Here is a 56,306-nt window from a genome sequence, read left to right on the forward strand (position 1 = left end):
GGATCACTGTCGAGCGCGTCCTCACCGACAACGGCGCTTGCTACAAGTCCTACGCCTGGCGCAACACGCTGGCCGCGGCCGGCATCTCGCACAAACGCACCCGCGCCTACCGGCCGCAAACCAACGGGAAGGTCGAACGCCTCAACCGCACCCTGCTGGAAGAGTGGGCATACGCCCGCCCTTACCACTCAGAAAGCCAACGACGCGAAGCGTTCCCCAACTGGCTGCACACCTACAATCACCACCGCGCGCACACCGCGCTCGGCGGCCTACCACCCGCCAGCCGCGTTCCTAACCTCACGGGTCAGTACACCTAGGCGGGCCCCCGCAGCCGTCCCGCCACTCCCACACCCACCGCGCACACCACCGCCGAGACCGCGTACACGGCGAGGAACGCCAGCGGCTGCCCGCCCGCCGCGGCCCCGGCGGGTTCCGCTCCGTGCACGCCGACGCTGACCGAACCGCCCCCGCACGCCGCGAACGCCGCACCGGTGGCGGCGAGCAGCACCACGTTCGAGAGGCTGTCGGACATCTGCAGCGCCGCGGAGTTCTTCCCCACCGTCTCCGGTGCCGACAGTTGCAGCAGCAGCACACTCGTCGCGCCGATGACCAGGCCCATGCCGTAACACGCCACGGCCATCGCGACAGCGAGCGTCCAGACGGGCACCGTCTCCAGCAGTACGACGGGCGCGTACGCCACTCCGCCCGTGACCAGCACCATTCCGCCCTGGGCCAGCCGCTCCCGGTGCGGGCCGAGCCGAGCCCGCGACTGCGTGAACGAGCCGAGCGCCCACGTCGCACCGCCCGCCGCCAGCGCCAGGCCCGCCAGCGTGACCGACAGTCCGCGCTGGCTGACCAGCATCAGCGGCACGAAGCTCTCCGCGACGACGAACCCGCCCGCGGCGATGCCCCGCAGCAGCACCACCGCGGGCAGCCCGCGGGCGGCGCGATACGTGCCCCGTGGGAGCAGCCGCAACGCCGCCGGGACGAGCAGAGCCGTACCCGCCAGCGCCGGGACGACGGCCGGAAGGCTCAGCTCCTGACCGGCGTACTGCAGCAGCCCCGCGCCCACGGCCAGCGCCCCCGCGTAATTCAGACGCCCGCGCTCCCCGGCCCCCGTTCCGGTACCGGTTCCGGCTCCGCCTCCGGTTCCGTTTCCGGCGCCCTTCCCGGGCCTGGTACCGGAACCGGGTTCCTGCCCGGGCACGTCCGCTCCGGGCGGCGGGCCCGACGCGGAACGGCGCAGCGCGGGCATCATCACGGCCAGCGGGACCGCCACCAGCAGCGGGATGCCGAGGAACACCCAGCGCCAGCCCATGTGCTGCGTGACCGACCCGGCGATCAGCGGCCCCACGACGGCCGGTACGACCCATGCCGCCGCGAACGCCGACATCACCGGCGGCCGCAGCCGTTCCGGATAGGCGCGGCTGACGGTGACGTACAGCGCCACGACCACCAGCCCGCCCCCGATGCCCTGCACCGCGCGGCCCAGCACGAAGATCCACATCGTGACGGCCGTACCGGAGAGGACCAGCCCCGCCACGAACGCCCCGATGCCCGTCGCCACCGGCGGCAGCGGTCCGCGCCTGTCGCACCACAGACCGGAGACGACCATCCCGAGAAGGGCGGTCGTGAACAGCGCCGAGAAGGCGAAGGCGTACGCGGAGACCCCGTCGAGCTCGTCGGCCGCCACGGGCATCGCCGTCCCGACGGCTGTCGCCTCGAAGGCGATCAGGAAGACGACGGAGACGATGCCCAGCGTCAGCGCGCGGTAGCCGCGGCTGAGGACCGACGCCTCCCCGGGCGGCGACGCCGGGGCCCGGCCGTCCGCGGGCGGCCGCTGCACACCCCCGTCCGCGCCGGGGCGGGAGCCCTCGTCGGGGCGGGAGCCCCCGCCAGGACGGGAGCCCTCGTCGGGACGGGAACGCGTGTCAGGACGGGAACCCGTGTCGCTGCCCAACGGGACGGCCGCCCGCGCGGCGTCCGGCCTTCGCCCACCGTCCGTGGCGATCTCTCCGCTCTCCCCCGGTCCGTCCTCGTACATGGCCATGAGGGCACGCTATGGGGTCCCGGGGCCCTCGGCCTGTGTCCGGGGGTGGGTTCCCCTGTCAGCCGATGGTCCTAAGCCGTCTCTCCCGTCGGCCTGCCGCTCGGTCCGCACGTCCCGCCGGCCGCGACGCCCGAGGGGAGCCGCATGTCACGGTGGAGGGCGCCTTTTTGGGGCACCCTGACACCTATGCCGCACTTCACCTCGTACGACGAGGCCGAACTCAGCTACCGCGTCCTGGGAGACGCCCCCACCGGCTGGGACCGCCCGCCTCTGGTCTGCCTCGCCGGCGGACCGGCGCGCGACGCCGCCTACCTGGGCGACCTGGGCGGCCTGAGCACGTACCGGCGCCTGATCGTCCCCGATTCGCGAGGCACCGGCGCGTCCCCGTCCGCGGCCGACCCGGCCGAGTACGCCTTCCCCCGTCTCGCCGAGGACGTCGAAGCGCTGCGCGCACACCTGGGCCTCGAACGGTTCGCGCTCCTCGCCCACGACGCCGCGGCGGCCACCGCCCAGACGTACGCGGCCGCCCACCCCGGCCGCCTCTCGCACCTCGTACTCCTCAACCCCGGCTCCCGCCTGCAGGGCGAACTCCCCGCCGACGCACGGGAGATCTTCGAGTCGCGCGCCTCCGAGGGACCATGGTGGGAGGAGGCGTACGAAGCGGTGCGGCTCCTGGAGGAAGCCACCGACATGCCGGAGATCCGCCGGCTGCTGCTGCGCGCCGCGCCCATGGCGTACGGACGATGGGACGCCCCGCAGCGCGAACACGCCGCCCAGGAGGGCGACCAGCTCAACCCCGTTCCGCGGGCGGGCTTCTGGCAGGGCGTCGACGACGCCGCGTGCGACACGATCCTGGACGCGCTGCGCGAAGTCGCGGCTCCCGTACTGGTGGTGACCGGGGAGCTCGACGCGGTGACGGGCATGCGCGCGGGCGAGGTCGTCGCGAACTCCTTCCCGGACGCCCGGCTCCACACCCTCAAGGGCACGGGCCACTACCCCTGGATCGACGCCCCGGGCTCCCTGACGCGGCTGCTCAGGGACTTCCTCTCGTCATAGGGCGGAGCGCCCGGTACAGGAGCGCGATGCATCTGGACAGCGTCCTCATGCGGGAGCGGAACCGTCCCCGGCCACGCCGTCCGGCTGCTGCACGGCGAGGACCTCACCCGGGGTGCACTTCAGGACGTCGCAGATCGCCGTCAGCGTCGAGAAGCGGATCGCCTTGGCCCGGCCGTTCTTGAGCACTGACAGGTTCACCACCGTCACGCCGACCCGGTCCGCCAGCTCGGTGAGCGTCATGCCCCGATCGGCGAGCAGGCGGTCGAGGTGACACACGATGCGGTGCTGGTCCGCGGATACAGCCATGTTCAGACCAACCCGTCGACGTCCTGGGCGAGTTCCGTGCCCCTGCGGAACACCTCGGCGAGCGCCAGGAGCAACAGGGCGATGAACAGGGGGACTTGAGGGAGGGAGAAGACGGAGGCCGCGACCGGCGCGTCCGCACCGTCCAGGCCGAGCCGCTCAAGGACCAGGCCCGACGCGAGAGCGGGGACGGCGGCCGTGCAGAGCGAGCCGAACGCCGTCAGCACGGCGAGACCCGCGACCCGTACGGCGTTGCCCTGGCGGAAGGGGTCGCCCTCCGCGATCGACAGAAGCAGCCTGCGCAGCAGCAGAGCTCCCGCGAAGGCGCAGAGACCGAGGACTGCGGAGTCCGCTCTCGCCAGGGCCTGTTCGGCCACCGTCGAACCCCACGAACGCAACTCCGTCGGCCCGGTGCCCGCTTCGAGCCAACTGCTCTCCGGGGCGTCCGCAATGTTCAGCCGGATCACGTCGCCGGTCTTCGAATCGGGGGCGGCCAAGGGGGCTTGGGAACCGGCTCGCGTCTCCCGCGACGTCTCCACGCTCAACCCTTCGACCGTACGCACCTCTACGGGGACGCTCACGTGGGCAGGCGCCTGCGTCATCCCGCTGACGTCGTAGGCGACACCCGCGACACCCGCGATCACGCCCAGCCACAGCACCGCACCGGCAAGTCGCCGTACGAGGCGTTCACTTGCGAAGCGGCGGGGTTCCCTGCTCCTGATGTACTCGGAGATGCCCATGGGCGGTCCTCGGCTCGGGCTGCGGCGACGGCAGCACGGGGTCGGAACGCAGACACGGGCAAGGAGGCCCGTTCCACGCGACGAAACCTATCGTTAATCGATGGTATCGACAAGCGATATGGGTGGGCTGCGGAGCCGGCCCCGGCTGAGGGACGCGCGCGCCGACTGCGGGGACCGTCGCCGGCGTACCCTCCCCTGTCGGCACTCGGCACTCCGCGGGACCGCTCGAGGAGGAGCGGCCGGCGACTTCGGCGAACTCCTCCCGGGCAGGCCCCCTTCGACCTCTTCACATACCTCAACCACCCTCGCCACAACGTCAGTTGACTGTGTAACACCGGTTGTAGTGGGCTGGGCCCCCAACTCACACGGGGAGAGGCATGAGCAAGGGCTTCCAGATCGACATCGCTAAGACCGAGCGCATGCTGGACAGGCTCGAGGAATGCAACGAGCGCATGCAGCAGGCACGCAAACGCCTCAAGAACGTCGGCCCGAAGACGCTGGGCACCAACGGGTTGGACAACGCCTGCGACACCTTTCAGTCCGAATGGGACGACGGCATCAAGCGCATCGAGGACGCCGCGAAGGGCATCAAGGACCGCCTGCGGAGCACCATCGACACCTACAAGAAGAGTGAAGAGGCCACCGCCGAGGGCTTCGGCGCGAAGTAGTCAGCAATCCGTAGGGGGACCAACGCCATGTCGTATCGCAGCCTCTTCATCCTGGGCGACGACGCCTGGCCCGGCTTGCAGTTCAACCCGGCCAAGGGGGACCTGGAAGCCATCGACGACCTCGCGTCGGACGTGAAGGCGGTCAGCGCCGAGCTGGACGAGCTCGACAAGCTGCTGGAGTCCGTCGGGAAGAATGGCGGCGCCTGGGAGGGCGAGGCAGCCGAGCGCTTCTCGGAGAAACTCGGCAAGCTTCCCAAGTACCTGAAGCAGGGCGCCGATTCCATGGGCGACTGCGCGAAGGCGCTGCGCTCATGGCACACCCAGTTGTCGTCGTTCCAGCGCAAGGCGGAGAATCTCGAGTCCGAGGCGGTCACCGCACGGCGGGAGGCCGACCGGCTTGCGAAGGCGTACAACAGCGAGAGCGACCGGCTCTTGGCCCTCGGTCCGATGCCCGCCGACGAGGCCGACCGTCTGACCAAGAAGCTGGACCAGCAGCGAGCCGAGGTCGATCAGGCACAGGACAAACTCAAGAAGCTCATCCGCGAGGCGGAGGAGATATACGGCCGCTGGAACGACCGGGCCCAGGAAGCCGAAGCGGCGATCATCAAGGCATCGGAGAACCACCCCCCGGACTTCGGCTTCTGGGAGCGCGTCGGCGACGGCCTGAAGGAAATCGCCCGCGACGCCGGCGACTGGCTGGCCGAGAACGCCGACCTCCTCTCCACCATCTCGTCGGGGCTAAGCGCCGCTGCGCTTGCCTGCCAGATCATCCCGGGCGTCGGCACTGCCGTCGGAGGAGTTCTGGGCGCTGCAGCGGGAGCCTTCGCGCTCGGCGCGATGGCGGGGCACGCGCTTCAGGGCATGCGCGGACAGAAGGGCGGCTGGGTGAAAATGGGGCTGGACGCCTTCGCGGTGCTGCCCGGAGCTGCTGGGGCTAAAGCGCTGGTAACTGCCGGCAAGGGGGCCAGACTCACGAGTGGACGCGAAGCGCTGGAAACCGGATTGCACAGTGGTCTCCTGCAGCGAAAAGTGATCCAGCCGGCCGAGCTTGGCATCGCGAAACGGTTCGGCAAGGAGCTGACCGGAGATCAGATCACCAAGATGAATCAGTACTCGCAGTTGACGCTCAAATCGGGAGCCACCGCGTTCGGCGTGTCGAAGGAAGCAAACAAATAGAGGGGATTCGCATACCTCTTCCTTCATCTCCCAGACCCTTTGTCCCTGCACCCTGAGGACGGCATCGATGGCCCAAGACGTGAAGCGCGCGGAGAAGTTGCTCCAAGCTGCGCAGGAGGCGACGGAAGGGAAGGAGATCCAAGGTCTCTTCCGAATCGACAGGCCGGTCATGGCCGGGTTCATGAAGACCCCCTGGCGGAAGAGGCCATGGGTGTTGAGCAGCCCCAAGGTCAGGTCCACGCCGTTGCGCAAAGCCTTGATGCTCATCCTCGGCATCATTGCACTCGACTCACTCGGCGGCAAACCCCCCTTCAATTCTGACGATTCGGCAGCGAAAGAGCGAGCGAGCCTGGAGCGCGGGTCTCACAACCCCAAGAACGCAGCAAATCAGTCGGCCTACTATTTCGGGCCGGCTCATAGCGTTGCCGCGGAACTCCTCATCGCTACACAGCCTCGCTCCAAAACCCGTGTTCTGAGCTTGCTCTGCGTCACCCGGGACGAACTCCTGCTGCTACATGTCCCCGATACGCGCCGGTTGCAGTATTTCGCCAATACAGTCGACGTCGGCTGGTACGTCGACCGCAGACAACTGGAATGGACCCGGGCCATCGACAGTCGACCGGTCATGCCGAGAACGCAATACGGTTTCACGGACGGCAGTTGGATGACCCTGTTCACGGAGCCAGTTGCAGGTATGCCGGTACTCTCCCGGGTCTTCCCAGGCGTCATTCCGCCCGACCAGCCCATTCCCTCCAACCCGAACTACCCCGCCCCGGAGTCCGAGAAGTGACACACCCCGAGACGGAGAGCCCTCGGGAACTGCGCGTCGGATGGCTCATGCCCTCGTTCTTCCATCCGCTTCCGCTGGACGTCACTGAGCCGGACGAGCTGGTAGACCAAATCGTCGAGTTGGCGACGACTGTGCTGGCCGACCGCAGCAGCGACGAACAGCATTTCTTCGCGCAGATGATGCTGCGGCAGACGGCCCAGCTCATCGAGGCAGAGGCCGAGTACGCAGGCATGTGCTTCGTCGAGCACGAAGGTGAGCCGACCATGGCCACTGTCCTCGTCAACCGCGTTCCGTCCCCCGAAGAGGCCGTGCGAGAAACCGTGGAAGAGGCCGCGGCTGCCATCGAGTCCCTTCTGCAGCGCCGCTATCCCTTCGACGACATCCGATCGGGCGCGCTCACTCTGGACGACGCTCCCGCCGTCACCCGCACCGGAACGCTGGAAGTGTCCGTCCCCCCTGAACTGTCACCCGACGGGAAGGCGCAGACCCTCTTGCAGGGCGTCATCCAGACGTACGTGCCGCTGCCAGGGCAAGGCGAGACGATGGTCTTCGAACTCAATACGCCGTCTCCGAGCGCGTGGGAGATGTACACGGAGATGTTCGACGCCGTCCTCGGCACGCTCGATTGGGCGACGGACGAAGACCTCGCAGAGCAGCGGGAGTTGGAACGCATCGCCGCGCTCCCCGCTCAGCGGGAGCCCGCTGCGAGTACCGCGCGGCCAGAACCCGCGCCCCTCGATCGGGCCTCGGTGACGACCGTCCGGCACCATTCCAGTCTCGTCCTCGGCGCCGTCGGCATGCGCGGTCCGATGCCCGAGGAGAAAGACCGCCTGGAAGCCGTCACATGTGAGGCCTGCCGTTCCGGGGGTCTGACCTCCGGCTGCACGGTACGGCACCACTGGGAGATGATCCGACTCGCACGGGACGAACTCCAGAAGATGCTCGCTGCGGCCCGCAGCCGGCTGGCCGGTGCCGGTCTGGAGGAGGGCTCCGCAACCGGCAGCGAAGTCGTCTTCTCCACGCCCGAAGCCTCAACGGCTCCCCGCGACTGCTCCGTCGTGCTCACCGTCGACCCTGAAGAAGGCTCGTTGATCGTCGACGTGACGACCGGGTGCAGCCGTCGCTCAGCCACCGGCGTGGCTGACGACTTCGGCTGACGGTCCGCTGGTGGTATTGCGGCGCTCCTCTCGACGCCTGCCGCGGCGTGACGTCCACCGAAAAGCGGTTGCGGGCGCTCCATGCTCCGGCGAACCATGCGGGACACGGCCGGTGTTGACGGAAAGGAACCGTGCCCGAGGAACCGTCTCCCCACCCCATCCCGCCAAAGCGAAGTACGGAGCCATGAGTTCGACGTCACCCTCGCAACCGTCCCCGCGCGACCGCGCCCTGACCGCACCCACCGTCTCCGTGGTCTTCGTCTGCCATGACGGAGCGGGCCGCGTCCTGCTGGCCCGCCGCAGCGCCGGTGCCCGCGACGAGCCCGGAACGTGGGATGCCGGAGCGGGCGCCCTGGAACACGGTGAGACGTTCGAGGAAGCCGTCACGCGCGAGGTGCGCGAGGAGTACTCGGCGCCTCCGCGCGTGATCGAGACGCTCGGCGTACGGAACGTCCTCCGCGGTGACCCCGTATCGCACTGGGTGGCAGTGGTGTTCGCCGTCGAAGTGGATCCGGCGCAGGTCTCGATCGGCGAACCCCACAAGTTCGACGCCCTCGACTGGTTCGACCCGGAAGCCCTGCCGCGGCCCTGCCATTCCCAACTCCCGGCGGCTCTGGCCCTGTTCACTTCACGACAGCGCTGACGACAGCACTGAAGACAACAGCAACGGGCCGCAACGGCAGGGCAGTTGCGTGCAGACGACGCGCCGGACTGCGAACGTCCCGGCCGCCTCGTAATCGTCCGCTCACGACCCCTCGTGGCGGCTGATCATGGCGTGCACAATGCCCCGATGGTTTCCTACAGACGCTTCCCAGGCCCGGCCCCGACCCCGGCCGGAACCGGCCGCGCGCCAGTAGCCGTCGGACACGCCCGGCGGCCCCGCACCGCCGCGAACGAGGCGGTGACGGCCCGCATATGATCACCGACGGCTTCCATTACCTCGGCGTTCTGCTCGCACTGGCGGGCGGCATCGTCTACGTCACGCAGCGGCGCGACTACCGCGTCTTCAAGTACGTACCGGGCTTCGTCCTGCTGTACTTCGGTGCCGCGGCGCTGAACACGGTCGGCGTCTTCGGCGACTCGAAGTCGATCGACAGCACGGGCACCGCAGTTCAGGACGCCCTGCTCCCCGCCATGATCTTCCTGCTGCTGCTCAAGTGCGACCTGCGCAAGATCGTCAAGTTGGGCCCGAAGCTGCTGCTGACCTTCTTCGTCACCGCGCTGAGCATCGTGCTGGGCTTCGTCGTGGCCTACCTCGCCCTCCAGAGCGCGCTGCACCCCGAGGCGGGCAAGGCACTCGGTGCGCTGGCCGCGTCCTGGACGGGCGGTTCGGCCAACATGGTCGCCGTTCAGGGCATCGTGCACGCTCCGGAGAACATCTTCGGCTACGTGCTCATCGTCGACACCGTTCTCTACTCCCTGTGGCTGCTGCTGATGTTCGGCTCCGCCGGCTTCTCCGAGCGGTTCAACCGCTGGACCCGGGCGGAGACCACCCACCTCGACGCCCAAGCCACGGCGGAGCAGGAGGAACGCCCGATCGACCTGGCCTCGATCATGACGCTCGTCGGCTTCAGCCTCGCGCTCTCCGCGGCGGCCGGCTGGGCGGGCAGTGTGCTGCCGGAGCTGGGCGAAGTCGTCAACGCGACGACGTGGGCGATCCTCGTCGTCAGCGTCCTCGGCCTCGTTGTCGCGTCCACGCCGCTGGGCAGGACCGCCGGTTCGTCCGAGATCGCGACGGTGATGCTGTACGTCGTCATCGGCATCATCGCGTCCGGATCGGACTTCTCCTCGCTGACCGAGGCTCCGCTGTACCTCCTCGCGGGCGCGGTGGTTCTGCTCGTCCACCTCGTCGTCATGGTCGTGTACGCGAAGCTGGCGCGCGCTGAACTGTTCAGCCTCGCCGTCGCCAGTACGGCCAACATCGGCGGCGTGGCCTCCGCGCCGGTCGTCGCCAGCGCGTTCAACCGTCAACTCGTCCCCGTGGGTGTGCTGTTCGCGCTCCTGGGTGCCTTCATGGGCACGTTCGTCGGCCTGACTACCGTGGAACTGCTCTCGGCCCTCTGAGCCGGACGCGGGCGGGGAGGGACGCCGTTCCGCGGCTCCGCACAACCGCCGTGCCGCCGCTCTCCGCACCGACGGGTGCGGGGAGCGGCCGGGGGCCGGGCCTCACTGCTCATCGCCTCCGGAGGGTGAACTGGCGGCGCCCTCCGTCCCGTTCGCCCGCTCCTTCCGGTGCGACGGGACGGGCAGACGAGCCCCGCGTGACTCGGCGACCCGGAGCGCGTCGCGCAACGCCTCCCCCAGCCGGCGGACCAGGAACCGCAGTTCCTGCTCCCGGACGCGCTGCCTGCTCAGCAACTCACCCGCGTGATCGAGCAGTTCGGCTCCGAGGCGCAGTTGCATCAGCTCCATCTCGTCGGCGAGCGCGTCGATGAGTCCGTCGCCGTCGGAGGAGAGGTAGCAGGGTTTGCCGTCCTCTCCCGGCCAGGGAAGCAGACGGTGGTCACGGTGAGTTTCCTCGTTCATGCCCCCACCCTGCTGACCGGCCCTTACGCTCACGAGTGACGACTCCGGTACGCAGCGTGGCGTACCGTCAGGGGAACGGTGAGCACCATGACCATCGACAGCGCACCACCGCCCGCCGCCTGGCGCTACTGCGGCAACCAGCTCAAACGGTGGCGCCTTCAGACCGATGTCAGCCGCGACGACCTCGCCCGCGAGGCCGGATACAGCCATGAGGCCATCAAGTCCATGGAGCAGGGCCGCCGGAGGCCCACCCGCCGCGTACTGGAGATCGCGGACGACATGTGCGAGGCAGGCGGCAAACTCCGTGCGGCGACGGACTACTTGGAGCCGGAGAAGTACCCGGCGCGTACCCATGAGTTCATGCAGGCGGAGGCTTCCGCCGTCACCCTGCACTGGTACGAGAACGTGTTCGTTCCGGGTCTGCTGCAGACCGAGGACTACGCACGCGCTCTACTCGAGGCGCACTGCCCGCCGTTGGACGACGAGACCATCCAGCAGCGCCTGGCCGCGCGACTGCAGCGCCGCGACAAGCTGGCGCAGAAGCCGACAGCGATCTTCACCTTCGTCATCTACGAAGCCGCTCTGCGCACACTGGTCGGCGGACCGGAGACGATGCGCGAGCAGGTCCAACACCTCGTCGACGTAGGACAGTTGCGCAACGTCTCGATCCAGGTGCTGCCGTTCTCCACCGGGGCGCACGCAGGTTTGAACGGTCCGTTCGTGCTCCTGGAGACAGAGGACGGCGAACGCTACGCCTACGAGGAGAGCCACGAGATGCGGCACCTCTACGGCGACCGTGAAAAGCTCCGAGTCATCGATGAGCGTCATGGCATGATCCGGATGCAGGCGCTCGGCGCCGAGGAGTCGACGCGGTTTCTCAGAAGGGTGGCAGAGCAGCTATGGAAAACCGACTGACGTGGGTCAAGTCGAGCTACAGCGGCACCGAGGGCGGGGCATGCATCGAGGTGGCGGCGAGCCCCGCCGCAATCCACGTCCGCGACTCCAAGTCCGCCCACGGGCCCGTGCTCAGCGTCCCGGCACCCCAATGGGCAACCTTCGTCCGCTACGTCGCCGCAGCGCGGGGAGCCTGAGAGGGCGTCGAACCCGCGTCCCCCGCCTCTGTGACGGTCGGCGCAACTCGGCCCGCCCGCCCATCGTCGCTGTTCGTACCGCGCGGCTGTCGTACCGTGCGGAACTGCACCGCGCGCAGGCGACGGCGACGGGCCGTCCGCCGCAGATCTACGCCCTTCCTCAGTGGGCCTTGTCCCACGGCTCACCAAGGATTCCGTCATGGCTGCAGTGCAGTGCCGTGAGGGCGGCGACCATCCGCGGGTCCCAGTCGTCCGAATTCACCGTCAGATGGAAGTGGTTGTCCATCCCGCTCCCGTAATCCAGTACCCGGGTGCCGCCGCTGCGGTAGCCGATCGGCCGGGGCATCCGGAAGAGGTCGCCGCTCCCGCCGACGAGGGCAACTACCCCCAGCACACACTGCACAGGGAAGATCAGCCACCACACACACCACCAGAACCAGCGACCCTTGTACCCCACAGCCGCGGGCCCGCCGTCCTGCTCAGCGGACCAACGTGTACGGATGTGCCCGCCGCTGAAACTCCGCTCCCGCGTGGCGCTCCCGACGAACTCCCCAGCCCCGCCGTACACGTCGTAGCGCACGGGGTTCGCCCCCTCTGCCGAGACGGTGAAGACGCGAGCCCACAGGTCCCGCCGCTGCGGATCCACCCACATCGCGAAAGAGCGTACGCCGCGCTTGCGCGCTGCCTTGTACTCGTCCGCTCCGCCGTCCGGCAGTTCGCGGTCGAGATAGACACGATGCCCGACGGACTCCAAGGGCGCCCCCGCCACCTCATACCGGGCTCGGCCGTCGTCGACCGATGCCACCTGCCCGCCGCGACGGTTCTTCTTCTTTCCCGACTTCGCTTCCTCGGAGGGCACTTCAGCACGCCGCAACGCGACGGTCCCACTCATGATGTCGATCGCCCCTCATTGCCCTGGACGCCTCTTCAGGGCTTTCAAGCGCCTGCCGTGATCGTCCGTCCGTCAGCTGTACGGCGGCTGCTGGGGCCGAGCCGTCGGCTGTTGCTGGGGGATGCCGTAGCCGGGTGCCTGGCCGGGCGGGTAGACATAACCAACTGCACCGGCCGGGCCCGTCGCGGCAGCGACAGCACCACGTCGACCGCCCACGCGGAAGATACGAATCGCGACGATCACCATCCCCAATCCGACAACCGCAGCAATCAGGCCGACGGTCAGCCCCACTGTGTCCAGCGGAGGTTGCTGGGTCGGCGAAACACCATTGGGTTTGGCCAAATGCTTCTTGCCCTCGAAACTCGCCGCGGCAGTTCCGTCGGCAGGAGGACGAGCGGCCGATCGTACGGCCGCTGCCGCGTTGATCGTCCCGTGTCCGACCAAGGGATTGGGCCCACCAGGGGGATGTGTTGCCGTCTTGGCCAGTATGGAGCGCACCTGCGCAGGAGACAGCTTCTTGTTCTCAGCCAGCATGAGTGCCACGACGCCCGAAGTGAGCGCCGCAGCCGGCGAGGTGCCATCCACCAACTCGTAGCCGCCGGTGTTCTTCGCGCTGACGATGTCGACGCCGGGAGCCGCAACCGCGTTGTATGTACGCACTGTTGAGAACTCGGCCCGTTTGCCACCCTCCTGCACAGCGGCGACGGCGATCACACCGGGGTAGGCGGCGGGGTAGATCGAGTCGTTCAATACCTCGGCGTCATTGCCCGCCGAGGCGACCACGGGCACGCGTGCGTGCGATGCCCGGGCCAGCGCCTTGGTTTCCCGCTCGTCGAAACTGTTCCCGAACGAGTCGCCGCCCATCGACATAGAGATGACGTCGGCATCGTGCTTCAGCGCGTAGTCGATGCCCTCCGTGATGGGAGTGGTGTGGCGCCCCAATGCCGGGCTGTGCCCCTTTTCGTCGATCGCGCGGACCGACAGGATGTGGGCCCTCGGCGCGACCTTGAGCACGTCCGAGGCCATGGCCGTGCCGTGATCGCCCCAGCCCGGGTCGCCCGGGCGACTCTCATCCTTGACGAAGTCCGCGCCTGTGGTGACCTTGCCGGCCAGCGCCGGGTGGTCCTTCACCACACCGGTGTCCAGAACGGCGACCTTGATGCCCTCACCCTGCGTGACCCGTTGCGCCGACGAGAGCCCGAGCGCGCGTGACTCCCAGCTCCTCGGTGTGTCGGCGTAGGCGGCGCTCACGGGCATCATGCACAGCAGCACACTGAGACCGGCACCGGACACGGCCGTGCCAATGCGCCAGCTATTCATGAAGTCTCCTCGTTCAGCAAGTCGTGGATGTACCAGAAGTAGGTCTGAGTGAGGGCCTTGGCTGCCTCACGCCAGGGGCTACTGTCGGACTTGTTGCCGTAGTTCCATTCCTCGGGCAGACGACCGGACTTACGACCGTCCACAGCACCGGTTGTGACTGCCACGTCGTAGGGGAGATATAGACCCTCCGCCATATTTCCTCCTGAGCCGTTGCGGTTCTCGTCCTTCCAGTTGGCCGCGAACGTCCCAGGGACGGCGAATGTCTTCACTCCATGTCGCCCGGAGTCGAAGATGCCACCTAGCCGCTCCTCCAATTCGGGCCCTTTCGGCAGGACGATGAGCGCGACGGTTGCGACGCTGTTGCCGGTGGGGTCCACGTACGTTGCACGCAGAACTGCCTTGCAGCCCCGCCGCTTCTCCTCCGCTGCCAAGGAACCGCTAAGCCCGTCGGCACAACCCGTCTCCTGGGCGATTCCGACACGTTTCCACTCCGCATGCCGGGGATCGGTTGCACGTGACGTCGAATTGGCCTTTTCGCCTAGCGACTTGGGGAAAAGCCGTTCCGCTGGAACGTTCCGCCACATGGCAGGACCGTATCCGGATCGGTTTCTGACGTCCTGGTTCGCGTTGGCAATCATCTGCGCAGTGATACCACCGCCACCGAGCATGGCGAGCACACCGAGGACGCAAAGTACGAGGCAAAGAACCCGGCGACCGGAGCTATTCTTAGCTTGTGGAACCGGGGGCCTACCGTCCGACTGCAAAAGTGACGCATCGCCCTGACTGGGCATGCCCTGTAGACCCGGCTGCGTTCCGGGCCCCGGCGGACCGGGCGGCATCGGCGGTGCTCCTGGGGGCTGCTGGCCGTACGGCCCGTAGTGACCGGACCCTGCGGGCGTGCTGGGGTATGACATGGCTCCCTGCTCGGTTTCGGCACCCCAAAAGCCTGGGCGCGGAGTAGCAGGACAGAAGCCTGTGACTCCTCTTCCTGGAAGAGGTAGTCCGAGTGCTCTCCCTGGCTGTTCTCATCCTGCTGGCATCAGACGTTGCTGCCGGCAGCGGTCCCGTGAACCGATGGCCACGGCGCTCGTCCGCCGGGCGTTGATACAGCCACTGCCAACCGCCCAACACCCCGGCCCTGGTGAGGTGTGACTGGAACGCCATGACTCGGACGAGTCCAGCGCACACAAGTCTGGAGGATCCTCAGATCACGTCACCTGAGACGTGAGGACACCGGTTCGTCTAGTTGTACGGCGGCTGCTGCGGCGGAGCCGTCGACTCAGGGGTGTACAGCTGCTGTTGCTGAGACGGCATCCCGTAGCCGGGTGCCTGGTTCGGTGAGTACGAATAACCGCCCGGGGCTCCCGGCCCACCGGGACCACTGTTCCGGTTCCGCCTACGACGCCGCACGAGAACGATGGTGAGCACGATCGCGCCCACGAAAAGGAACGCAAGAACACCCGTGATCGTCCACAGAATGACGAACTCCCGGTCCTGCTTTTCTTCGAGGGCCTTATCTTCCTTGAGTTGCTTAGCTGCCTCAACCTCATTCTTGATCTCCAACGGGAGACTGAGTGGACCGTACTTAGGCCCCTTGGGGATGTCCTCCTGGAGCGCAGCGAGAGGGCTAATCGCACCGTAGCCGTAACGCTCATCAGGGACCTTCGCCCCCTTCTCCGAGGCGGGCATCTTGGCTGTCTTCGCCAGACGGTTGACAACCTGTCCTGCGGCGAGGTCTGGGTACTTCGCCCTGATCAGTGCGGCGGTGGCTGACGCGTAAGCCGTAGCATCAGAAGTCCCCGTACCGTACGCGTAGTAGTTGCTATCTTCACCCCCCGCAGTGAGGACACGGGTGGCAGGTCCGACCAGCAGAGTTTCAGGACCCTTATTCGATTTCTCCCAGAGTGTTCCGTCCTGCTTCACACCACCAACCGGCACAACTCCCGGGTAGGCCGCTGGATACTCAACGGCGCCTCCAGAGTTACCGGTTGATGCGAAGACAGGCACATCCTTCTTCAACGCATAAGTAATCGCCTCGTCGTCGTCATCGGAGTTCTCACTGTCATCCCCCAACGAGATGTTGATCACAGAAGCCCCATGATCGACTGCGTACTTGATCGAATCGTCTAGCTTCCCACCCGTGACACGGATCGGAAGGATCTTCGCCGCAGGTGCAAGACCCATAATGCCGTTGGCGTTTCCTGGCCCATGTCCATGCCCCGCGATCATGGCAGCCATCCCGGTGCCATGGGAGTCACCACGTTCCGGAGCCGGAGATCCGCCGTCGACGAAGTCCTTCCCCTTGAGAACATTGCCCTTCAGGTCAGGGTGCTGGGCATTGACACCGTCGTCGATGACCGCAATCGTCTGGCCCTTGCCCCTAGTGACCTTCCATACGGACTCGGCATCGAGTGCATCGAGGGCCCACTGTTTATCCCTGACGTCATCGGCCACAGCCTGTGGTGATGCAGCAAAGATCAAAACCCCTGCAATCGCTGTGCTACCGATGACACGCAGGGTCGGCCTCTTGCCCATCTGTCGAGTCCTCTTTTGTTGCGGCGGAGGGGCGCGGCCTTGTGGCCGCGCCCCTGAGCTTGCGGTGCCTCGTAGTCTGCCGGGTCCCCGTCAGCCGATCGTCGGCGGGGCTACATCCCGCCGCTCGGGCATCCAGGTCTCCTCATCCTCGACAAGGTAGTCCGGACGCTCACCCTGGCTGTTCTCATCCTGTTGACGCCGGGCGTTGCTACCGGCAGCAGCACCACGGCCCATGAGACCCCCGGCGTTGCGACCCCGCTCACCTGCCATGGCGCCGCCACGGCTTGAGTGCAGCCCCGCACCACCCTGCCGAGCAGCGCCCTTGCCCTGATCCGGAGTGTCGAGAACGCCACCTCGCTGACGTGCCAACGGACCGCGGCCAGCGGCACTGTTAGCGCCCCTACCGCCTACACCTCCGGCAGCCCCGCCACGACCGCCAGCTCCGATGCCGGCAGCAACTCGTCCACCGGTGCCGCCGCGAGCACCGGCACCGACACCGGCACGGGCGCCCGCGCCGGCCCCAGCAACGCCACGGTTGCCGGAGGCCTGACCGACGTACCCAGGTCCGCCAGCGATACCGCCAGCTCCGACGGAACCAGCCCCGGCAGAAGGACCACCGGAGACTCCGGCGGTGGGACCGCTCGCATTTGGGCCACCAGGACGCTGGCCGGTCGCAGTTCCGCCTGAGATCCCGTCCACCTTGGTGGCTGCGGCGGGCGTTCCCGAAACGGTAGGCGAAGTCGACTTCGGGGTCGTCTTTCCGACGGCATTGCTGGTTCGGGAGGTGGCAGAGACAGCTGCGCTAGGACTGCCACTGTCAGAAGCCAGGGGGACAGGAACAGGTGCCACGCCCCCCGGGTCACCTGGGTAGTCTTCCGAACCGTGCTTGCCACGGGGCGGCGGCTTCCGGTTCCACGACCCCATCGTCTGCGCCTGCGACGAATACGTAAGGGCCAGGGTCTCCATCAGCGCGGCGGCCTTCAGTTGCGCTTCCTTGCCTGCAGAGAGGTTGCCATCGTGGTTGTCCAGGGCCTTCTGCGCGCCCTGGTTGCCGCTGATCTCGCCCTTCCAGTCCTCATCACGGGAGAAGCCGTCGCCGATCTTGTCGAAGGCCTTGTCCATGGTGCCGGGCTCTTCGATCGCTTCGAGTTTCGGCTTGATGTCGCTCAACTGCTGGCCGGCATTGCGCATCACGGTCGAGGTACGCATCGCGTAAGTAGCGCAGTCGGAGATGGACTTGCTGACCTTCCTCGCCTTCTTGGCGAACTCGTCAGCGGACTCACCCTCCCAGTGCTGCAGAACGTGTTCGACGGCCTTGTCGAAATCGCTCTTGATGCTGCCGCCGCCACCCACCAGATGGTCGTTGATGGCCTTCCAAGCATCGGCCACCTCAAGCACCAGGTCCGGTTTGGCCCCGGCCAGCATCTTCTTCATTTGGGAGATGTCTCTCCCTGTCGCGAACGGCGTCTTGACGTTGCCCGCGTAGCACATGTTGCCCGTGTCGGTGAAGTCGCTGAGTCCCTCGTCGCCCATCTCGTCCTCGCCCCCTGTCCGTTAGTTCCCGGACCCTGAACGGCCGCCGTCCATGCCGTACTTCGCGTCGTGTTCGGCGTCCTGGTACTTGCCGTGCGCCTTTTTGGTGTTTGTGCCGAAATCATCGATGACAATGTTGAGGTAATCGACGACTTCCTCAATGTGCTTTTTCATCTCCTGGTGCGCCTTGGTGAGGTCGCGCTCCTCGTCGAACTCGGCACCTAGCGCGCCGCCAGGGAGGAAGGTGTTGTACTTGCTCTTCGTCACCGAGTCACCCATCGCGCTCTTCACACGATTGAGCTTGCGTACGGTCTCCTCGAGCTCGCTGAGATCAACCCGCATCTCACCCACGGCTGCGCCCTCCCCGTTCCTTCTCCGTCATGCGTTCCGCATCCACCCGTGCACACCGACTGCGTACCAGAGGCCGTCCCGGCCCACTCGGACAGTTGAGCCGCAAAGACAGTACCGACCCATGGTGCCGTAAGACGCTTCCTCGCACACCCTAGTAACACCTACTGACACCGGGTCACCACCCCCACGATCTTGCCACCTCCCGCAGGCGCGGAATCCGGTACTGCAGGCGATCCCCCCTGCATGCTGCGACAACCCACCCCCGCGCCTGTAACCGGACTTCCGCCACGATGGCGCAAGACGCACATATGCCGTACGTCCTCTGCCCAGTTGAGCTGGGCAGTGATACCTGATCGTGATGCGGCGGACTGGTGCTTGCACCCCCGCAGACCAGTCCGGCCGATGGCTCGACGCACACCTCATCAGTTAGCCGCCGGCGGCTTGTGCTTGTGGTCTTGATAGAGCATGACGACACCGGCAGCGACGGCCGAGACGGCACTCGCAATGAGGAGGGCTACCCCCCAGCCGCCGGAGTGGTGCACGGCGTTGAGGGGTGCTGGCAGGACCAGAACGAGGAGCAGCAACAGGAGAACGGGATGGGGAAGCGTCAGCGGCCATGCGGCCCCGAGATCCACGGCGTTGGCAACCGTCCGAGCTGGGTCCGGAGGCGACGGCATAGCCTGCGCAACGCCCTGAGCGGTGAGCTGTTGCAGGGAGTGGGTGGGGACGTTGCCGGGGAGACGGCGTCCGTCAGGGGCGACGAAGTCGACAGGGGTGGTCGCCAGCAGGTTCTCCTCAGGCGCTTTGGAAAGGTCCGCCGGCCACTCCAACTGGCCGCTCTGCCCTGTCAGTACGACGGCGGCGTACTTGGCATTGCAGCCGGGCGCCTGGAAGGCGAGGTCTTGGCCGCCGCAGTGGACCTTGAGCCCGTTGAAGCCGTCGGGGGACTTGTTCGGGCGAGGTACCGCGTACTCGATGTAGCCGTTGATGTGAGCCGACGCGGATGCCATCCCGCGCTCGGCACGCTTCATACGCCCCTTCGGGAGCCGGCCGGCACCGCCACGGATCAACCAGACGACGAAGGCGACGGTGCCACCCGCCCACCCGATGAGGACGAACACCCACTGACGAAAGCCCATAGAGCGCCCGGACAACTGCTGTGCGACCTCGCTGCGTTCGGCGTCCCCGACGGGCTGGAGCTCAGGATGGCCCGGCGCGTACCCCAAGAACACGGTTTCGCCCTTTTTGAGGTTCCGTTCGTTCACGAACTCGACTTGAACGCGGCGACCCTCTGGAGTCCGAACGTCATAGCGCGCCCGGTAACCGGCGTTCCTGCTACCCGTCTTGCCAAGGGAGTGAACCTCCTCGACCGGTGTGGCGACTATCCGTCCGCCAGAAGCAGCGATCCGCTGGTTGTCATTCGGCTCCTCCCGCGCAGAGGACCCCATGCCGAAGAGCAGCGCGACGAACGCCGGGAATAGGAACCCTCCGACAATCAACCGCCACCAGCGGCTAAGGGACCCACGTAGCCCGGTCTGCCACGCAGCCCGGTACACCGCCGCAGTGTCCGTCACCGGAGAGCCTGCCCTGACGATGAAAATCGCGAAGAGGCATAGGGCAAGCGCAACAGTGCAGCTCCATGCCAGGGCGGCCCGCAACGCCCCTGCCCCCAGAAGCAACCATGCGGCGGCGTTCGCAATGAGAGCGAGGGGCGTGACAACGGCGACCGCGCGCCCAATTGTCGCCCCATGGCGCAATGCTGAACCCGCCCGACCTGACAGTGATGCGTTGTTCCCTGCTGAACCAAGCGAGTCGGGGCCGGTTCGCGGATCGCTGAGACTACTCATTCGAATCTTCCTGGAGAGTGACGTTTCCGACGTTTGGCTAGCGAAGCCGGTCACCGACCGCCGACATGACATCTCACAGCCCTCATGCCGTCGAGCCGCAACCAGCCGCCCCTTCACCTCCAGGCGATACCTCACGATCGCCTGAATCGCGGGCAGTATCCACCTCCCGGGTGGCGGGGTCAGGAGCCATGATCGACTCCAGGTCCTTGGCATCGAGTTCACCCGGAATATGCCAACCGGTGTCAGACACAATTCAATTGGGAGCCTTCTTCCCGCGTCGCCAATTGCGCACCGGATGCCAGACCAACACCCCGTCCTGGTGGCCGGCCGCCTGGAACTGGCGACCAGCATGATCGGTGACGAGCAACGCGATCACCTCGCGAGAATCATGGTTCGCGGAGCCCAGCGAAACCACGTTTCCCTCTCCAGGGCAGTGGTTCCCTCCGATGACTTGCGCTGGCAGGGAACCGTAAGAACGCTGCGAAGCACGGAGTTGGGCATGAGCATCCAACTCCAGAACAGCGTCGTGCCTGCCAGCACGCCGATCAGCTCGATTACTCGTCGGGTGCGCACCGCCAACATCAGGTGGGGCACATGTGCGGACAGGTTCGGCCCAGGAGCCTTGCCGATGGGTGAGTCCTCTGTCTGAGTCATCCGAAATCATCTAGCCAGACTGGTGTTGCGGCGATCGCGATTGGAAGCGTCGCAACCATGACCGGAGCGGTCGACGCTGGTAGGAAATCGGCACCGAGGCTGAGGTCTCGCCCCGCCCCTCACCCGCCCTGGACCGCCGCCTGGGGGCGGATCGGGAGGCGGTTGACCGGGCGGCCCGTGGCTGCGCGGACCGCGGAGGCGACCGCCGCCGGGGAGACGACCACCGGGACGGCGGACGCGGCCTTCGCGCCGAACGGCGCCACGACGTCCTGTTCCTCGACGAGTTTGACGATGCGGATGTCCGGGGCGTCCAGCGCCGTCGGCAGCGCGTAGCCGGTGAAGTCGGGGCGGCGTACGACGCCGCGTGCGATGCGCAGGTGCTCTGTGAGAGCCGCTCCGACGCCCTGCGTGACGCCCGCCTCGATGCGCGCGCGGAGCTGACGCGGGTTCAGCACGCGTCCCACGTCCTGCGCCACGGCCATCTCGACCACCCGCACGGAGCCGAGTTCGATGTCGACGTCCACGACTGCGCGTACGGCCGCGAAGGCCATGCCGACGAAGGCGTCGCCCTGTCCCGTCTCGTCGAGCGGCTCGGTCGGGTGGGGGCGGCACTGGGCCGTCGCCCAGAGCTCCTTGCCCTCCAGGGCCTCCGCGACGGTCGTGGACAGCACGCCGTCGTAGGAGGTGATCTTCCCGTCGGAGACGGAGAGCAGTTCCGCCGTCATCCCGAACTTCGAGGCCAGGGGCTGCAGCAGCTGCGAACGCACCATCTTCGCCGCCCGCTCGACCGCGCCGCCCGAGACCCAGGTGTGCCGGCTGTGCGCGCCCGCGCCGGCGGAAGGCTGGTCGGTGTCGACGGAGGCGACGTGGACCTCGTCGATGCCCAGGGTCTCCTGGACGATCTGACGGGCCAGCGTCGTGAAGCCCTGGCCGGATTCGACGGCGGCGCACATCACCGTCGCCACGGGCCCGTTGACCTTCACGGTGGCGGTGGAGACCTCGTCGGCGCCTTCGGCCCCCAGCATGTGGACCATGCCGAGCGCGTAGCCGACGCCCCTCCGTACCGCGCCCGGCTCGCCTGCGCCTTCGGGGCCGCCCGGCAGCAGCCAGTCCCGTGCGGGGCTGTCCTTGGGCAGCGGCGGGAGCGGTGCTTCCCTTACGGCGCGCAGGAGTTCGGCGACGGGCGCCGGGCAGGTGACAGTCTGGCCGGTGGGGAGGAGGTCTCCCGTCGCCATGACGTTGCGCATCCGCAGCTCGGCGGGGTCGATGCGCAACTGGGCGGCCAGCTTGTCCATCTGGCCTTCGTACGCCGCGCAGACCTGCATGGCGCCTTCGCCGCGTACGTGGCCGGAGGGCGGGTTGTTGGTGCGTACGGCCCAGCCGTCCACGGACGCGTGGGGGACGACGTACGGCCCCGCCGCGAAGGAGACGGCCGCGGCGAGTGCGTCGGCGCTGGTGTCCGCGTACGCGCCGGCATCCATGAGGATCTGCGCCTCGACCTTGACCAGGCGGCCCTCGTTGTCCGCGTGGTGGCGGTAGCGCAGCAGGGTGGGGTGGCGGTGCGCGTGGCCGAGGAAGGACTCCTCGCGGGTGGCCGCGATCTTGACCGGTGACCCGGTCTTCATGGCCAGCAAGCCCAACGGCATCTGCAGACCGGTGTCTTCGCGGTCGCCCATCGCGCCCGGAACGCCGGTGACGACGATCTTCACCTGCTCCGGCGGCAGGCCGAAGCAGGCGGCGGCCAGGTCGCGGTCGGTGTGGGGGTCGGTGGAGGCCGTGTAGATCTCCACGCCGCCGTCGGGGCGCGGTACGGCCAGCCCCGCTTCGGCGCCGATGGGTGCGGGGTCCTGGCGGCCGATGCGGTAGAGGCCCTCCACGACGACGTCGCCCGTGATGTCCGGGTCTCCGAAGCGCAGCGGGATGTGGCGGATCAGGTTGCCGTCGGGGTGGAGCGGTTCGGCCTCGAAGGACTTCTCCGGGTCGGTGACCGCTTCCAGCGGCTCGTACTCGACGTCGATGGCGGCGGCGGCCAGCCGGGCGGTGTCGGGGTGGTCGGCGGCTACTGCCGCGACGGGCTCGCCGTAGTAGCGCACCAGGTCGCGTGCGAAGGCCGGCTGGTCGGCGACCTTGCGTCCGTGTCCGGCGTCGCCCGGCACGTCCTCGTGGGTGACCACGGCGTGCACGCCGGGGAGCGCCGCCGCCTGCGTGGTGTCGATCGAGAGGATGCGGGCGTGCGGGTGGGGCGAGCGCAGCACGGCCGCCCACAGCAGGCCTTCGGCCCACAGGTCGGCGGCGTACGGGAAGGTGCCCTCGGCCTTGGCGGCTGCGTCGACCGAGGGGAGGGACGCGCCGATGCCCTTGGTGACGGGGCCGTCGGCGGGTTCGTGCGGCAGAGGCGTGCCTTGGGACGGAGTCGCTGTGACGGCGCCGGGACCGTCGGCCGTGCTGGTCATGCCGCTGCCTTTCCGCATCGTCCGCCGCGTCGTACGCGCCGTACGCGTCCTTCTCCTCGTCGTCCCCCGCTTCGTGTGCAGCCACTCGTGCCGCCGCGTGTGCCGCGAGTTGCGGAGGGGGCTGCCGGCTTCCCGCCGGCGCCCTTGCCCGGCACCCCGGCACCGCACGCCGCTCCGGCGGTGGTGGACCGTCCGCCCTGGGGCCGAACGCGGGACGCGGAGAAGCCGGGACGCCTCATGCGCCGCTCCCCGGGGGGTAGTAGGCGCCGCCCGCGCCCGGGCCCGCCTGGTGCGGGATGCGCGCCTGCTGGGCGTCCATCCGCTCCTGGGCCTCCGCCTCCGCTTCGGCTTCCTCTTCCTCCCGGGCGGCCTGCTCCGCCCGCTCGCTCACGACCGTGCGGACGGCTTCGAGCACGCCGCGGTAGCCGGAGCAGCGGCAGAGGTTGCCGCAGATGGCCTTGCGGGTCTCCAGCTCGCTGGGGGCGTGGTTGCCCTCCAGGAGGTCGTGCACGGTCATCGCCAGTCCGGGGACGCAGAAGCCGCACTGGACGGCCCCGGATTCGGTCAACGCCCGCTGGACGTCGGAGAGTACGCCGTCGACCGCGAGGCCCTCCACCGTCCGGATCTCGCTGCCCGCGGAGGTCGCCGCGGGCACGAGGCAGGAGGCCACCAGGCGGCCGTCGACCTGTACGGAGCAGGCGCCGCACTCCCCCTGCGAGCAGCCGTCCTTGGCGCCGGCCAGGCCGAGGCGCTCGCGGAGCACGTACAGCAGCGATTCGCCGATCCACGCGTCGGTGACGGGCCGGTCGGCGCCGTTGACGTGCAACACGTAGGAGACGTGGGGGTGTTCGCCTCCGAGTTCGGGTGCCAGCTCGACGGACGGGGCCTCCGAGACCGTCCCGTCGGCGGGCGGGGTGCCGGACGCGGCGTCGGGGGACGCCGTACCGGGGGACGCCGCGTCATGGGGTGCGGAGCCGTCGTCGTTCGCGGTGCCCGCGGTGCCGTCTGAGGCGGTGCCGTGGGAGGCGGACGCGCCGGACGGCGCCGCGCCGCCGGGCCGACTGCCGTTCGTGTCCGCCGAGTTGCTCTGCCGGGCGGCGTCTCCTGCCGGGCCGTCGCCTCCGGGGCCGTTCTGGCCGGTGGGCGGCCACTGCCCGCCCGTAGTGGCGCCGTTGCCCGCGCCGCCGGACGAAGGAGTGAAGGGAAGTCCCGAACGCACCGTGCCCAGGCGGAGGTTGCCGCCCTCTGTTCCGTCGTCGGAGGCGCCTGCGCCGTTCCCCGCGGGAGCTCCGCTGCCTCCGGTACCGCTTCCGCTTACGGAGGCGCCGTCGCCTCCGCGGCCGGCGTGGCCTTCGGCCCCCGGCCCCTGCGGAGCGCCCGCCGCCGGCGCTCCGGCGCTGTCGTGCGGCGCCGCCGCGTAGGCGTGCCCCTGTCCCTGTGACGGCGGTGCGCCCGCCTCCGGCCCTTGGGCCTCCCCCTGCCCCCCGAAGGGCACCTGCCGGTGGGCGTGCGCCTCCGCGTACCGCGCCTCGCCGCCCGGGTCCTGCCGGTACCGCTGCTGCTGCTCCTGCTGGCGCTCGGCCTGCTCCTGAGCGAAGGACGTGCCCGGTCCTATCGGCTCCGCCTCGTCGCCCGCGCCGCCGCCCGAGCCGAGCGGACGCCGCAGCGTACGCGCCTCGTGAGAGCCCGCGAGCGCCGCTGCCGCCCCCTGCCCCATGGCCGCCGAGGACGCGCTCTCGCCGTCGTGCTGCTCCGCGGGAGCCGACGGAAAGGACGACTGCACCCGGTAGTTCTCCTCCTGCGGGTGTTCCTGCTCGCGGGCGTAACCCTGCCCGTACTGCTGCCCGTACTGCTGGTCCTGCTGCCCGTACGGGGGGCCGCCCCGCCCGTCGCGCGGCCCGCCGGGCGGCTGCTGCCCGAAGGGCATCGCCCAGTTCCCTGCGGCCGCCGGATCGGTGGTGGGGGCGGGCACCGGCGGGGAGGACTGCTGCCCCGCCACCGCGGCGGGGTCGAGGGACGGCGGCGTGTAGCCCCCCTGCCCCGTTCCGGGTGCGGCCAGCGGGCCCCAGGCGTCGACGCCGGCGCCTGGCGGCGGAAGCGGGCCGCTCGGCAGCTGCACGAAGGCGGTGGCGTCCGCGTCGTACTCGCCGCCCCAGCCCTCCTGCGGGTACGACTGCGGCGCGCCCTCGCCGTACCCGTGTCCTTGCCCGTACGTCCGGCCCTGCCGCTGGTCCTGCCGCGGCGCGTGGCCGGCGTCCTGGTTCGCGTTCGGGTGGGGACGGGCGTTGGGGTCGCCGTGCGGATTGCCGTTGCTCATGCGAGCGCCCTCCCGAGTCCTCGGCGGGCCAGTGTGGCCACCGTACGCCGCAAATGGAGTGCCGCGGGCGGAAGTACGGGAGCCTCGCCGCCGTCCTCCGGCGGCGGAGGATCGGGAATGCACGCCATCGCGACATAGTCCCCGAAAGCGTTCAGCGCTTCCGGGGCGAGCCCGCGCTCCCCGTCCCAGTCGATGAGCGAGGCGATCCAGCGCTCCGCCTCCAGCGGACGCAGCGGCATCGGCGCGACCGCGCCGACCGCGCAGCGCACTCCGCGCCGCAGCGGGTCCAGCACGACGGCGACGGAGGCCAGGGCCCTGCCGGGGCCGGTGCGCCCGGTCGCCTTGAGGAAGGTCTGGGGGGCGTGGAGGAGCGGGACGCGTACGTGTCCGACGATCTCGCTGGGCCGCAGCATCTCCACGTTGGCCAGCAGATGGCTCACCGGGATCTCACGTCGGGACCCCTCGGGACCGGCGACGACGAGCGTGGCCTCCAGCGCGGCGAGCACCGGCAGTGTGTCCCCCGTGGGGGCGGCGCTGACGATGTTGCCGCCGAGGGTGCCCGCGTTGCGGATCTGCGGAGGTCCGGCGGCGCGTGCACTGGCGGCGAGGGCGGGGATGAGCGCGGAGAAGTCGGGCCGTCCCATGCGGGCGTGCGTCAGGCCGGCGCCGAGCAGGGCGTGCCCGTCGAGGTACTGCCAGCCGCGGATCTCGCTGATGCGGCCGAGACCGACGAGCGCCGTGGGCCGCAGCTGGCCCGAGTTGACCCCCGCCATCAGATCCGTGCCACCTGCGACGGGAACGGCCGCGGGCACCGTGGAGAGCGCCGACACGGCCTCGTCCAGAGTGGTCGGCAGCATGACTGACGGCACAGCCTGTGGCGCATGTTGTTCATGCTGTGCGTGCGTGCTCAACCCAGCCGCCCCTTCCCCGGTCCGTCCGGCCGCCGTGCCCGTACGGTACGTGCTCACAGCCCGGACGAGGCAACTCTGGCACATCTCGGCGGACAGTCGGACCGGGGGCCCGGTAAGGGCTGGTCCGGGTGGTTCCGTCTGTCGTCGTCATCCTCGTCCCATGTCCGGTGCGTTGGCCCCTAATCCCCTGCTCACACGATCAAGTGGGGATTTGCCACTCCGGGGGCCCGTTGCGGAGATCCGGGCACCTGTACGGACTTTCGTGCTAGGGACCAACGCCGCGAAACGACGGCACCGGCACACCAGTTGCGCACTTCGTGCAACCACGTGAACACTTTCGGTGATCGAGCGGCGATCCCCGGTCACAGGGTCACGTCGACGGCGGCGCACCCTCGGCCGGCCTCCCCTGGACGCCCGGACGGCGCTGCCACGGATGCGGGCCTCCCGGCGGGCGGTAGTCGACTCCCATCGCGTCGAGACGCGCGTAGTGGGCCTGCTCCATCCGGCGCTCGAAGTCCGCGAAGTCCCGCTCCTGCGGCGGCGGAAGGCGGGACCACGCCACTTCTGCGAACGCGGCCAGGCGCGGGAACGTCTGGTAGTCGACGCGCTGCTGGTTCTCGGCGCACTCGGTCCACATGTTGGCCTGCGCACCCAGTACGTGGCGCTCGTACCGGGTCCCCGCCAGCTCCGGCGGCACCGGCTCGAACCGGTAGACGTCCTCCAGCGTCCGCACGTACCCGAGCGGTACCGGCTCGTCCGCGCCCGCGTCCTGGCGGTGGTCCAGGTACACGTGCCGCTCGGGGCACATCACCACGTCGTGCCCGGCGCGGGCCGCCGCGACGCCGCCGGAGCTGCCGCGCCAGGAGGAGACGGCGGCGCCTTCCGGCAGGCCGCCGGTGAGGATCTCGTCCCAGCCGACGAGGCGGCGTCCACGGGCGGCGAGCCAGCCGGCGAAGTGCCGGACGAACCACGACTGCAACGCCTCCTCGGGGGCCGGCCGGGCGGCCTCGGGCCCGTGGCCGGGGCCCGACGCCGGCCCGTCCTCCAGCAGCCCCGCCTCGCGGATGCGCGCCTGCGCGGTGGGAGAGGCGCGCCACTGGTCCTTGGGGCACTCGTCGCCGCCGAGATGCACGAAGCGGGACGGGAAGATCTCCAGGACCTCCTCCAGCACGCCCTCGTAGAAGCGCAGCACCTCCTCGGTGGGCGCCAGGACGTTCGGGCTCACGCCCCACTCCGTCCACACCCGCAGCGACTCCGTGTCGACGACGTCGGTGTTGCCCAGTTCGGGGTAGGCGGCGACGGCGGCCTGGGAGTGGCCCGGGAGGTCGATCTCGGGAACGACGGTGATGTGACGCTCGGCGGCGTACGCGACGATCTCCCGGAGGTCGTCCTGCGTGTAACGGCCGCCGTGTACGCGCTCGTCCCACATCGGCGTCCCGCCGCGGTCGCGGCCGCCGTGGCCGACGCGGGTACGGGCACGGGTCGCGCCGACGCCGGTCAGGCGCGGGCGGGACTCGATCTCGATCCGCCAGCCCTGGTCGTCGGTGAGGTGCAGGTGCAGCACGTTGAGCTTGTGCGCGGCCAGCAGGTCGAGGGTGCGCAGCACGCCGTCCTTGGGCATGAAGTGGCGGGCCACGTCCAGCAGGTACCCCCGCCACGCGAAGCGGGGCGCGTCCTCCACGCGGAGTGCCGGTACGCTCCATCTCCCCTCCGAGGGTGCTGTTCTGGCGCGGCGGTACGCGGCGGGGCCGAGGAGCTGCCGCAGGGTCTGCGCGCCGTGGAAGACGCCTGCCGGGGACCCGCCCGTGACGGTGACGCGCCGGGCATCCGACTCCAGCACGTAGCCCTCCGGGCCGAGCCGTTCCCCGAGCGGCCCGTCCGTACGGAGGACGATCACCCCGCCGTCCGGGGCCGGTCGGCCCACTGCCGGCGGCAACTGCACTCCCGCGGCGGCCCCGAGCGTGCCCCGTAGCCAGCGTGCGGTGTCCTCGGTTCCGGGTGCCGCGTCGAGCGCGGTGCCGGGGGCGAGCACGAACGGCGGGCCCGCTGCCGGTACCCACTTCCGCGGCGCGGGGACGAGATCGGTCCGGGTCACGCCGAACTCCCTTCTGGAAAGGGGAACTTCAGGAGGAGATGTCCTGGTGCGACGGCCGATCGCGCCCAACCCGCGCTCAGCCGGCGCCCAGTCCGCGCTCAGTCCTTGACCGCCCCTCCCAGCCCCGAGACCAGACGCCTGTGCACGAGGACGAAGAAGACCAGCACCGGCAGGGTCATCACCGTGGAAGCGGCCATCACCCCGCCCCAGTCGGGCGTCTCGGTGTCGAAGAAGACCAGCAGGGCCATGGGCAGGGTCGAGTTCTCGGTCGCGGAGACGATGAAGGACTTGGCGAACAGGAAGTCGTTCCACGTCGAGATGAAGGAGAAGACACTCGTCGCCACGAGACCCGGGAAGACCAGCGGAAAGAGGATCTGCCAGAGAAAGCGCGCACGGCTCGCCCCGTCGACCGTGGCCTGCTCCTCCAGCGCCTCGGGGACGGCCTTCACGAAACCCCGCAGCATCCACACGGCGAACGGCAGCGAGAACGCCAGGTGCGGAAGTACCAGCGAGAGCAGCGAGTTGAGGACTCCGGCGTCGCGCATCAGGAAGAACATCGGAATCGTCAGCGCCTCGACGGGCACCATCTGCGCCACCAGGAACAGCACGAGCAGCGTCGTACGGAAACGGAACCGGAAGCGCGCCACCGCCGTCGCGGCGAGGAATGCGATCAGCGCCGAGGCCACGACCACCGTGACGGCGACGAGGACGCTGTTGACGAAGTACCGCCCGAATTCCTGCTGTTCGAAGACGCGGCGGAACGCGTCCCAGGACGGGTTCAGCGTCCACGGCACGGGGCGCCCGGAATGGATCTCCGCGGCGGGCCTGAAGGCGGAAAGCACCATCCAGTACAGCGGAAAGGCGACGGCGAGAGCGACGAGGACGGCGGATGCCTCCGCCGCGAGCCGCCACGGCCTCCTCGGTGCCCGACGCCAGCCCGGGCGGCGGCCGTTCGGCGCGATTTCCGGACCGGAACCGTGGGTGCCCCGCCGCCGTTCGGCTGCGGCGCGTGCCGGGCGCAGCTCCGTCACAGCACCTCACCTTTCCGCCGCAGCAGCCGCAGGTATACGAGCGTGACGCCGAGCAGGATCAGCAGCATCACCACGCCGATTGCCGCACCGAGGCCGTACTGCGAGGACGCGAACGCCTTCTGGTACGCGTAGACGTTCAGCACCAGGTTCTGTCCGGCGATGCCGCCGCCGTCCGTCATCACGTAGATCTGCGTGAAGACCTTGAAGTCCCAGATGACCGACTGGATGGCCACCACGAGCAGGATCGGCCGCAGCATCGGCGCCAGCACGCTGCGCCAGGTGCGCCACTGGGACGCCCCGTCGAGCGCGGCGGCTTCCAGCACCTCGGGGAACGGCCCTGATGCCCGCGTAGACCGTCACCATGACGAAGGGGAAGGAGCACCACACCACTTCGAGCAGCACGAGCGTGAAGGCGCTCATGCGCCCGTACGTCCAGGAGAAGTCGCCGAGCCCCAGCACCCTGTTGACGGGCCCGGAATCCGGGTCGAAGAGGAAGACCCACACCGTCGAGCCCGTGACGGCGGGAGTGGCCCAGGCGCCCAGTGCGGAGAGCATGAGCGCGAGGCGGGGCACGGCCCGCACGCGGGTGAGCAGAACCGCGAGCGCACAGCCCACGCCGAGGGTTCCCAGCACGCACGCGGCGGCGAACAGGACGGTCGCCGACAGCACTTCCCAGAACCGCCGGTCGGAGAAGAGCTCGGCGTAATTGCCCAGCCCCTGGAAAGTGACCGGTTCGCCGCCGCTGACCTGTGCCTGGGTGTATTCCAGCAAGGAGATGAGCCCCAGCTGGTACACGGGGTACACCAGCAGTCCGGCCAGCACGGCCAGTGCGGGCGCCAGATAGAGCCAGGGCGTCCAACTCCCTTGCCGCGCAAGCGAATTCACTCGCCGCCGGGCCGACTCCGCGGGAGCGGGCCCGGGGGCGGAAAGCGGCAGGCTCACTCGGCGAACGCCTCGTCCATCTTCTCCGCCGCTTCGCGGGCCGCCACGCCCACTCCGCGCTTTCCTCCGGCGATCTGCTGGAACATCACCGGAAGGACGAGGCCCGCGTCGATCTCCGCCCAACCGGGCGTCGCGGGCACGAACTCGGTACCCGCGTCGAGCGTCTTCACGAACGGTTCGACGAACGGCTCGTCCTTCGCGGCCTGCCGGCGTACGTCGGTGAATGTGGGAAGGAATCCCATGGCTTCGAAGAGCTGCTTCTGCGTCTCCTTGCCCGCCAGTTCCCGCATCAGCCGGACTGCCAGAGTGCGATGCGAACTGCTTTTCAGGACACCGACGTTGTTGCCTCCCGCGAAGGCCGGTGCGATGCTGCCGCGCTCGACTCCGGGCAGCGGTACGACGCCGTAGTCGCCCTTGACCTCTCCGGCGTCCACGGCCTTGCGGTTGAAGTCGCCGGCGACGGCCATTCCGGCCCTTCCGGCGGCGAAGGCCTCGACGTTGTCGTTGCCTCCCATCGCCGCGCACTTCGCCGCGGGGCAGTTGTCGTCCCCGAAGAGCCGCGTGTACGCCGCGATCCCCTTCTTCGCGCGGGCGCCGTCGATCGTCGCGCGGTACCGGCCGTCGCCGTCCCGCTCGGCCAGCTTCCCGCCGTGTGCCCAGATGAACGGCATCGCGCCGTAGGTGTACGCGCCGCCGACGGCGAGCCCGTACATGTCCGGGTGCTCCGCCCGTATTCTCCGCGCCGCGGCGGCGACTTCGCCGAGGGTGCGCGGGACTTCCAGTCCGAGGCCGTCGAAGACGTCGGTGCGGTAGTACAGCGCCCGCACGCCGACGAAGAGCGGCGCCCCGTAGACCTTGCCGTCGACGGTCACCGACTCCTTCGCGGTGGAGTCCGTGTCGCGGGCCTGCCGCCAGTCCCCGAACTCGGCGCTCACGTCGGCGAGTCCGCCGTTCCTCACGTAGCCGGCCGTGTCCGTGTTGCCGTACTCGATCAGGTCGGGCGCCGAAGCGGGGTCGTTGAAGGCGCCCTTGATCTTCTCCGCACGGCTGTCGACGGGGATGTACCGCACGTCCACCCGCACCCCGTCGTGGCGTTTCTCGAATCTCCGCACCACGCCGTCGACGACGCGTTCCTTGGGCTTGTTGCCGACCTCACGGAACAGCCACACCCGCAGGGTGCCGCGCTTCTCGTCCTTCTGCGCCCCGCCACCGGACGCGGACGGCGCACATCCCCCCAGCAGCGTCCCTGCCATGGCGATTGCCACCAACGAGGCGGCTGTTCGTACGGCCGACTTCACGGCGAGTCCCCCAACCCTCTTCAGGTGTTGCAGAATTCGCAACGCAAGTTTCGCGTCGCACAACTGCGCAGGAGGGTACGAGCCGCCGCCGGACCGGGCAATAGGTCTCGACCAATTGGTTACCGCCGTCCACCACGCGCCCGCTCCCGCCCGGCACGCCGCCACGGCGTACGCCCCGGCGCACGAGAAAGCGCGCCCCGCCCGCCCCCGTGCGGGGAGCGGGCGAAGCGCGCTGTGAGCCTTGCGCACCGGAGCCTGGAACCGGAGCAGTCACCAGGCCGTACGAGCGGGGCCGGCCGAGGGCACCCGGCCGCGTGGACGGCGGAACTCCCGCGCCCCCGGCCGCCGGACGGCGGGCGGGCCCTGCCGGGAGCCCGGACCGGCGGCGGGCCAGGGAGCCCGGGGAAGAGCGGCTACGGACCAGCGGGGCAGAAGAGCGGCCGCCCGGCGGTCACTTGCCGTCGCCCTTGCCGCCCTTTCCGTCCTTGCCGCCGCCCTTGCCACCGTCGGCGCCCATGGTCTCGTAGATCTCCTTGCACATGGGGCAGACCGGGTACTTCTTCGGGTCGCGGCCCGGCACCCAGACCTTGCCGCACAGCGCGACGACGGGCGTGCCGTCCATCGCGCTCGCCATGATCTTGTCCTTCTGGACGTAATGGGCGAACCGTTCGTGATCGCCGTCTCCGTGCGACGTCTGCGGGGTCGGCTCGACGAGCGTGCCGGTGCCCGTACCGCGCTCAGGCTCAAGAGTGCTCATGCGCACCAAGCCTAATTGAGCGAGGCGTCGTCCGGGTACGTGGCCACCATGGCCAGTTCGCTGCGCTGACGTCGCAGCACGGAGCGCCACAGCCGCTCGGGCGCCGGCGAGGAGACGTCCCCGGGTTCCGACTCGACGACGTACCACGCGCCCTCCGAGAGCTCCTTCTCCAGCTGCCCCGGGCCCCATCCGGCGTACCCGGCGAAGATCCTCAGCGAGCCCAGCTCGGCGGCCAGCAGCTCCGGCGGCGCCTCCAGGTCGACGAGGCCGATGGCGCCGTACACGCGCCTCCAGCCCAGCGGCCCGTCGCCCTGGTACTCGGGGCGGGCGGCAGGCGCCGGACCGGGCCCGTCCCCGCGCCCGTCGCCCCGGTCGCCGCTTGCGGGATCACCGCCGGCGACGGCGCGACTGCCGTGCGCGGCCGGCACCACGGCGACGCCCAGCGCGGCGTCCAGCGACACGGGCCCGCCCTGGAAGACGACGCCCGGCTCGCCGGCCAGCGCGGCCCACGGCTCGAGGATGTCGCTCACGTCGACGGGGGTCGGGCGGTTGAGCACCACACCCAGCGAGCCCTCGCCGTCGTGGTCGAGCAGCAGCACCACCGCACGGTCGAAGTTCGGGTCAGCCAGCACCGGGGTCGCAACCAGCAGCCGCCCGGTGAGCGAAGACACCTCGGTCATGGGCCAATGATCCCGCAACCGCGCCGTCCGTGGGAGCCAACGGCCGGATCGACCACCTCACATCAGGCATACGCCCAGCTCAGAGCCCTCAACCAGGTCCGCTCCCGCAGCTCGCCCGCTCCGCAACTCGGTCACAAGCGGCCGCTATCCACTCACACACCGTGAAAGTGCCCAACTGTGACGCTTCGCCTCCTTCCCAGCCCTTACGCGGCAGGGCGGGAGGGCCATTACGATGACCTTTTGCCCCATGACTGCTGAACCGGGCGGCAGATCAACGCGCCCAGTCCCAAATCGTCTTCAGGAACGCGGAGATCCATGACCGACGACGTCCTGCTTGTTCACGGCGGCACCCCGCTCGACGGCGAGATCCGCGTCCGCGGCGCCAAGAACCTCGTTCCGAAGGCGATGGTGGCCGCGCTGCTGGGCAGCGAGCCCAGCCGTCTTCGCAACGTCCCCGACATCCGCGACGTCCGCGTCGTGCGCGGGCTCCTCCAGCTCCACGGCACGACGGTGACGGCGGGCGAGGAGACGGGCGAGCTCGTCCTCGACCCGTCCCACGTCGAGAGCGCCAACGTCGCCGACATCGACGCCCACGCGGGCTCCTCCCGCATCCCGATCCTCTTCTGCGGCCCGCTGCTGCACCGCCTCGGCCACGCCTTCATCCCCGGCCTGGGCGGCTGCGACATCGGCGGCCGTCCCGTCGACTTCCACTTCGACGTGCTGCGCCAGTTCGGCGCGACGATCGAGAAGCGCGCGGACGGCCAGTACCTGGAGGCCCCGCAGAGGCTGCGCGGTACGAAGATCCGGCTGCCCTACCCGTCGGTCGGCTCCACGGAGCAGGTGCTGCTCACCGCGGTCCTCGCCGAGGGCTCCACCGAGCTGAGCAACGCCGCCGTCGAGCCCGAGATCGAGGACCTCATCTGCGTCCTGCAGAAGATGGGCGCGATCATCTCGATGGACACCGACCGCACCATCCGCATCACCGGCGTCGACAAGCTCGGTGGCTACACGCACCGCGCGCTTCCCGACCGACTGGAGGCGGCCTCCTGGGCGAGCGCCGCGCTCGCCACCGAGGGCCAGGTCTTCGTGCGGGGCGCCAGCCAGCGCGAGATGATGACGTTCCTCAACACCTTCCGCAAGGTCGGCGGCGCCTTCGAGGTGCTCGACGAGGGCATCCGCTTCTGGCACCCCGGCGGCCCGCTGAAGTCCATCGCGCTGGAGACGGACGTCCACCCGGGCTTCCAGACGGACTGGCAGCAGCCGCTCGTCGTCGCGCTCACCCAGGCCACGGGCCTGTCGATCGTCCACGAGACGGTCTACGAGTCCCGCCTCGGCTTCACCTCGGCGCTGAACCAGATGGGCGCCCACATCCAGCTCTACCGGGAGTGCCTGGGCGGCTCGGCCTGCCGCTTCGGGCAGCGCAACTTCCTGCACTCCGCGGTCGTTTCCGGCCCGACGAGGCTGCAGGGGTCGGATCTCGTCATCCCCGACCTGCGCGGGGGCTTCTCGTATCTCATCGCGGCACTCGCCGCGCAGGGCACGTCCCGCGTGCACGGCATCGACCTGATCAACCGCGGCTACGAGAACTTCATGAACAAGCTGGCGGAGCTCGGCGCGAAGGTGGAGCGCCCGTAGCGCGTACGGGCAGGGCGCGCCAGTCGTCGCGAGCAGCACGGCGCCCCGCGCGAAGCACCTGTGAGAACGCACACGAAGGGGTGGTCACCCGGTACCGGGTGACCACCCCTCGCCGTACGTGCTCTGAAGCGGCCGTTGACCGCTCCAAGCTGCTTACTTGCCCTTGGCGGCTTCCTTGAGCTTGGAGCCGGCCGACACCTTCACGCTGTAACCGGCCGGAATCTCGATCGGGTCGCCGGTCTGCGGGTTCCGCGCGGTGCGCGCCGCACGGTGAGTGCGCTCGAAGGTGAGGAAACCGGGGATGGTGACCTTCTCGTCGCCCTTGGAGACGACCTCGCCGACGGTCTCGGCGAGGGCGGCCAGAACGGCGTCGGCGTCCTTACGGGTCACCTCGGCGCGCTCGGACAGAGCGGCCACCAGCTCACTGCGGTTCATAACTCGTTACTCCCGTGTTCTTCTTGCCGATGAGGCGTGAGATCGAAGCCGATGCTGCCAGGGCCCTCGGACAGTCCCCTGACCAGGGTCTGTTTGCAGACCCTCCCGCCCCGTGGGGAACCCCCAGGAAATCCCCGGGAGATGTGTCCCGGAAATGCATCCTGCCCCTACGTGCCGCGGGAAAGCCAATCCGGCACCTGCTGACAGCTGCGGAGTCACACGAGCGGCGGCGATGGCCTCGCTGCGCTGACGCCCCACAGGCTTGTGTCTGCCGCAACCCTAGAGGGGCCGTCGTGACCCTGCACCTCGCGACGCGCCGTGCTGCCGCTGCGGCAGCGGGGCTCCGCGAAGTCCGCCGGGATCGCTTCAGGCGATGACTCACCGCGCCGTGAGTACCCGGTACGGCCCGCTCAAACCGCCGGAACGGCTCACTCCCCCGACGAGGCGGCCGAAGCCGTCGACGTGGCCGGTGCCGCGGCCGTCGTCCCGGCGGCCCGCGCCGCGTCCCGTACGGCTCCTGCGACGGCGCCGGAGACCTTCTCGTTGAAGACGCTCGGAATGATGTAGTTCGGGTTGAGCTCGTCCTCCAGCACGACATCGGCGAGGGCGCGCGCGGCGGCCAGCATCATGTCGTCGTTGACCGAGCGGGACTGGGCGTCCAGCAGGCCGCGGAAGACACCGGGGAAGACCAGCACGTTGTTGATCTGGTTCGGGAAGTCGGAGCGGCCCGTGGCGACCACCGCGGCCGTCTCCCGCGCCACGGCCGGATCGACCTCCGGATCGGGATTGGCGAGCGCGAAGACGATGGCGCCCTCTGCCATCCGCGCGACGTCCGGGCCGGCGAGCACGTTGGGCGCGGAGACGCCGATGAAGACGTCCGCACCGACGACGGCATCCTTCAACGTGCCCGTCATGCCCTCGGGGTTGGTGTTGTCCGCGATCCACCTCAGCGGCGAACCCTCGGCCTCCCCCTGCAGGTCGGACCGCCCCTCGTGCACCACGCCGTGGATGTCGGCGACGACGGCGTGCTTGACGCCCGCCTCCAGCAGCAGCTTCAGGATGGCCGTGCCGGCCGCTCCCGCGCCCGACATGACCACGCGGATGTCCTCGATCCGCTTGTCCACGACGCGCAGCGCGTTGTACAGCGACGCGAGCACCACGATGGCCGTTCCGTGCTGGTCGTCGTGGAAGACGGGGATGTCGACGGCCTCGCGCAGCCGCGCCTCGATCTCGAAGCAGCGGGGCGCCGAGATGTCCTCGAGGTTGATTCCGGCGAAGCCGGGGGCCAGTGCGCGGACGATCTCGACGATCGTGTCGGTGTCCTGCGTGTCCAGGCAGATCGGCCAGGCGTCGATGCCGGCGAAGCGCTTGAAGAGGGCGGCCTTGCCCTCCATCACGGGCAGGGCGGCCTGCGGCCCGATGTTCCCCAGGCCCAGCACCGCGGAACCGTCCGTGACGACGGCGACGCTGTTGCGCTTGATCGTCAGGCGCCGGGCGTCCTCGGGATTCTCGGCGATCTGCGTGCACACGCGGGCGACGCCGGGGGTGTAGATCATGGAAAGGTCGTCGCGATTGCGAATGGGATGTTTCGACGACATCTCGATCTTGCCGCCCAGGTGCATCAGGAACGTACGGTCGGAGACCTTGCCCAACGCGACGCCCTCGATCTCGCGCAGCTGGGCGACGATCTCGTCCGCGTGCGCCGTCGAGGAGGCCGCGATGGTGACGTCTATGCGCAGGCGCTCGTGGCCCGAGGCGGTGACGTCGAGGCCGGTGACCGAGCCGCCCGACGACTCCACGACCGTGGTGATCTGGCTGACCGCGGACCCCCCTGCGGGGACCTCCAACCGGACAGTCATCGAGTAGGAGACGCTTGGCGCCGTCATTGCCGACTTCCCTCTGCTTTCGCTTGTCCCGAGTACCGCGCACGACCCGCGGCGCCGAAGTATCGGCTCCCAGGGGCGGGGCACGTCAACAGATCGTCCCACCTACCCCCCGGTACGCGTTAACGCCGATGGAGTCGGCCGCCGGAGGGCGGAAAGAGCTTTCCACAGTACGAGACGGGCGCACTGTGCCGTCTACCGGCCCCGTTCTCCACCCCCGGCGCGAAAATCTGTGTCTACGCCCCAAATCACTTCAAAGCGCCCCATCTCAGCCTAGGATCGCCCCGCAAACGCCATATGCATACAGGGAGACCAGGAATGGCTCAGGGCACCGTCAAGTGGTTCAACGCCGAGAAGGGCTACGGCTTCATCGCCCAGGAGGACGGCGGACCGGACGTCTTCGTCCACTACAGCTCGATCCACGGGGAGGGCTACCGCAGTCTGCAGGACACCCAGCGCGTCGAGTTCGAGATCGCGGAAGGCCGCAAGGGCCCGCAAGCGGAAGGGGTCCGCATCATCGGCTGAACGCCGGGACGCGAACCCCTGCGCGGAACCTCGAAGAGTCTCGAAGAGAACCGCGTTGCTCGTGAAGTCTTAGGTGACACCGACCCGCCAGCTCGCCTCGCGGCAAGTGGTCGCTCGTAGCGACAATGGTTGGGCCCGGGGGCATGGATCGGGCCGGTGCCACATCCAAGGTAACAAACAGCCCCAGGAAGCGATTCCCCTCCCAGTCGGCCGGTCAGGTCAGTCCCTGAGCAGATGCGGGACATCCCCGGCATCCGGCAGGTCCCCCTCGGCCGACAGCACCGTCAACCGCTGCGTCGCCCGCGTCAGGGCCACGTACAGCACCCTCAGTCCCGCCGGCGACGCCTCCCCCAGCGCGTCGTCCAAGGAAGCGCCCTCACCGGCGGATTCGTTCCCGGTGGGGGGCTCCCCGGCGATCTGGGCGGGAGCGACGACCACTGTCGCGTCGTACTCCAGGCCCTTCGCCTCCAGACTCCCCAGCGGCACGACGCGGTCGCCCAGACCGGTGAGCCACTCCCGTGCCTCCTCGCGGCGGCGCATCGGGACCACCACGCCCACCGTGCCGTCCACCTCCTCCAGCGCCCGCTCCGCCTCCGCGCGCACCGCCGCGCCCAAGTCGCCCCGCGCGACGGCGAACCGGGGGCGCAGACCCGTCGAGCGCACCGCCTTCGGCGGCACCACGCCGGGCATCGCCCGTGCCAGCACGCGGTCGGCGAGCTCCGCGATCTCCGCGGGATTGCGGTAGTTGACGGTCAGTTCGAAACGGCGGCGGGGGCGGCTGCCCAGGGCCTCGGCGCGTGCCTCGGCCGCTTCCTCCGGGTCGGGCCACGAGCTCTGCGCCGGATCGCCGACGACCGTCCAGGTGGCGTGCCGGCCGCGGCGCCCGACCATCCGCCACTGCATGGGCGTCAGATCCTGCGCCTCGTCGACGATGACGTGCGCGTAGTCCGTACGTTCCTCCGCCAGCCGCTCGGCCCGCCCCCGCCGGGACGTCTCGCGGTCCGCCGCGGTGGTCAGCTCGTCCAGCCCGGTCAACTGCCCGAGCGGATCGTCGAGGGAGGGGTCCGCTGTGCGGCGGGGCTTCGCGACGGTGCCGAGCTGCACGCGCAGCTCGTCCAGGAGCGCGACGTCGTGCACGGAGAGCGGGCCCCCGCCGTCGGGGCCGAGCCTGCTCAGGGACCGCGCGATCGCCCGCACCTCGCCGGGTGTGAGCAACTGCCCGCGGCGGGGCCGTCCCGGGCGGCTCCTGCCGGACCGGCCCCGCCCGCCCGCGGCGCCCCTGACGCGTGCCGCTCCCGCGAAGGCCGACAGCCGGTCCTCGTCGGCGAGCGACGCCAGCACCTGGCGCGGGGTCAGCTCCGGCCACCACGCGTCGAGGAAGTCGGTGAAGGCGTCCTCCGCCGAGACGTCCTCGTCGAAGCCCTCCCGGGCTTCGGCCGCGAGTTCCGGGTCGGTGTAGTGGCGCAGGGCGCCGGACTTCTCCCACAGGGCATCGAGCAGGAACTTGCGGGCGCGCGGGCGCATGAGGTTGACGGGCGCCGTGCCGCCGAGCACCTGCTGCCTGATGTGGCGCAGCTCCTCGCCGCCGAGTTCGACACGGTTGCGGAAGGCGACGACGCGCAGCCGCTGCGGCACCTCCCCCGCGTCCAGCGCGCCGCGCGCCGCCCGGTTCAGCACCTTGACCATCCGGCCCGACCCCTTGACGCGGGCGACGCCCTGCTCGTCGTACGTACCGGCCTCCGCGCCCTCCACCAGGGAGCCCAGGGCGCGGATCGCGACCTGGCCCTCCTCGCCCAGCGACGGCAGCACGCCCTCGGTGTAGGACACCAGCAGGGGCGTCGGGCTGACGATGAGGATGCCGCCCGCGTATCTGCGCCTGTCCTGGTAGAGCAGGTACGCGGCGCGGTGCAGCGCCACCGCCGTCTTGCCGGTGCCGGGGCCGCCCTCGACCTCCGTGACCGATGCGGCGGGCGCGCGGATGACGAGGTCCTGCTCCGCCTGGATCGAGGAGACGATGTCGCGCATCGTGTGGCTGCGGGCCTGGCCGAGCGCCGCCATCAGGGCGCCGTCTCCGATGACGGGCAGCTCCTCGCCGTCGAGCCGTGCGGTGATCTGCGGACGCAGCAGGTCGTCCTCGACGCCGAGGACCCTGCGGCCCTTGCTGCGGATCACCCGGCGCCGCACGACGCGGCCCGGCGCGACGGGCGTCGCGCGGTAGAAGGGTGCGGCGGCCGGTGCGCGCCAGTCGATGACCAGCGGGGAGTAGCCGGCGTCCAGCACGCCGATGCGGCCGATGTGCAGCGTCTCGGCGATGTCGGCGGTGCCGTCCGGGCGGACGGCGCCCTCGGCGGGTTCGGAGGAGATGTACGCGCCGTCGGGGCCCCGCTCGGCGTCCGCGCCCTCCAGCAGGTCGATGCGCCCGAAGAGGAAGTCCTCGAACTCGCTGTTGAGGCGGTTCAGATGGACACCGGCGCGGAAGACCTGCGCGTCCCGCTCCGCGAGCGCTCCGGGAGTGCCCACCTGCGCCCGCTTGGACGCGTCGTCCATGAGGAACTCGGCCTCGTGGATCTTCTCCTCGAGCCTGCGGTAGACGCCGTCCAGGTGCGCCTGCTCCCTGCGGATCTCCCGCTCACGGGCACTGTCGTGCTGCGCAGCCAACGCCGCGGCCCCCTTCTGCTCGTCAAGGCCCCCTGCCTGCACAGGGCAGCCGTCAACCGTACGCGACCAGCGGCGTCCGGCGCACTCGCCGCGACCGCCGCGCGCCCGCGGAACCGGCCCTCGCACACGCCGGAGGAGTAACGACCCGGAACCGGGGCAGGCACTGCCTCCGACGACAGCGGAGCCGGGAAAGGCGGAGGACGGCCATGACATCGCCCCAGAGCTGGGACCAGGCGCACTACGGGTCGGCAGGCCCGGGAGGCCCCTACGGGACGGGAGGTCAGCAGGGACCGCCGCGCAACGGCATGGGCGTCGCCGCCCTCACGCTGGGGCTGATAGGCGCCGTGCTGTTCTGGACGCTGATCGGCGGCATCGTGCTGGGGCTGCTGGCGCTGATCTTCGGCATCGTCGGATACCGCCGGAGCAAGCGGGGCGAGGCGACCAACGGCACGCTCGCGATGGTCGGCGCGATCATCGGCGGTCTCGCCCTGGTCGGATCGACGATCGTGCTCGCGCTGGTCGCCTCCGTGGTCAGCTCCGGCGACTACGGCGAGCTCGAGGACTGCTTGGGCAAGGCCGGCACGCAGAGCGAACAGCAGCAGTGCGAGGACGACTTCGTGGACAGCCTCGTCGGCTGACCGGTGCGGAGCGGCCCCGGACGGAGCCGGCGCCGGGGCGGGTCGGCCGGGCGGCCGGCCCGCGCGCCGGCTCCGCGTCTCACTCCGCTCCGGAACCTCCCGCGTCGTACTTGCTCCCCTGCGGGGCGGGGTCGAGCGAGAGCCGGTAGCCCCGCTTGACGACCGTCTGGATCAGCTTCGGGACGCCGAGGGCCGCGCGCAGCCGCGCCATCGCCGTCTCGACGGCGTGTTCGTCGCGTCCGTCGCCCGGCAGGGCGCGCAGCAGGTCCGCGCGGGAGACGACCCGGCCCGGGCGCCGCGCCAGGGCCCTCAGGAGGGCCATGCCTGCCGGACTGACGTTCCGCAGCCCGCCGTCGACGACAGCCGCGCGGCCCCGGATCTCCAGCCGGTGGCCCGCGACGGGCAACGTCCGCGCACGCTGCGGGAGTTCGGCGCAGAGCACCTGAACGAGAGGGCCGAGACGGAACCTCTCCGGCTGCACGGTGGGGACGTCGTGCCCCTCCAAGGGGAGGGCCGTGACGGGGCCGACGCACGCCACCAGGACGTCCTGCCGCATGGCGTGGAGCAGTTCCCTTTCGAGGCCGCGGTGTTCGGCACGGCTGAGCAGTGACGCGGCGGCGGGGGCGCTGGTGAACGTCAGAGCGTCCAGGCCGCCGGCGAGCGTCACGTCGACCAGGCGGTCCAGGGGCGCGATGTCCTCCGGCGGCATCCACCGGTAGACCGGTACTCCCACCACCTCGGCGCCCGCCTCGCGCAGCGACTCGATGAACCCGGGGAGCGGTTCGCCGTGCAGCTGCAGTGCGATGCGGCGGCCGTCGACGCCCTGCTCCAGGAGGCGGTCGAGCACCTCGGCCATCGACTCCGACGCGGGCGACCAGCTCTCCTTCAGCCCGGCGGCCCGTACCGCGCCGCGCACCTTGGGGCCGCGGGCCAGGACCTCCACCTCGCCGAGGCGTTCGCGCAGGTCGCTGCCGTGGCCCCACCCCTCGGCGGCCTCGATCCAGCCGCGGAAGCCGATGGCCGTCGTGGCGATCACGGTGTCCGGCGGCTGCCGGATCAGGGCCCTGGTGGCGTCGAGGAGTTCGGTGTCGTCGGCCAGCGGGACGATGCGGAGGGCCGGCGCGTGCAGCACCTGCGCTCCGCGGCGTTCGAGAAGGGCGCCCAGCTCCTCGGCGCGGCGAGCGGCCGTCACGCCGACCGTGAAGCCGGCCAGCGGTTCGACGGGCTGCGCGCGGCGTCGCCGCGCTCCGACGCGCTCCGCCTGCGCTTCCTCCGCCTGCCCCCTCCGGTTCGCCTGCTCCCTTCCGTTCGCCTGCTCCATTGGACCTCTCGCTCCGCCCGCGCTCTTACGAGGAGCCGAGCCTGCCAGCAGCGGGTGACGGGCCCGGTTCCCGGGGGTTTCCCCGGTGTTACGCCGCAGGGCCGGCGGCGCGCGGTCCCGCGGCTCACACCCCGGCGTGCGCCGAGGGCCTGTCCGCGTTCCGCGCATCCCGGGAGGGTTCCGTCCCGCCCGGCCGCGGCGCGGACGGTGCCGCGCCCCTCAGATACACGGCCCACGTCACCGCACAGCACAATCCGTAGAAGGCCAGGAAGGTGAGGTACGCCGCCGTCCCTGACCCCACCGTCTCAAACGACTGCCGGAAGGCGACGTTGACTCCGAGGCCGCCGAGGGCCCCCACCGCGCCGATGAGGCCCATCGACGCCCCGGAGAGCCGCCGGGCGGACGAGGCGGCGGCCTCTCCCCGCAGGCCGCCCGCCTCGGCCCTGCGCTGGAACACCGCCGGGATCATCCTGTACGTCGAGCCGTTGCCGATCCCGCTCAGCAGGAACAGCGCGACGAAGCCCGACACGAAGAGCGGCAGGGACCCGCCGCGTGAGGCCGCGACCACCAGCAGCGTCGCGCCGCCCATCGCCGCGAACGTCCACAGGGTGATGCGCGCCCCGCCGTACACGTCGGCCAGCCGCCCGCCCACCGGCCGGACGAGCGAGCCCAGCAGCGGGCCGAGGAAGGTGAGGGAGGCGGCCTCCAGGGGCGTGCGGGCGAACTGCGTCTGGAGAACCAGCCCGAAGGCGAAGCCGTAGCCGATGAAGGAGCCGAAGGTGCCGACGTAGAGCAGGGACATGATCCAGGTGTGCGGGTCCCGTGCGGCTGCTCCCGCCGCGCCGGTGTCGTTCCGTACGGGCGCCAGGTTGTCCATCCAGCGGGCCGAGCAGACCGCGGCGAGCACGACGAGCGGGATGTAGAGGCCCAGCAGCACGCGGGGATGCCCGGCTCCCGCCGTGCCGATGACCGCGAGTCCGGCCAGTTGCACCACCGGGACGCCGATGTTGCCGCCGCCGGCGTTCACACCGAGGGCCCAGCCCTTGCGGCTCAGCGGGAAGAAGGAGTTGACGTTGGTCATGGACGAGGCGAAGTTGCCGCCGCCGAGGCCGGTGCAGAGCGCCACCGCCATGAACGTCGCGTAGGACGTTCCCGGCTCCATGACCACCCACGCGGCGACGGTCGGCACGAGAAGCACGGCAGCGCTGACGACCGTCCAGTTGCGGCCGCCGAAGCGGGCGACGGCGAACGTGTACGGCACGCGTGCGACGGCGCCGGTCAGCGTCGCCGCCGAGATCAGCAGGAACTTGCCGGCCGGGTCCACGCCGTACTCCGGGCCCATGAAGAGGACCAGGACCGGCCACAGCGTCCACACTGAGAATCCGACGTGCTCGGAGAAGACGGACAGCAGGAGGTTGCGGTGCGCGATGCGCGATCCGCGCTCCCTCCAGAACGTCTCGTCCTCCGGCTCCCACCTCTCGATCCAGCGTCGTCCTCGGCGTGCGCGTCCTCCTCGGCGTGCGCCGCTCTCGGCGGACGGAGCAGTCATGGCGTCTCCACGGTTCGGGTGTCACGGGCGGGTGCCACCTGAAGGTAGGGACGCCGGGTTTCGGCGCTGTGGCGCGAGGTGTCCTCCGCGAAACTCTCTGCTCACCCGGGGGTGCGGGGTGCGGTGAGAGCCGCCGGGTGATCCGCGGAACCGCCCTGCGCGGCTCCGGACGCGGACGTTCCCGGAGTGGCGGGAGCCGTAGGCGCGTCGTGGGACTTCGGCGGCTTCGGCGGTGCCGTGCGCGGCCACAGGCGGGGCCTGCGGCGGGCGGCGGCGTCCTCGGCCCAGCCGAACACCGCGATCAGCAGCGCGACCAGCGGCCACACCGCCAGGAACATCAGCACGTCGTACGAGCTCTCCGCGGCTTCCGACAGCCACGCCGAGTCCTCGACGGCGGGGATGCGCCACATCAGGTCGAGCAGCGGCACGGCCGCGATCAGCGCCGGCTGGTGCCACAGGTAGAGCGTGACGGCACGGGAGTTGGCGAGCGTCACGGGCCGCTCCAGACGCGCCACCGGCCGTGGCAGGCGCTCCCAGGACGGGCTGACGCGCAGCAGCGCCAGGCAGAAACCGAAGGACCACAGCGCTTGCGCCAGGGGGATGCCGTTGAGGTCCCAGCCGTCTTCGCCGGGGTGGCCGCTCGCCCACCAGAAGCCGGCGCCCGCAGCCGTCGCGGAGACCGTCGCGACGGCCCAGGCGGGCAGCCGCCGCAGCAGGCCGTCGTGGTGGGCGAAGCCCAGCACCCAGCAGGACCCGTAGACGGCGAAGTCGACGACGGCTTCCCCCGCTTCGCCCGGCACGGCGGCGACTCCCGTTCCCACCACGGCGGTCAGCACCATCGGAGCGGCCAGCACCGCCCAGGGGAGCCGCCGGAACGCGCGCAGCAGAAGCGGGGAGAGCAGCACGAACCACAGGTAGGCGCGCAGGTACCACAGCGGGCCCGCCGCCTCGACGGCCCAGCCCTGCTCCAGCAGGCCGCCCTCGCTGCCTGCGCTCTCGGGGTACGGGGGGCTGCCGACGGGGAACAGCCAGCACGCCAGGCGCAGCCAGCCGCCGGAGCCGGGGCGCCACCCCTGTGCGAAGAGAACCGTCAGCAGCACGGCCCCGTACAGCCAGAGCGGCAGCAGCAGACGGCGGACCCGGCTGCGCACGACGCCCAGGGCGGGGCGTCCCAGCGAGCGCGCCATCAGCGATCCGGCGAGCGCGAACATCACGCCCATGGACGGGAAGACGAACGTCAGCCAGGCCCAGTTGAAGGTGTGGTAGACGACGACGCGCAGCAGGGCCACCGCCCGCAGGAGGTCCAGATAGCGGTCCCGCGCGGGCCCGGGGCCCCGGGACGCCGTGCCCTCGGGCGCCGGAGTGCGCGCCGCCGCTCGGCGCCCGGTCATGTCGCCGTCCGCCCGCTGCCGCCGTCCGCACGGTGCGGCTCGGCCCGCGGTCCCGCGTGGGCGGGCGTGGTGCGGTGCGGCGACGCGATCGTCGCACTGAGCGGCGCGCCGGGAGGAGTCAGGGCGCGGGGGTCCGGTGCTGCTCCGGGCGGCGCCGCCCCCAACTGGCCGGTGCGGCGCAGCTTCTGCCACTTGAGGCGTCCGCCCGTCAGCGCCGTGATCCACGACTGCATGAGCACCATGTACATCAACTGCCGGTACCACAGCTGCTGCAGCGGCAGCGTGAGCAGCGGCGTCAGGCGCTCCCTGTCGAGGCGGAAGGCGTACGCCGCGCACAGCCCCTGCACCGCCAGCACGGCCAGCCAGGCCCCCGCGGTACGCAGGGTCGGCCCGAACAGCAGCCCGTAGACCAGGAACACGTCGATCAGCGGGGCCAGCAGCGGCGCGAAGACGGTGAACAGCGACACCAGCGGCAGTCCGACCCGTCCGAAGTGCCCGGACGGGCCGCGCTCCACCACGGCCCGCCGGTGCTTCCAGATGGCCTGCATCGTGCCGTAGCTCCAGCGGTAGCGCTGCGACCAGAGCTGCCGCGCGTTCTGCGGGGCCTCCGTCCAGGCGCGGGCCCGCTCCGCGTAGACGACCTGCCAGCCGTCCCGGTGGAGCGCCATGGTCACGTCGGTGTCCTCGGCGAGGGTGTCGTCGCTCATCCCGCCGACCCGCCACAGTGCGGAGCGCCTGAACGCGCCGACCGCGCCGGGGATGGTGGGCATGCAGCGCAGCACGTCGTACATGCGCCGGTCGAGGTTGAAGCCCATGACGTACTCGATGTGCTGCCACGCGCCGATCAGCTTCTGCCGGTTGCCGACCTTCGCGTTGCCGGCGACGGCGCCGACACGCGGATCGGCGAAGGGCTGCACGAGCTCCCGCACGGTCGAGGGTTCGAAGACCGTGTCGCCGTCCATCATCACGATCAGCTCGTGGGAGGCGTGCTGCAGCCCGTGGTTGAGGGCGACGGGCTTGCCCGAGTTGGGCTGCCGCAGCACCCGTACGCCCGGCAGGCCGAGGGATTCGACGATGTGGGCGGTGCCGTCGGTCGAGCCGTCGTCGATGACGATGACTTCGAGCGGATGGTCGCTCGTGGCGAGGGAGCGCACCGTGTTCTCGATGCACTCGCGTTCGTTGAACGCGGGTACGAGGACCGTGACGGGCTCGGTGACCTGCGGTGCGTGCGGTGGTGCTCCGCCCCTCCGTGCTCCGCGGTGGCGCCGTCGCGCCCGCCCCGCGTGCACCGCGGACAGCGCGAGCATCAGCGCGAACCGCGCGATGACCAGCCCGCCGGCCAACACGAGCGCCCAGACGAGGACGCCCGTGACGCTCTCCGAGACGCCGACGGCCGCGACGAACGCCTTGCCCTTCCACAGCTGCGCGCCATGCACGGCGGAGTGCGGGCCGGGCGCGCCGAGCGCCTCGGTCAGGCGCGGGAAGGCGTAACCCTGCGCCTGAAGGCGGGGGATCATCCGGTCCAGCGCCGCGACGGTCTGCGAGCGGTCGCCGCCGGAGTCGTGCATGAGGACGATCGCGCCCTCGCCCGGCTGCCGGGGTGTGGAGCGGCGGACGATCTCGTCGACGCCCGGCCTGGCCCAGTCCTCGCTGTCGGTGTCGATGAACGCCGTGATGTAGCCGCGGCTCGCGACCTCGCGGACGACGGGCCAGGACCGGTCGTCGAGCGCGTCGGCGGTCGAGGAGTACGGCGGCCGGAACAGCGACGTGTGGACGCCCGCTGCACCCGCCAACGCGAGCTGGCTCTGGGCGAGTTCACGTTGGACGCGGCCGGGTGACTGGTAGGAGAGGTCGGGGTGGTTGAAGGTGTGCAGGCCGACCTCGTGGCCCTCGTCGACCATGCGGCGTACGAGGTCCGGGTGGCGGGCGGTCATGGTGCCGGTGACGAAGAAGACGGCGTGGGCGTTGTGTCGGGCCAGCTTGTCGAGGATCTTCGGCGTCCACTCCGGGTCGGGACCGTCGTCGAAGGTCAGCACGATGTTGCGGTCGGGCACGCGGTGGCTGACGGGTTCGGAGCCGCGGGCGTCGAGCACGGGCCCGCCGTCGAGGACCTTCTGCGGAACGGCACCGGTGGTGGCCGGCGGCCGCACCCGGTGGTCGGCGAGGAATTCACTGTGCACGTAGCCGCGCAGCAGCAGCATCACCACGACGACGGCGAGAAGCACGGACGGCAGCAGGTAACGGAGCGGCAGTCGGGGCCGCTTGGGCCGCCGCGAGCCTGCGGGGCCCCGCCTCACTCGGCACCCGTCGCGGATGCGCCGCCGCCGAGGACGGGGCCGAGGATGTCTTCGAGCAGCCCGCCGCCGGAGGGCGGTTCAGAGGGTTCCGGCCCGCCCTGGCCGTTGCCGGGCTCCTCAGGGGTGCCGCCGTCCGCGGAGCCCGCGGCTCCCCCGGCGCCCGCTTCGGCGGGCGGGCTGTCCGGGGTGGGCGCGGACCCGCCCTGGCCGCCCGCCGTCCCGCCGGAACCGGTCGAACCGCCGGACGTGCCCGAAGCGGCCTTGCCGCGCGTCGCGGACGTCTTCCCCTCCGCGGAGGCGGGGCCGTCCGCGGGCTGTTCCTTCTCCGCCGGACTCCCCTGCGTACGGGGCGTGTCCGCGCCCGCCGGGCCGGACGGGGCGGAGGCCCCCGCCTCCGGCGCGGCCGTGCCCGCCGACGCCTCCGGCGCCTGCTCCCGCGCGCCCTCTTCCTGCTCCGGAACGACGCGCACGGCGCCGGACCCGCCGTCGCCCGACCCCGGGATCAGCACGCCCCAGGGGGCGTCGGAGCTCCCGCCGAGCACGCTCACCGCGACGACGAGGGCATAGCCGCCGCCGGCCACCCCCATCGCCAGGCCGAGCCGTCGCCAAGTGCGGCGCCGTCCGCCGCTGTTGTCCACGAAGACCGGGGCCGCGCCGCCGACCGGCCGCCCCTCGGAGTGATCTGCCATGTTGCGCTCCGCGCCCTGCCACCCTGGCGAGCGCGCCCCTCCTAGTTGAAGATGAAAATGTAGCGGAAATGTGAAGGCATAAATGTGACTAGTCGACTTTTTTACGTACTCATTGGACAAGGTTGTGACGATGCGGTGACAGGGGTCGCCCAACCCCGTCCTCGGCGACGGGAGTTACCGCAGTAGCTCTCCGTGAAAGGAGTTCCGGGAGGGACGGGTCGGCGACTCCACGGAGCGACCGCCCCGCCCGCGACCGCGACCGCCCGCGATGCCGGCGGTCCGGGAGCCGTAACCGGTGAAAGCCCCGTCCTCCGGGCGCGGTTGGCGGTCTCCTGGGCGCACCCGATCGACGCCCCGAGGACACGTTCGGCACGGCACACCACCCGCACAAGTCGCTCCACGTAGCGGCGCTCCGTCACGGAGAGCAGCAGCGGACACCGGCACATCGAGCGGATCATCGACATCCGCTTGTGTGCCGCCCGTTGAGGGGGGCGCGGCTTCCGTGGCGAGCCGGCTCGCGCGAGGGCCCTCGCAACGGTCTCGCGGACCGCTGCCCTCCGGCATAGCCTGGGCCGTCGCGCGTAGCGTCCGCTCGACGGAGGAGCATCCGGCATGGCCGTCATCCACCGCACGACCGTCGAGCCGTCCATGCTCGAACTCCTCACCTCCTGGCTGCCCTCACGTCCGTGGTACCGCAGCGGGACGAGCGGTCCGGAGCTGGCCGGAGCGGGCGGCTTCCGGCTGGACGATCCGCGAGGTGAGGTGGGGATCGAGTTCATGGTGATCGTCGACACCTCCGGCGCGGCCCCGGTGCCCTACCTCGTACCGCTCACCTATCGCGGCGCGCCGCTCGACGGGGCGGACGGCGCTCTCGTCGGCACCGCACAGCACGGCGTGCTGGGGCAGCGGTGGGTATACGACGGCTGCCACGACCCCGTACTCGTCACGCAGTTGCTCGCCCTGATCGGCGGCCGCGCCGAGGCCCAGGCCCAGAGCGTCAGCGACACTCCCGACACGGAGATCACCCGCTCCTGCGCCGGCGCCCCCGTGCCCGCGGGCTCCGCGACGACGGTCACCGACCATCAGGGCGGCACCGACCTGGTGATGACGTCCGGCGCGAGCCTTCGCGTACGGCGGGAGCTGTGGGCCGACCCGGACGGCGCGCCCCCGCTGCCCGAGGGGACGATCGGCCATGCCGGCGGGCCCTGGAACATGCCGGACGGCACCCGCCCGCGGGGGCTGTTCGCCGTTCTGCACACCGAGCCCCCGGCGTGAACGGGCCGGTGGGCCCGGCAGCGGCGCGGCGGCCCGTTCCGGTGCGCGGGCCGCGACGAAAAGGACGTGCGGCCCGGAAGGCCCGTTGACAGGCTGAGACCCATGAACGCCCCGTACGACGACGCCGCCGGATCCTCCGCCTCCCGGGCGCGCTTGATCACGACGCCCCTCACGCCGGAGCTGGTGCGCGGCGCACTCGAACTGGAGCGCACCGAGCACGGGTTGCTGCCGCACCGGCTCCCGGCTCGCGCCCGCGCCCAGAGCGGGGACGGGCAGCTCGCCGCCGCGGAGGCGAAACCCTCCGGAGTGCGGCTGGTCCTCCGCACCCGGGCGACCACCGTCGAGCTGGACACGCTCCCCACCAAGACGGCCTACCGGGGTGCCCCTCCACGCCCCGACGGCCTGTACGACCTCGTCGTCGACGGCGGTTTCGCCGCGCAGGCGAGCGCGTCCGGCGGCAACGTCATGACCGTGGACATCTCCACCGGTGCCTCGGAGTTCCAGCCCGGCCCTGTCGGCACCGTACGCTTCACCGGCCTGGACGACCGCATGAAGCACGTCGAGCTCTGGCTGCCGCACAACGAGATGACCGAGCTGGTCGCCCTGCGCACCGACGCCCCCGTCGAACCCGTCCCGCCCGGCGGCCGCAAGGTGTGGCTGCACCACGGCAGTTCGATCAGCCACGGCTCGGACGCCGCGAGCCCGAGCACGACCTGGCCCGCCCTGGCCGCCTCACTCGGCGGCGTGGACCTGGTCAACCTCGGCCTGGGCGGAAGCGCCATGCTGGACGCCTTCACCGCTCGCGCGATGCGGGACACCCCCGCGGACCTGATCAGCGTCAAGATCGGCATCAACCTGGTCAACGGCGACGTGATGCGGCTGCGGGCCTTCACGCCCGCCGTGCACGGCTTCCTCGACACCATCCGCGAAGGGCATCCCGAGGTGCCGCTGCTGGTCGTCTCGCCCATCCTGTGCCCCATGCACGAAGACACGCCCGGCCCCGGCGCGTTCGACTTCGCCGCTCTCGGCGAGGGCCGTCTGCGGTTCCGGGCGACGGGCGACCCGGCGGAACGCGCCGCCGGGAAGCTGACGCTCAACGTCATCCGGGACGAACTCTCCCGCATCGTCGGGCAGCGCTCCGCCGACGACCCCCGGCTGTACCTCCTCGACGGACGCGAGCTGTACGGCCGGGCGGACTTCGAGACGTATCCCCTGCCCGACGAGCTCCACCCCGACGCGGCCGCGCACCGCCTCATCGGCGAACGCTTCGCCGAACGGGCCTTCGGCGCCGGCGGCCCGTTCGCCGCGGGCGACTAGGCAGTTGCGGGGAGGCAGGAACCGGCGGTCAGTGCGCGGGCAGAAGCCCCTGCTCGCAGGCCCCGCGCGGGCCGGCCGGGCCACGGCCGCCGCGCCGCCGTTCCGTACCGAGCGCCGGGCCGGCGGCAGGGCGACCGTCCCGTCCCCCTACTTCTCGGCCGCCTGCTTCAGCGCCTCCGCGCCGGCCTTGTACGCGGCTTCGAGGGCCGTACGGTGCTCGGCGAGCACGGCCTCGGCCATCGAGCCCTCGAAGGTCTCCTCGTCGGTGAAGTCGGTGCCCTCCGCCCCCTGGGCGAGGGTGAAGCGGTGGCGTCCGAAGAAGTGCTCGGGGTCGCCGCCTTCCCACGCGAGCACGGTGGGCGCCGTCAACTCGGTGACGGTGACGTCAAATTCGCGCTCCGCCGGAGTGCCGCGATCGGCCCGCAACCGCAGGGCGCTGCCCTTGGCCAGCTCCGCGGCGGGCGGCCCGTCGACCAGTTCGACGCTGGGGTGCCACTGCTCGTAGCTGTGCAGATCGGTGAGGACCTGCCACACCCGTTCCACGGGAGCGGCGATGTCGGCCGTGGCGCGCACGGCGAGGTTATTTTCCTGCATGGTCATTCAGTGTAATGACGGAGCCGTCGCGCCGGGCCCCAATAGACTGGATTCATCGCTGGGATCAAAGGTCAGGTGCAGAAGCGCGGCGAGCAACGCCGTCGCGCCATCGTCGATGCCGCGACGGAACTCTTCGGCCGACACGGATACCGGGGCACGGGGCTGGCCGTGATCGCGGAGCAGGCCGGCATTACGCCGTCGGCGGTCATCCACCACTTCGGCAGCAAGGAGGGGCTGCTGCGGGCCGTCCTCGACGCGCACGACGCCCGCTCGGCGGCTCGGCTCTCGCGCCACGTCGGCAAGGGCGTCCGCGGACTCGTCGACGCCCTCCTCGACGACGCCGAGGACACCCGGCGCCACATGCACCTCTCCACCCTGCACGCCACCCTGCAGGCGGAACACCTCACAGCCGGCCCCGGCGACGAGGTGCGCGAACGGTTCCTGCAGCGCAGCAGGATCCTGCGGCAGGCCATGGCCGACGTGCTGCGCAGCGGCATCGGCAGCGGAGAGATCACCGACTGCCCCGATCCGGACGCCACGGCCGCCGAACTGCTCGCCTTCCAGGAAGGCGCGCTGATCCTCTGGCGCCTGGACCCGGAGAGGACGGATCTCCGCGCCCTCTACGAGACGCACCTGCGGCATCTCATCGCCGAGACCGGCGGCTGACGCGCCGCGCTCCGCCGCCGGTACCGGGGACGCCAGGTGACACCGCGGCGAAAACGGGTGGCCGGACGTGCCGTCCGACGGGAAGGCTGGCCCCATGCCCAGCGCCGCCGCTCCCCGACCGCACCCCCTGCGGAGCCGACTCGCCCCCTACAGGCGGCTGTTCGCCGAACCGGGAACGGGTGCGTTCACCGCGGGCAGCATGCTCGCGCGGCTGCCCATGGGCATGTTCACGGTCTCCGCCGTCATCATGATCGCCTCCGCTCGCGGCTCGTACGCGCTGGCGGGAGCCGTCACTGCCACGGGACTCGCCGCGACCGCCGTGGTGGGACCGCTGACGGCGCGGCTCATCGACCGGTACGGGCAGTCACGGATCGCTCTGCCCGCGACGCTGATCGCCGCGGGAGGCGCGGTGTCGCTCGCGGCGTGCGTACGGTTCGGGGCGCCCGACTGGACCTTGTTCGCCTCGTACGCCGCCACGGCGACGACGCCCAACACCGGAGGGATGTCCAGGGCACGCTGGGCGCACCTCTTCCGGGACGACCCCGGGCCCCGGCACACCGCCAACTCCTTCGAACAGGCCGCCGACGAGCTGTGCTTCATGGCAGGGCCACCCGTCGCCGCCGTCCTGTGCACGCAACTCCTCCCGGAGTCGGGCACGTTGACGGGGGCGGGACTGCTGCTCCTGGGCATGCTGATCTTCCTGCGGGAGCGCCGCACCGAGCCGCCGGTGACGGCGAGGACGGCGGGAGGGCGGCCCGCCCCTCTCCGGCTGCGCGCCCTGGCCCCGCTGCTGGCGACGTTCCTGTGCATCGGCGTGGTCTTCGGCTCGATGGAGGTCGCGACGATCGCCTTCGCCGACGACCGCGGGCAGCAGGCAGCGGCCGGCGTGGTGCTGGCCTTCCACGCGACGGGCTCGGCGGTCGCCGGGCTCCTCGTCGGCACCGTACGTCCCCCGGCGGGCCCGCTCGTCCGCCGGTTCGCGTTGTGGGTGTGCGTGATGGCCCTCCTGGCGCTGGTGTCGTTCGCAGCCGCGAGCACGGGGAGTCTCGTGCTTCTGGCGGCGGCCCTGCTCGTCGCAGGCATGGGGGCGGCGCCCGCGATGGTGACGGGCATGACGCTCATCCAGGAGACGGTCCCGCCGGCCCGCCTGAACGAGGGCATGACGTGGGCCGTCACGGCCCTGCTGACCGGCATCGCCGGCGGTTCGGCCGCGGCGGGCTGGGCCGCCGAACACCTGCCGGGCCAGGCCCCGTTCACCCTGCCTCCGGCCGCTGCCGTACTGGCCGCGGCGGCGGCCTCCTCCGCGGCGCTCCGCTCCGCGTGGGCGCGGCGTGCGGAGCGCAGGACCGGGCTCCCCGGGGTGCCGCTCCGCCGCTGAACGTCGCCCGGCCCCGGCGGGCGGCGCGGCACCCGCCGAGAGCGCCCCACCGGCCTGGGCAGCCCGTAGTGCTCCCGCAGTGTGCTGCCCGTGAGGCGTGGCGGAACAGCCCGCGCCGCCGCAGGATGGGCACGACCTCGTCCGCGAAGACCTCGAACCCGCCCGGCAGCCAGGGCGGCATGACGTTGAAGCCGTCGGCCGCTCCCTGCTCGAACCACTGCTGGAGCTGATCGGCGACCTGCTCGGGCGTGCCGGCGATGACGCGGTGCCCCCGGGCGCCCGCCAGCCGGTGGAGCAGCTGCCGGACGGTGAGCTCCTCACGCTCGATGATGCCGAGGACGAGCCGGAACCGGCTGTGGTCGCCGCGTTCGCCCTCCGTCCCGATCAGCTCGCGCGGCACCGGACCGTCCAGCTCCTCCTGGGAGAGCCGGATGCCCAGCAGCCGGTGCAGCAGCTCCAGCGAATACTCGGGCTGCGTCAGCGAGTTGAACTCCTCGTGCAGGCGCCTCGCCTCGGCCTCGGTGGAGGCGACGAACGGGCTGATGCCGGGCAGTACCAGCAACTGCCCCGGATCGCGGCCGAGTCGGGCCGCGCGCCCCTTGAGGTCGGCGTAGAACTCCTGGGCGCTCTCCGGCGTCTGATGCGCGGTGAAGACGGCCTCCGCGTACCGCGCCGCCAGCGCACGCCCGTCCGGAGACGATCCCGCCTGTACGTATACGGGCCTCCCCTGCGGCGAACGGGGGATGTTCAGAGGCCCCTTCACGCGCACCAGGGGCCCCTCGTGGTCGACGGCGTGGATCCTGTCGGTGTCGGCGAAGAGACCGCCGGCCCGGTCCGCGACGAGGGCGTCGTCCTCCCAGCTGTCCCAGAGCTTGGTGACGGCTTCGAGGAAGTCACGGGCGCGCTCGTAGCGTTCGGCGTGCACGGGGTGTGCGTCGAGGCCGAAGTTCGCCGCGGCCTGCGGAGCCCCCGTGGTGACGATGTTCCACCCCGCCCTGCCCGCACTGAGGTGGTCGAGCGAGGCGAAGAGCCGGGCCAGGTTGTACGGCTGCGTGTACGTGGTGGACGCGGTGCCGATGAGGCCGATCCGCTCCGTCGCCGCGGCGACGGCCGACAGCCACGTCAGGGGCTCCAGCCGGAACCTGCTGGCGTAGGCCCTGTTTGACACATCTCGCCTTGCTCGCGACGGCTGGCACGCACATCCCCGGCGTTGTCGCATCGACCGAGTAGCCCACTACGAGGGCGATCCTCCGCCTTGGGGCTGCACGCACCATCCGCCGCGAGCACCGCCTGCGGCGGACGGCGCCATGTGCCAGACAGGGCCTAGCGCACGTTGTCCGCGAGGGCCGGGCCGTCCGCGAGGAAGACGCCGTCGAACGCGGCGGCCTCCGCACACCGCGCGAGGTCCTGGTAGAAGCGGATGTCCAGAAGCCGCGCGGGGTCCGAACTCCCGTGCCGCCAGGCCGCCTCGTGATGGCCTCCCGGATAGACGAACAGATTCAGACGAAGCTCCCGGGCGCCGGTCATACGAGCACCTCCTCGCGTGCGGAGGCTTCTGCCGCCCCGACACCCAGCCGGGCCAGCAACTCGCCACGCAGCGCGGCGTGTTCCGGTGTACCGGGGCGCGGCGGCCCGTCGTTCCCGCTGGGGAGGTCCGCGATGATGCGTCCCTGCTCCAGCACCACGACGCGGTCGGCGAGTTCGATCGCCTCGTCGACGTCGTGCGTCACGAGGAGCACTGCCGGACGGTGTGCCGCGCACAGCTTCCGCAGCAACTCGTGCATGCGGATACGGGTCAGTGCGTCCAGGGCGCCGAACGGCTCGTCCGCCAGCAGGAGTTGAGGCTCGCGCACGAGTGACCGGGCGAGCGACACCCGCTGCTGCTCACCGCCCGACAGCTCCACGGGCCACGCCGACTCCCGGTCGGCGAGGCCGACTTCGGCCAGCGCCGCACGTCCCCGCTCCCTGGCACCCGGGCCGTCGAGTCCGAGAACGACGTTGTCCAGCACCGGCTTCCAGGGCAGCAGCCGGGCGTCCTGGAAGACGACGGAGACATCGTCGGGCGCGTCCAGCAGGCCCTTGCCCGTCACGTCGTGGTCCAGGCCCGCCAGGGCCCGCAGCAGCGTCGACTTGCCCGAGCCGCTGCGCCCGAGGAGCGCCACGAACTCCCCCGGGGAGATGTCGAGTTCGAGCCCGTCGAGGATCTTCCGCGGCCCGAAGGAGCGCTCCAGCCCCCTGATGCGGACGGCTGCCCGCCCTCGTCCTGCGGCGCTCAGTTCGCGAGTGTCCGTCGCCATGACAGCACCCTCCTCTCGGTGTACCGGACCAGCCCGTCGGAGAGGAGACCCAGCAGCCCGTACACGACCAGTCCGACGATGATGATCTCGGTCTGCCCGTACGTACGCGCCAGCTCCATCATGTAGCCGAGTCCGCTGGTGGCGTTGACTTGTTCCACGACGACGAGCGCCAGCCAGGCCGCCGTCACGGCGAACCGCATCCCCAGCAGGAAGCCGGGGAGCGCGCCGGGCAGCACCACATGGCGTACGAACCGGCGGCGGGTGAGCCGCACCGTCTCCGACAGTTCGACGTAGCGGCTGTCGATGGTGCGCAGCCCGTTGTGCGTGTGGATGTAGACGGGCACGAAGACGGCGAGCGCGACGGTGACGACCTTCATCGTCTCGCCGATGCCGAACCACAGGACGAGCAGCGGCACGAGCGCCAGCGACGGCAGCGCCCGCTTCATCTGCACCGGCCCGTCGATCAGCCCCTCACCGATGCGGCTGAGTCCGGCGGCGACCGCGAGCAGCAGGCCGGCGGCCGTTCCGAACACCAGGCCGAGCAGGGCCCGTTGAGCCGAGGTGGCGAGATGCCCTTGGAGTCTG

At 70.6% G+C, this 56,306-nt stretch carries 48 protein-coding genes and 2 pseudogenes (1 of these 50 running past the window's edge); 17 read left to right on the forward strand and 33 right to left on the reverse strand.

The window, feature by feature from the left end:
- On the forward strand, positions 1 to 317 hold a 317-nt coding region (locus H181DRAFT_RS26170; protein ID WP_045865465.1), incomplete at its 5' end, for an integrase core domain-containing protein.
- On the opposite strand, the gene H181DRAFT_RS26175 is transcribed toward H181DRAFT_RS26170, so the two are convergent.
- The gene (locus H181DRAFT_RS26175; protein WP_254666977.1) at positions 314 to 2,050 is read right to left on the reverse strand and encodes an MFS transporter; all 1,737 of its coding nucleotides are present in this window, start codon (positions 2,048 to 2,050) and stop codon (positions 314 to 316) included. The two genes, H181DRAFT_RS26170 and H181DRAFT_RS26175, sit on opposite strands and share 4 nt — an antisense overlap.
- A gap of 186 nt (positions 2,051 to 2,236) precedes the next feature.
- On the opposite strand from H181DRAFT_RS26175, the gene H181DRAFT_RS26180 reads away from it, so the two are divergent.
- The gene (locus H181DRAFT_RS26180; RefSeq protein WP_045866927.1) at positions 2,237 to 3,106 is read left to right on the forward strand and encodes an alpha/beta fold hydrolase; all 870 of its coding nucleotides are present in this window, start codon (positions 2,237 to 2,239) and stop codon (positions 3,104 to 3,106) included.
- A 45-nt stretch (positions 3,107 to 3,151) separates the two neighbouring features.
- On the opposite strand, the gene H181DRAFT_RS26185 is transcribed toward H181DRAFT_RS26180, so the two are convergent.
- Entirely contained in the window at positions 3,152 to 3,412 is a 261-nt protein-coding gene (locus H181DRAFT_RS26185) for a helix-turn-helix domain-containing protein (protein WP_045866928.1), read from the reverse strand.
- Positions 3,413 to 3,414: 2 nt separating this feature from the next.
- Positions 3,415 to 4,149: a DUF2975 domain-containing protein gene (locus H181DRAFT_RS26190; RefSeq protein WP_052708746.1), complete on the reverse strand. Its 735-nt coding sequence runs from the start codon at positions 4,147 to 4,149 to the stop codon at positions 3,415 to 3,417.
- Positions 4,150 to 4,526: 377 nt separating this feature from the next.
- Between H181DRAFT_RS26190 and H181DRAFT_RS26195 the strand changes: the two genes are divergently transcribed.
- From H181DRAFT_RS26195 to H181DRAFT_RS26220, 6 genes are all read left to right on the forward strand, one after another.
- Entirely contained in the window at positions 4,527 to 4,817 is a 291-nt protein-coding gene (locus tag H181DRAFT_RS26195) for a hypothetical protein (RefSeq protein ID WP_045866929.1), read from the forward strand.
- 27 nt (positions 4,818 to 4,844) lie between these two features.
- Positions 4,845 to 5,993, forward strand: coding sequence for a putative T7SS-secreted protein (locus H181DRAFT_RS26200; RefSeq protein WP_045866930.1), 1,149 nt, complete (start codon positions 4,845 to 4,847; stop codon positions 5,991 to 5,993).
- Between the two features lie 67 nt (positions 5,994 to 6,060).
- Positions 6,061 to 6,783 (forward strand): hypothetical protein, encoded by a 723-nt coding sequence (locus H181DRAFT_RS26205; protein WP_045866931.1) that lies wholly within the window; start codon positions 6,061 to 6,063, stop codon positions 6,781 to 6,783.
- On the forward strand, positions 6,780 to 7,940 hold the full coding sequence (locus H181DRAFT_RS26210) for a hypothetical protein (RefSeq protein ID WP_045866932.1): 1,161 nt from the start codon (positions 6,780 to 6,782) through the stop codon (positions 7,938 to 7,940). Before H181DRAFT_RS26205 ends, H181DRAFT_RS26210 begins: the two co-directional genes overlap by 4 nt.
- Before the next feature lie 184 nt (positions 7,941 to 8,124).
- Positions 8,125 to 8,583, forward strand: coding sequence for an NUDIX domain-containing protein (locus H181DRAFT_RS26215; protein ID WP_045866933.1), 459 nt, complete (start codon positions 8,125 to 8,127; stop codon positions 8,581 to 8,583).
- A gap of 272 nt (positions 8,584 to 8,855) precedes the next feature.
- The gene (locus tag H181DRAFT_RS26220) at positions 8,856 to 10,004 is read left to right on the forward strand and encodes a DUF819 family protein (RefSeq protein ID WP_045866934.1); all 1,149 of its coding nucleotides are present in this window, start codon (positions 8,856 to 8,858) and stop codon (positions 10,002 to 10,004) included.
- Between the two features lie 102 nt (positions 10,005 to 10,106).
- On the opposite strand, the gene H181DRAFT_RS26225 is transcribed toward H181DRAFT_RS26220, so the two are convergent.
- On the reverse strand, positions 10,107 to 10,466 hold the full coding sequence (locus H181DRAFT_RS26225; protein ID WP_045866935.1) for a hypothetical protein: 360 nt from the start codon (positions 10,464 to 10,466) through the stop codon (positions 10,107 to 10,109).
- An 87-nt stretch (positions 10,467 to 10,553) separates the two neighbouring features.
- On the opposite strand from H181DRAFT_RS26225, the gene H181DRAFT_RS26230 reads away from it, so the two are divergent.
- Both H181DRAFT_RS26230 and H181DRAFT_RS26235 read left to right on the forward strand, forming a co-directional pair.
- On the forward strand, positions 10,554 to 11,381 hold the full coding sequence (locus H181DRAFT_RS26230) for a helix-turn-helix domain-containing protein (protein WP_045866936.1): 828 nt from the start codon (positions 10,554 to 10,556) through the stop codon (positions 11,379 to 11,381).
- Positions 11,366 to 11,557, forward strand: coding sequence for a DUF397 domain-containing protein (locus H181DRAFT_RS26235; RefSeq protein ID WP_074468057.1), 192 nt, complete (start codon positions 11,366 to 11,368; stop codon positions 11,555 to 11,557). Before H181DRAFT_RS26230 ends, H181DRAFT_RS26235 begins: the two co-directional genes overlap by 16 nt.
- 160 nt (positions 11,558 to 11,717) lie before the next feature.
- Here H181DRAFT_RS26235 and H181DRAFT_RS26240 read toward each other — a convergent pair whose 3' ends face one another.
- The 16 genes and pseudogenes from H181DRAFT_RS26240 to H181DRAFT_RS26315 form a co-directional block, all read right to left on the reverse strand.
- Positions 11,718 to 12,449, reverse strand: coding sequence for a hypothetical protein (locus H181DRAFT_RS26240; protein WP_052708748.1), 732 nt, complete (start codon positions 12,447 to 12,449; stop codon positions 11,718 to 11,720).
- A 72-nt stretch (positions 12,450 to 12,521) separates the two neighbouring features.
- Positions 12,522 to 13,769 (reverse strand): S8 family peptidase, encoded by a 1,248-nt coding sequence (locus H181DRAFT_RS26245; RefSeq protein WP_074468058.1) that lies wholly within the window; start codon positions 13,767 to 13,769, stop codon positions 12,522 to 12,524.
- Positions 13,766 to 14,437: a hypothetical protein gene (locus H181DRAFT_RS26250; protein ID WP_254666981.1), complete on the reverse strand. Its 672-nt coding sequence runs from the start codon at positions 14,435 to 14,437 to the stop codon at positions 13,766 to 13,768. Before H181DRAFT_RS26250 ends, H181DRAFT_RS26245 begins: the two co-directional genes overlap by 4 nt.
- 574 nt (positions 14,438 to 15,011) lie before the next feature.
- Entirely contained in the window at positions 15,012 to 16,304 is a 1,293-nt protein-coding gene (locus H181DRAFT_RS26255; RefSeq protein ID WP_045866939.1) for a S8 family serine peptidase, read from the reverse strand.
- A 90-nt stretch (positions 16,305 to 16,394) separates the two neighbouring features.
- Positions 16,395 to 17,837 (reverse strand): hypothetical protein, encoded by a 1,443-nt coding sequence (locus H181DRAFT_RS29245; protein ID WP_074468059.1) that lies wholly within the window; start codon positions 17,835 to 17,837, stop codon positions 16,395 to 16,397.
- Positions 17,838 to 17,858: 21 nt separating this feature from the next.
- Positions 17,859 to 18,179 carry a hypothetical protein gene (locus H181DRAFT_RS26265; RefSeq protein WP_045866995.1) on the reverse strand — a complete coding sequence of 107 codons (321 nt, stop codon included), beginning with the start codon at positions 18,177 to 18,179 and terminating at the stop codon, positions 17,859 to 17,861.
- 431 nt (positions 18,180 to 18,610) lie between these two features.
- On the reverse strand, positions 18,611 to 19,687 hold the full coding sequence (locus H181DRAFT_RS26270) for a hypothetical protein (protein ID WP_139131763.1): 1,077 nt from the start codon (positions 19,685 to 19,687) through the stop codon (positions 18,611 to 18,613).
- A 1,121-nt stretch (positions 19,688 to 20,808) separates the two neighbouring features.
- Positions 20,809 to 23,142, reverse strand: a complete 2,334-nt coding sequence (locus H181DRAFT_RS26275) for a xanthine dehydrogenase family protein molybdopterin-binding subunit (RefSeq protein WP_045866996.1) — start codon at positions 23,140 to 23,142, stop codon at positions 20,809 to 20,811.
- 235 nt (positions 23,143 to 23,377) lie between these two features.
- Positions 23,378 to 25,459, reverse strand: coding sequence for a (2Fe-2S)-binding protein (locus H181DRAFT_RS29250; protein WP_052708749.1), 2,082 nt, complete (start codon positions 25,457 to 25,459; stop codon positions 23,378 to 23,380).
- The gene (locus tag H181DRAFT_RS26285) at positions 25,456 to 26,316 is read right to left on the reverse strand and encodes an FAD binding domain-containing protein (protein WP_045866944.1); all 861 of its coding nucleotides are present in this window, start codon (positions 26,314 to 26,316) and stop codon (positions 25,456 to 25,458) included. The genes H181DRAFT_RS29250 and H181DRAFT_RS26285 overlap by 4 nt, the downstream gene beginning before the upstream one ends.
- Positions 26,317 to 26,740: 424 nt before the next feature.
- Positions 26,741 to 28,465 carry a beta-N-acetylhexosaminidase gene (locus tag H181DRAFT_RS26290; protein ID WP_045866945.1) on the reverse strand — a complete coding sequence of 575 codons (1,725 nt, stop codon included), beginning with the start codon at positions 28,463 to 28,465 and terminating at the stop codon, positions 26,741 to 26,743.
- Between the two features lie 98 nt (positions 28,466 to 28,563).
- The gene (locus H181DRAFT_RS26295; protein WP_045866998.1) at positions 28,564 to 29,427 is read right to left on the reverse strand and encodes a carbohydrate ABC transporter permease; all 864 of its coding nucleotides are present in this window, start codon (positions 29,425 to 29,427) and stop codon (positions 28,564 to 28,566) included.
- A gap of 65 nt (positions 29,428 to 29,492) precedes the next feature.
- Positions 29,493 to 30,381: pseudogene (locus H181DRAFT_RS26300) on the reverse strand (carbohydrate ABC transporter permease).
- A 53-nt stretch (positions 30,382 to 30,434) separates the two neighbouring features.
- Positions 30,435 to 31,691 (reverse strand): extracellular solute-binding protein, encoded by a 1,257-nt coding sequence (locus tag H181DRAFT_RS26305; protein WP_254666978.1) that lies wholly within the window; start codon positions 31,689 to 31,691, stop codon positions 30,435 to 30,437.
- 496 nt (positions 31,692 to 32,187) lie between these two features.
- Positions 32,188 to 32,493 (reverse strand): DUF3039 domain-containing protein, encoded by a 306-nt coding sequence (locus H181DRAFT_RS26310; protein ID WP_045866999.1) that lies wholly within the window; start codon positions 32,491 to 32,493, stop codon positions 32,188 to 32,190.
- A gap of 11 nt (positions 32,494 to 32,504) precedes the next feature.
- Entirely contained in the window at positions 32,505 to 33,173 is a 669-nt protein-coding gene (locus H181DRAFT_RS26315) for a YqgE/AlgH family protein (RefSeq protein WP_045866947.1), read from the reverse strand.
- 315 nt (positions 33,174 to 33,488) lie between these two features.
- On the opposite strand from H181DRAFT_RS26315, the gene murA reads away from it, so the two are divergent.
- Entirely contained in the window at positions 33,489 to 34,808 is a 1,320-nt protein-coding gene (gene murA, locus H181DRAFT_RS26320; protein WP_045866948.1) for a UDP-N-acetylglucosamine 1-carboxyvinyltransferase, read from the forward strand.
- 153 nt (positions 34,809 to 34,961) lie between these two features.
- Here the strand turns inward: murA and H181DRAFT_RS26325 are convergent, their stop codons facing one another.
- Both H181DRAFT_RS26325 and H181DRAFT_RS26335 read right to left on the reverse strand, forming a co-directional pair.
- Positions 34,962 to 35,243: an HU family DNA-binding protein gene (locus tag H181DRAFT_RS26325; RefSeq protein WP_045866949.1), complete on the reverse strand. Its 282-nt coding sequence runs from the start codon at positions 35,241 to 35,243 to the stop codon at positions 34,962 to 34,964.
- 428 nt (positions 35,244 to 35,671) lie between these two features.
- The gene (locus tag H181DRAFT_RS26335) at positions 35,672 to 37,129 is read right to left on the reverse strand and encodes an NAD-dependent malic enzyme (RefSeq protein WP_045866950.1); all 1,458 of its coding nucleotides are present in this window, start codon (positions 37,127 to 37,129) and stop codon (positions 35,672 to 35,674) included.
- A gap of 315 nt (positions 37,130 to 37,444) precedes the next feature.
- Here H181DRAFT_RS26335 and H181DRAFT_RS26340 point away from each other — a divergent pair, with 315 nt between their 5' ends.
- Entirely contained in the window at positions 37,445 to 37,651 is a 207-nt protein-coding gene (locus H181DRAFT_RS26340) for a cold-shock protein (RefSeq protein WP_028433118.1), read from the forward strand.
- 219 nt (positions 37,652 to 37,870) lie between these two features.
- Here H181DRAFT_RS26340 and H181DRAFT_RS26345 read toward each other — a convergent pair whose 3' ends face one another.
- Entirely contained in the window at positions 37,871 to 40,309 is a 2,439-nt protein-coding gene (locus H181DRAFT_RS26345; RefSeq protein WP_045867000.1) for a HelD family protein, read from the reverse strand.
- Positions 40,310 to 40,515: 206 nt separating this feature from the next.
- Here H181DRAFT_RS26345 and H181DRAFT_RS26350 point away from each other — a divergent pair, with 206 nt between their 5' ends.
- The gene (locus H181DRAFT_RS26350) at positions 40,516 to 40,947 is read left to right on the forward strand and encodes a DUF4190 domain-containing protein (RefSeq protein ID WP_045866951.1); all 432 of its coding nucleotides are present in this window, start codon (positions 40,516 to 40,518) and stop codon (positions 40,945 to 40,947) included.
- A gap of 79 nt (positions 40,948 to 41,026) precedes the next feature.
- Here H181DRAFT_RS26350 and H181DRAFT_RS26355 read toward each other — a convergent pair whose 3' ends face one another.
- From H181DRAFT_RS26355 to H181DRAFT_RS26375, 5 genes are all read right to left on the reverse strand, one after another.
- Positions 41,027 to 42,268 (reverse strand): uroporphyrinogen-III synthase, encoded by a 1,242-nt coding sequence (locus H181DRAFT_RS26355; protein WP_074468060.1) that lies wholly within the window; start codon positions 42,266 to 42,268, stop codon positions 41,027 to 41,029.
- Between the two features lie 124 nt (positions 42,269 to 42,392).
- Positions 42,393 to 43,817, reverse strand: a complete 1,425-nt coding sequence (locus tag H181DRAFT_RS26360; RefSeq protein WP_045866952.1) for a nitrate/nitrite transporter — start codon at positions 43,815 to 43,817, stop codon at positions 42,393 to 42,395.
- A gap of 101 nt (positions 43,818 to 43,918) precedes the next feature.
- On the reverse strand, positions 43,919 to 45,208 hold the full coding sequence (locus tag H181DRAFT_RS26365) for an acyltransferase family protein (RefSeq protein WP_078895996.1): 1,290 nt from the start codon (positions 45,206 to 45,208) through the stop codon (positions 43,919 to 43,921).
- Positions 45,205 to 47,409, reverse strand: a complete 2,205-nt coding sequence (locus tag H181DRAFT_RS26370; protein ID WP_078896003.1) for a bifunctional polysaccharide deacetylase/glycosyltransferase family 2 protein — start codon at positions 47,407 to 47,409, stop codon at positions 45,205 to 45,207. The genes H181DRAFT_RS26365 and H181DRAFT_RS26370 overlap by 4 nt, the downstream gene beginning before the upstream one ends.
- Before the next feature lie 92 nt (positions 47,410 to 47,501).
- Positions 47,502 to 48,194: a hypothetical protein gene (locus H181DRAFT_RS26375; protein ID WP_052708752.1), complete on the reverse strand. Its 693-nt coding sequence runs from the start codon at positions 48,192 to 48,194 to the stop codon at positions 47,502 to 47,504.
- A 612-nt stretch (positions 48,195 to 48,806) separates the two neighbouring features.
- Between H181DRAFT_RS26375 and H181DRAFT_RS26380 the strand changes: the two genes are divergently transcribed.
- Positions 48,807 to 49,469, forward strand: coding sequence for a maltokinase N-terminal cap-like domain-containing protein (locus H181DRAFT_RS26380; protein WP_045866953.1), 663 nt, complete (start codon positions 48,807 to 48,809; stop codon positions 49,467 to 49,469).
- Positions 49,470 to 49,571: 102 nt separating this feature from the next.
- Positions 49,572 to 50,786: a GDSL-type esterase/lipase family protein gene (locus tag H181DRAFT_RS26385; protein WP_045866954.1), complete on the forward strand. Its 1,215-nt coding sequence runs from the start codon at positions 49,572 to 49,574 to the stop codon at positions 50,784 to 50,786.
- Between the two features lie 147 nt (positions 50,787 to 50,933).
- Here the strand turns inward: H181DRAFT_RS26385 and H181DRAFT_RS26390 are convergent, their stop codons facing one another.
- Complete coding sequence (locus tag H181DRAFT_RS26390; RefSeq protein ID WP_158715466.1) at positions 50,934 to 51,380, reverse strand: SRPBCC domain-containing protein; 447 nt, start codon at positions 51,378 to 51,380, stop codon at positions 50,934 to 50,936.
- A gap of 75 nt (positions 51,381 to 51,455) precedes the next feature.
- Between H181DRAFT_RS26390 and H181DRAFT_RS26395 the strand changes: the two genes are divergently transcribed.
- Together H181DRAFT_RS26395 and H181DRAFT_RS26400 are read left to right on the forward strand one after the other, a co-directional pair.
- A complete protein-coding gene (locus H181DRAFT_RS26395; RefSeq protein WP_052708753.1) occupies positions 51,456 to 52,046 on the forward strand; it encodes a TetR/AcrR family transcriptional regulator in 591 nt (196 codons plus the stop codon).
- A 94-nt stretch (positions 52,047 to 52,140) separates the two neighbouring features.
- Positions 52,141 to 53,424: an MFS transporter gene (locus H181DRAFT_RS26400; RefSeq protein ID WP_045867005.1), complete on the forward strand. Its 1,284-nt coding sequence runs from the start codon at positions 52,141 to 52,143 to the stop codon at positions 53,422 to 53,424.
- Positions 53,425 to 53,575: 151 nt separating this feature from the next.
- On the opposite strand, the pseudogene H181DRAFT_RS26405 reads toward H181DRAFT_RS26400, so the two are convergent.
- From H181DRAFT_RS26405 to H181DRAFT_RS26420, 4 genes and pseudogenes are all read right to left on the reverse strand, one after another.
- Positions 53,576 to 54,643: pseudogene (locus tag H181DRAFT_RS26405) on the reverse strand (LLM class flavin-dependent oxidoreductase); the annotation flags it as partial.
- A gap of 104 nt (positions 54,644 to 54,747) precedes the next feature.
- A complete protein-coding gene (locus tag H181DRAFT_RS26410; protein ID WP_045866957.1) occupies positions 54,748 to 54,951 on the reverse strand; it encodes a hypothetical protein in 204 nt (67 codons plus the stop codon).
- Positions 54,948 to 55,721: an ABC transporter ATP-binding protein gene (locus tag H181DRAFT_RS26415; protein WP_045866958.1), complete on the reverse strand. Its 774-nt coding sequence runs from the start codon at positions 55,719 to 55,721 to the stop codon at positions 54,948 to 54,950. The genes H181DRAFT_RS26410 and H181DRAFT_RS26415 overlap by 4 nt, the downstream gene beginning before the upstream one ends.
- Positions 55,697 to 56,306: the 3' portion of an ABC transporter permease gene (locus tag H181DRAFT_RS26420; protein ID WP_045866959.1), read on the reverse strand. It continues 242 nt past the right edge of the window; the window shows 610 of its 852 coding nt (coding positions 243-852); its start codon lies beyond the right edge, outside the window — the gene reads right to left on this strand; its stop codon occupies positions 55,697 to 55,699. Before H181DRAFT_RS26420 ends, H181DRAFT_RS26415 begins: the two co-directional genes overlap by 25 nt.

It is taken from the genome of Streptomyces sp. WMMB 714, from assembly GCF_900090125.1.
Lineage (GTDB): Bacteria > Actinomycetota > Actinomycetes > Streptomycetales > Streptomycetaceae > Streptomyces > Streptomyces daqingensis.

Coding starts and splice junctions, on each gene's coding strand:
- H181DRAFT_RS26310 (WP_045866999.1), bottom strand. CDS start 32,493: ATGAGCACTCTTGAGCCTGAGCGCGGTACGGGCACCGGCACGCTCGTC.
- H181DRAFT_RS26355 (WP_074468060.1), bottom strand. CDS start 42,268: ATGGAGCAGGCGAACGGAAGGGAGCAGGCGAACCGGAGGGGGCAGGCG.
- H181DRAFT_RS29250 (WP_052708749.1), bottom strand. CDS start 25,459: ATGAGCAACGGCAATCCGCACGGCGACCCCAACGCCCGTCCCCACCCG.
- H181DRAFT_RS26385 (WP_045866954.1), top strand. CDS start 49,572: ATGAACGCCCCGTACGACGACGCCGCCGGATCCTCCGCCTCCCGGGCG.
- H181DRAFT_RS29245 (WP_074468059.1), bottom strand. CDS start 17,837: ATGGGCGACGAGGGACTCAGCGACTTCACCGACACGGGCAACATGTGC.
- H181DRAFT_RS26245 (WP_074468058.1), bottom strand. CDS start 13,769: ATGAATAGCTGGCGCATTGGCACGGCCGTGTCCGGTGCCGGTCTCAGT.
- H181DRAFT_RS26315 (WP_045866947.1), bottom strand. CDS start 33,173: ATGACCGAGGTGTCTTCGCTCACCGGGCGGCTGCTGGTTGCGACCCCG.
- H181DRAFT_RS26240 (WP_052708748.1), bottom strand. CDS start 12,449: ATGAGTGGGACCGTCGCGTTGCGGCGTGCTGAAGTGCCCTCCGAGGAA.
- H181DRAFT_RS26265 (WP_045866995.1), bottom strand. CDS start 18,179: ATGCGGGTTGATCTCAGCGAGCTCGAGGAGACCGTACGCAAGCTCAAT.
- H181DRAFT_RS26230 (WP_045866936.1), top strand. CDS start 10,554: ATGACCATCGACAGCGCACCACCGCCCGCCGCCTGGCGCTACTGCGGC.
- H181DRAFT_RS26285 (WP_045866944.1), bottom strand. CDS start 26,316: ATGCTGCCGACCACTCTGGACGAGGCCGTGTCGGCGCTCTCCACGGTG.
- H181DRAFT_RS26390 (WP_158715466.1), bottom strand. CDS start 51,380: ATGCAGGAAAATAACCTCGCCGTGCGCGCCACGGCCGACATCGCCGCT.
- H181DRAFT_RS26205 (WP_045866931.1), top strand. CDS start 6,061: ATGGCCCAAGACGTGAAGCGCGCGGAGAAGTTGCTCCAAGCTGCGCAG.
- H181DRAFT_RS26340 (WP_028433118.1), top strand. CDS start 37,445: ATGGCTCAGGGCACCGTCAAGTGGTTCAACGCCGAGAAGGGCTACGGC.
- H181DRAFT_RS26400 (WP_045867005.1), top strand. CDS start 52,141: ATGCCCAGCGCCGCCGCTCCCCGACCGCACCCCCTGCGGAGCCGACTC.
- H181DRAFT_RS26180 (WP_045866927.1), top strand. CDS start 2,237: ATGCCGCACTTCACCTCGTACGACGAGGCCGAACTCAGCTACCGCGTC.
- murA (WP_045866948.1), top strand. CDS start 33,489: ATGACCGACGACGTCCTGCTTGTTCACGGCGGCACCCCGCTCGACGGC.
- H181DRAFT_RS26215 (WP_045866933.1), top strand. CDS start 8,125: ATGAGTTCGACGTCACCCTCGCAACCGTCCCCGCGCGACCGCGCCCTG.
- H181DRAFT_RS26370 (WP_078896003.1), bottom strand. CDS start 47,409: ATGCTGCTGCTGCGCGGCTACGTGCACAGTGAATTCCTCGCCGACCAC.
- H181DRAFT_RS26190 (WP_052708746.1), bottom strand. CDS start 4,149: ATGGGCATCTCCGAGTACATCAGGAGCAGGGAACCCCGCCGCTTCGCA.
- H181DRAFT_RS26235 (WP_074468057.1), top strand. CDS start 11,366: ATGGAAAACCGACTGACGTGGGTCAAGTCGAGCTACAGCGGCACCGAG.
- H181DRAFT_RS26250 (WP_254666981.1), bottom strand. CDS start 14,437: ATGCTCGGTGGCGGTGGTATCACTGCGCAGATGATTGCCAACGCGAAC.
- H181DRAFT_RS26360 (WP_045866952.1), bottom strand. CDS start 43,817: ATGACTGCTCCGTCCGCCGAGAGCGGCGCACGCCGAGGAGGACGCGCA.
- H181DRAFT_RS26225 (WP_045866935.1), bottom strand. CDS start 10,466: ATGAACGAGGAAACTCACCGTGACCACCGTCTGCTTCCCTGGCCGGGA.
- H181DRAFT_RS26220 (WP_045866934.1), top strand. CDS start 8,856: ATGATCACCGACGGCTTCCATTACCTCGGCGTTCTGCTCGCACTGGCG.
- H181DRAFT_RS26185 (WP_045866928.1), bottom strand. CDS start 3,412: ATGGCTGTATCCGCGGACCAGCACCGCATCGTGTGTCACCTCGACCGC.
- H181DRAFT_RS26195 (WP_045866929.1), top strand. CDS start 4,527: ATGAGCAAGGGCTTCCAGATCGACATCGCTAAGACCGAGCGCATGCTG.
- H181DRAFT_RS26325 (WP_045866949.1), bottom strand. CDS start 35,243: ATGAACCGCAGTGAGCTGGTGGCCGCTCTGTCCGAGCGCGCCGAGGTG.
- H181DRAFT_RS26380 (WP_045866953.1), top strand. CDS start 48,807: ATGGCCGTCATCCACCGCACGACCGTCGAGCCGTCCATGCTCGAACTC.
- H181DRAFT_RS26175 (WP_254666977.1), bottom strand. CDS start 2,050: ATGGCCATGTACGAGGACGGACCGGGGGAGAGCGGAGAGATCGCCACG.
- H181DRAFT_RS26415 (WP_045866958.1), bottom strand. CDS start 55,721: ATGGCGACGGACACTCGCGAACTGAGCGCCGCAGGACGAGGGCGGGCA.
- H181DRAFT_RS26305 (WP_254666978.1), bottom strand. CDS start 31,691: ATGGCAGGGACGCTGCTGGGGGGATGTGCGCCGTCCGCGTCCGGTGGC.
- H181DRAFT_RS26350 (WP_045866951.1), top strand. CDS start 40,516: ATGACATCGCCCCAGAGCTGGGACCAGGCGCACTACGGGTCGGCAGGC.
- H181DRAFT_RS26365 (WP_078895996.1), bottom strand. CDS start 45,208: ATGACCGGGCGCCGAGCGGCGGCGCGCACTCCGGCGCCCGAGGGCACG.
- H181DRAFT_RS26275 (WP_045866996.1), bottom strand. CDS start 23,142: ATGACCAGCACGGCCGACGGTCCCGGCGCCGTCACAGCGACTCCGTCC.
- H181DRAFT_RS26200 (WP_045866930.1), top strand. CDS start 4,845: ATGTCGTATCGCAGCCTCTTCATCCTGGGCGACGACGCCTGGCCCGGC.
- H181DRAFT_RS26335 (WP_045866950.1), bottom strand. CDS start 37,129: ATGACGGCGCCAAGCGTCTCCTACTCGATGACTGTCCGGTTGGAGGTC.
- H181DRAFT_RS26410 (WP_045866957.1), bottom strand. CDS start 54,951: ATGACCGGCGCCCGGGAGCTTCGTCTGAATCTGTTCGTCTATCCGGGA.
- H181DRAFT_RS26375 (WP_052708752.1), bottom strand. CDS start 48,194: ATGGCAGATCACTCCGAGGGGCGGCCGGTCGGCGGCGCGGCCCCGGTC.
- H181DRAFT_RS26255 (WP_045866939.1), bottom strand. CDS start 16,304: ATGGGCAAGAGGCCGACCCTGCGTGTCATCGGTAGCACAGCGATTGCA.